This window comes from Nonomuraea sp. ATR24, from assembly GCF_041950485.1.
GTDB lineage: Bacteria > Actinomycetota > Actinomycetes > Streptosporangiales > Streptosporangiaceae > Nonomuraea > Nonomuraea ceibae.
Window position 1 is genome coordinate 681,829 of the sequence record NZ_JBGNUU010000003.1, and the last position, 57,531, is coordinate 739,359.

The 57,531-nt window shown below is 74.1% G+C and carries 47 protein-coding genes (2 of these 47 cut by a window edge); 31 read left to right on the plus strand and 16 right to left on the minus strand.

Annotation, left to right across the window (positions count from 1 at the left end):
* The 3 genes from ACBI99_RS10750 to ACBI99_RS10760 all read left to right on the plus strand — a co-directional run.
* A protein-coding gene (locus tag ACBI99_RS10750) for a sulfotransferase (RefSeq protein WP_357590838.1) crosses the window boundary here: on the plus strand, positions 1-34 show its end. Its footprint begins 860 nt before the window's first position; only the last 34 of its 894 coding nucleotides appear in the window; the start codon falls outside the window, past its left edge; its stop codon occupies positions 32-34.
* Between the two features lie 94 nt (positions 35-128).
* Positions 129-1,739 (plus strand): arylsulfatase, encoded by a 1,611-nt coding sequence (locus ACBI99_RS10755; RefSeq protein ID WP_219511325.1) that lies wholly within the window; start codon positions 129-131, stop codon positions 1,737-1,739.
* A gap of 25 nt (positions 1,740-1,764) precedes the next feature.
* Positions 1,765-2,250, plus strand: coding sequence for a MarR family winged helix-turn-helix transcriptional regulator (locus ACBI99_RS10760; RefSeq protein WP_219511322.1), 486 nt, complete (start codon positions 1,765-1,767; stop codon positions 2,248-2,250).
* Between the two features lie 3 nt (positions 2,251-2,253).
* On the opposite strand, the gene ACBI99_RS10765 is transcribed toward ACBI99_RS10760, so the two are convergent.
* Positions 2,254-2,619, minus strand: a complete 366-nt coding sequence (locus tag ACBI99_RS10765; protein WP_219511320.1) for an STAS domain-containing protein — start codon at positions 2,617-2,619, stop codon at positions 2,254-2,256.
* A gap of 147 nt (positions 2,620-2,766) precedes the next feature.
* Between ACBI99_RS10765 and ACBI99_RS10770 the strand changes: the two genes are divergently transcribed.
* Entirely contained in the window at positions 2,767-4,239 is a 1,473-nt protein-coding gene (locus ACBI99_RS10770; RefSeq protein WP_375072207.1) for a class I adenylate-forming enzyme family protein, read from the plus strand.
* Here ACBI99_RS10770 and ACBI99_RS10775 read toward each other — a convergent pair.
* Complete coding sequence (locus tag ACBI99_RS10775; RefSeq protein ID WP_357590834.1) at positions 4,226-5,443, minus strand: hypothetical protein; 1,218 nt, start codon at positions 5,441-5,443, stop codon at positions 4,226-4,228. The genes ACBI99_RS10770 and ACBI99_RS10775 overlap by 14 nt on opposite strands.
* Positions 5,444-5,555: 112 nt before the next feature.
* Between ACBI99_RS10775 and ACBI99_RS10780 the strand changes: the two genes are divergently transcribed.
* Together ACBI99_RS10780 and ACBI99_RS10785 are read left to right on the plus strand one after the other, a co-directional pair.
* On the plus strand, positions 5,556-6,587 hold the full coding sequence (locus ACBI99_RS10780) for an alpha-hydroxy acid oxidase (protein ID WP_375072208.1): 1,032 nt from the start codon (positions 5,556-5,558) through the stop codon (positions 6,585-6,587).
* The gene (locus tag ACBI99_RS10785) at positions 6,584-7,240 is read left to right on the plus strand and encodes a sulfotransferase family protein (protein WP_375072209.1); all 657 of its coding nucleotides are present in this window, start codon (positions 6,584-6,586) and stop codon (positions 7,238-7,240) included. The genes ACBI99_RS10780 and ACBI99_RS10785 overlap by 4 nt, the downstream gene beginning before the upstream one ends.
* Positions 7,241-7,257: 17 nt before the next feature.
* Here the strand turns inward: ACBI99_RS10785 and ACBI99_RS10790 are convergent, their stop codons facing one another.
* Both ACBI99_RS10790 and ACBI99_RS10795 read right to left on the minus strand, forming a co-directional pair.
* Positions 7,258-7,803, minus strand: coding sequence for an RNA polymerase sigma factor (locus ACBI99_RS10790; RefSeq protein WP_375072210.1), 546 nt, complete (start codon positions 7,801-7,803; stop codon positions 7,258-7,260).
* Positions 7,804-7,950: 147 nt separating this feature from the next.
* Positions 7,951-8,496, minus strand: a complete 546-nt coding sequence (locus tag ACBI99_RS10795; protein ID WP_357590828.1) for a cupin domain-containing protein — start codon at positions 8,494-8,496, stop codon at positions 7,951-7,953.
* Between the two features lie 116 nt (positions 8,497-8,612).
* Here ACBI99_RS10795 and ACBI99_RS10800 point away from each other — a divergent pair, with 116 nt between their 5' ends.
* The 7 genes from ACBI99_RS10800 to ACBI99_RS10830 all read left to right on the plus strand — a co-directional run bounded on the left by ACBI99_RS10800 (position 8,613) and on the right by ACBI99_RS10830 (position 18,993).
* Entirely contained in the window at positions 8,613-9,995 is a 1,383-nt protein-coding gene (locus tag ACBI99_RS10800) for an SWIM zinc finger family protein (protein ID WP_375072211.1), read from the plus strand.
* Positions 9,992-11,506 carry a DUF5691 domain-containing protein gene (locus tag ACBI99_RS10805; protein ID WP_375072212.1) on the plus strand — a complete coding sequence of 505 codons (1,515 nt, stop codon included), beginning with the start codon at positions 9,992-9,994 and terminating at the stop codon, positions 11,504-11,506. The genes ACBI99_RS10800 and ACBI99_RS10805 overlap by 4 nt, the downstream gene beginning before the upstream one ends.
* On the plus strand, positions 11,503-12,567 hold the full coding sequence (locus tag ACBI99_RS10810; RefSeq protein WP_219517345.1) for an AAA family ATPase: 1,065 nt from the start codon (positions 11,503-11,505) through the stop codon (positions 12,565-12,567). The genes ACBI99_RS10805 and ACBI99_RS10810 overlap by 4 nt, the downstream gene beginning before the upstream one ends.
* A gap of 397 nt (positions 12,568-12,964) precedes the next feature.
* The gene (locus tag ACBI99_RS10815; protein WP_375072213.1) at positions 12,965-15,322 is read left to right on the plus strand and encodes a DUF5682 family protein; all 2,358 of its coding nucleotides are present in this window, start codon (positions 12,965-12,967) and stop codon (positions 15,320-15,322) included.
* Complete coding sequence (locus ACBI99_RS10820) at positions 15,315-16,475, plus strand: VWA domain-containing protein (protein WP_375072214.1); 1,161 nt, start codon at positions 15,315-15,317, stop codon at positions 16,473-16,475. Before ACBI99_RS10815 ends, ACBI99_RS10820 begins: the two co-directional genes overlap by 8 nt.
* Positions 16,476-16,619: 144 nt before the next feature.
* Positions 16,620-17,978: an MFS transporter gene (locus ACBI99_RS10825; RefSeq protein WP_375072215.1), complete on the plus strand. Its 1,359-nt coding sequence runs from the start codon at positions 16,620-16,622 to the stop codon at positions 17,976-17,978.
* A gap of 10 nt (positions 17,979-17,988) precedes the next feature.
* Positions 17,989-18,993, plus strand: coding sequence for an enolase C-terminal domain-like protein (locus ACBI99_RS10830; RefSeq protein ID WP_219517349.1), 1,005 nt, complete (start codon positions 17,989-17,991; stop codon positions 18,991-18,993).
* An 11-nt stretch (positions 18,994-19,004) separates the two neighbouring features.
* On the opposite strand, the gene ACBI99_RS10835 is transcribed toward ACBI99_RS10830, so the two are convergent.
* Positions 19,005-20,144 (minus strand): ROK family transcriptional regulator, encoded by a 1,140-nt coding sequence (locus ACBI99_RS10835; protein ID WP_364168887.1) that lies wholly within the window; start codon positions 20,142-20,144, stop codon positions 19,005-19,007.
* A 116-nt stretch (positions 20,145-20,260) separates the two neighbouring features.
* On the opposite strand from ACBI99_RS10835, the gene ACBI99_RS10840 reads away from it, so the two are divergent.
* The 4 genes from ACBI99_RS10840 to ACBI99_RS10855 are packed head-to-tail and all read left to right on the plus strand — an operon-like array spanning position 20,261 to position 23,577.
* Positions 20,261-21,163: a glutamate ABC transporter substrate-binding protein gene (locus ACBI99_RS10840; protein ID WP_219517353.1), complete on the plus strand. Its 903-nt coding sequence runs from the start codon at positions 20,261-20,263 to the stop codon at positions 21,161-21,163.
* A complete protein-coding gene (locus ACBI99_RS10845; protein ID WP_219517356.1) occupies positions 21,163-21,807 on the plus strand; it encodes an amino acid ABC transporter permease in 645 nt (214 codons plus the stop codon). Before ACBI99_RS10840 ends, ACBI99_RS10845 begins: the two co-directional genes overlap by 1 nt.
* The gene (locus ACBI99_RS10850) at positions 21,804-22,628 is read left to right on the plus strand and encodes an amino acid ABC transporter permease (RefSeq protein ID WP_219517358.1); all 825 of its coding nucleotides are present in this window, start codon (positions 21,804-21,806) and stop codon (positions 22,626-22,628) included. The genes ACBI99_RS10845 and ACBI99_RS10850 overlap by 4 nt, the downstream gene beginning before the upstream one ends.
* Complete coding sequence (locus ACBI99_RS10855) at positions 22,621-23,577, plus strand: asparaginase (protein WP_375072216.1); 957 nt, start codon at positions 22,621-22,623, stop codon at positions 23,575-23,577. The genes ACBI99_RS10850 and ACBI99_RS10855 overlap by 8 nt, the downstream gene beginning before the upstream one ends.
* Here ACBI99_RS10855 and ACBI99_RS10860 read toward each other — a convergent pair.
* The gene (locus ACBI99_RS10860) at positions 23,552-24,976 is read right to left on the minus strand and encodes an LCP family protein (protein ID WP_308126170.1); all 1,425 of its coding nucleotides are present in this window, start codon (positions 24,974-24,976) and stop codon (positions 23,552-23,554) included. The genes ACBI99_RS10855 and ACBI99_RS10860 overlap by 26 nt on opposite strands.
* A gap of 141 nt (positions 24,977-25,117) precedes the next feature.
* On the opposite strand from ACBI99_RS10860, the gene ACBI99_RS10865 reads away from it, so the two are divergent.
* On the plus strand, positions 25,118-25,972 hold the full coding sequence (locus tag ACBI99_RS10865; RefSeq protein WP_357590814.1) for a crotonase/enoyl-CoA hydratase family protein: 855 nt from the start codon (positions 25,118-25,120) through the stop codon (positions 25,970-25,972).
* Between the two features lie 10 nt (positions 25,973-25,982).
* Positions 25,983-26,924 (plus strand): alpha/beta hydrolase, encoded by a 942-nt coding sequence (locus ACBI99_RS10870; RefSeq protein ID WP_357590812.1) that lies wholly within the window; start codon positions 25,983-25,985, stop codon positions 26,922-26,924.
* Here the strand turns inward: ACBI99_RS10870 and ACBI99_RS10875 are convergent.
* Positions 26,897-28,339 (minus strand): alpha/beta hydrolase family protein, encoded by a 1,443-nt coding sequence (locus ACBI99_RS10875; RefSeq protein WP_375072217.1) that lies wholly within the window; start codon positions 28,337-28,339, stop codon positions 26,897-26,899. The two genes, ACBI99_RS10870 and ACBI99_RS10875, sit on opposite strands and share 28 nt — an antisense overlap.
* A gap of 145 nt (positions 28,340-28,484) precedes the next feature.
* On the opposite strand from ACBI99_RS10875, the gene ACBI99_RS10880 reads away from it, so the two are divergent.
* The 3 genes from ACBI99_RS10880 (at position 28,485) to ACBI99_RS10890 (ending at position 34,739) form a co-directional block, all read left to right on the plus strand.
* Positions 28,485-29,606, plus strand: a complete 1,122-nt coding sequence (locus tag ACBI99_RS10880) for an exonuclease SbcCD subunit D (RefSeq protein ID WP_375072218.1) — start codon at positions 28,485-28,487, stop codon at positions 29,604-29,606.
* Positions 29,607-33,383 (plus strand): AAA family ATPase, encoded by a 3,777-nt coding sequence (locus ACBI99_RS10885; protein WP_375072219.1) that lies wholly within the window; start codon positions 29,607-29,609, stop codon positions 33,381-33,383.
* Between the two features lie 69 nt (positions 33,384-33,452).
* Positions 33,453-34,739 (plus strand): MFS transporter, encoded by a 1,287-nt coding sequence (locus ACBI99_RS10890; RefSeq protein WP_219519581.1) that lies wholly within the window; start codon positions 33,453-33,455, stop codon positions 34,737-34,739.
* A 50-nt stretch (positions 34,740-34,789) separates the two neighbouring features.
* Here ACBI99_RS10890 and ACBI99_RS10895 read toward each other — a convergent pair whose 3' ends face one another.
* From ACBI99_RS10895 to ACBI99_RS10905, 3 genes are all read right to left on the minus strand, one after another.
* Positions 34,790-37,789 carry a chromosome partitioning protein ParA gene (locus tag ACBI99_RS10895; RefSeq protein ID WP_219519579.1) on the minus strand — a complete coding sequence of 1,000 codons (3,000 nt, stop codon included), beginning with the start codon at positions 37,787-37,789 and terminating at the stop codon, positions 34,790-34,792.
* Positions 37,790-37,882: 93 nt separating this feature from the next.
* A complete protein-coding gene (locus ACBI99_RS10900) occupies positions 37,883-39,463 on the minus strand; it encodes a hypothetical protein (RefSeq protein ID WP_375072220.1) in 1,581 nt (526 codons plus the stop codon).
* 290 nt (positions 39,464-39,753) lie between these two features.
* Positions 39,754-40,953: a hypothetical protein gene (locus ACBI99_RS10905; RefSeq protein ID WP_308126077.1), complete on the minus strand. Its 1,200-nt coding sequence runs from the start codon at positions 40,951-40,953 to the stop codon at positions 39,754-39,756.
* Between the two features lie 130 nt (positions 40,954-41,083).
* Here ACBI99_RS10905 and ACBI99_RS10910 point away from each other — a divergent pair, with 130 nt between their 5' ends.
* Genes ACBI99_RS10910 through ACBI99_RS10930 form a run of 5 tightly spaced genes read left to right on the plus strand, consistent with a single transcriptional unit; the run spans position 41,084 to position 48,323 of the window.
* Positions 41,084-43,225: a hypothetical protein gene (locus ACBI99_RS10910; RefSeq protein WP_375072221.1), complete on the plus strand. Its 2,142-nt coding sequence runs from the start codon at positions 41,084-41,086 to the stop codon at positions 43,223-43,225.
* 13 nt (positions 43,226-43,238) lie between these two features.
* Positions 43,239-44,231: a MoxR family ATPase gene (locus ACBI99_RS10915; RefSeq protein ID WP_364168861.1), complete on the plus strand. Its 993-nt coding sequence runs from the start codon at positions 43,239-43,241 to the stop codon at positions 44,229-44,231.
* Positions 44,231-45,310 carry a DUF58 domain-containing protein gene (locus ACBI99_RS10920; protein WP_375072222.1) on the plus strand — a complete coding sequence of 360 codons (1,080 nt, stop codon included), beginning with the start codon at positions 44,231-44,233 and terminating at the stop codon, positions 45,308-45,310. Before ACBI99_RS10915 ends, ACBI99_RS10920 begins: the two co-directional genes overlap by 1 nt.
* Entirely contained in the window at positions 45,307-47,364 is a 2,058-nt protein-coding gene (locus ACBI99_RS10925; protein ID WP_375072223.1) for a DUF3488 and transglutaminase-like domain-containing protein, read from the plus strand. Before ACBI99_RS10920 ends, ACBI99_RS10925 begins: the two co-directional genes overlap by 4 nt.
* A 5-nt stretch (positions 47,365-47,369) precedes the next feature.
* A complete protein-coding gene (locus ACBI99_RS10930) occupies positions 47,370-48,323 on the plus strand; it encodes a winged helix DNA-binding domain-containing protein (RefSeq protein ID WP_375072224.1) in 954 nt (317 codons plus the stop codon).
* Here the strand turns inward: ACBI99_RS10930 and ACBI99_RS10935 are convergent.
* Complete coding sequence (locus ACBI99_RS10935) at positions 48,320-49,903, minus strand: serine/threonine-protein kinase (RefSeq protein ID WP_219511702.1); 1,584 nt, start codon at positions 49,901-49,903, stop codon at positions 48,320-48,322. The two genes, ACBI99_RS10930 and ACBI99_RS10935, sit on opposite strands and share 4 nt — an antisense overlap.
* A 46-nt stretch (positions 49,904-49,949) precedes the next feature.
* Positions 49,950-50,648, minus strand: coding sequence for a M50 family metallopeptidase (locus tag ACBI99_RS10940; RefSeq protein ID WP_219511704.1), 699 nt, complete (start codon positions 50,646-50,648; stop codon positions 49,950-49,952).
* Positions 50,649-50,682: 34 nt separating this feature from the next.
* On the opposite strand from ACBI99_RS10940, the gene ACBI99_RS10945 reads away from it, so the two are divergent.
* The 3 genes from ACBI99_RS10945 to ACBI99_RS10955 are packed head-to-tail and all read left to right on the plus strand — an operon-like array spanning position 50,683 to position 53,163.
* Positions 50,683-51,561 carry an amidohydrolase family protein gene (locus ACBI99_RS10945; RefSeq protein WP_375072225.1) on the plus strand — a complete coding sequence of 293 codons (879 nt, stop codon included), beginning with the start codon at positions 50,683-50,685 and terminating at the stop codon, positions 51,559-51,561.
* 7 nt (positions 51,562-51,568) lie between these two features.
* A complete protein-coding gene (locus tag ACBI99_RS10950) occupies positions 51,569-52,039 on the plus strand; it encodes a nuclear transport factor 2 family protein (RefSeq protein WP_308126079.1) in 471 nt (156 codons plus the stop codon).
* 8 nt (positions 52,040-52,047) lie between these two features.
* Positions 52,048-53,163, plus strand: a complete 1,116-nt coding sequence (locus ACBI99_RS10955; protein WP_219511708.1) for a magnesium and cobalt transport protein CorA — start codon at positions 52,048-52,050, stop codon at positions 53,161-53,163.
* A 24-nt stretch (positions 53,164-53,187) separates the two neighbouring features.
* Here the strand turns inward: ACBI99_RS10955 and ACBI99_RS10960 are convergent, their stop codons facing one another.
* Positions 53,188-53,940, minus strand: coding sequence for an IclR family transcriptional regulator (locus tag ACBI99_RS10960; protein ID WP_357590794.1), 753 nt, complete (start codon positions 53,938-53,940; stop codon positions 53,188-53,190).
* An 86-nt stretch (positions 53,941-54,026) separates the two neighbouring features.
* Here ACBI99_RS10960 and ACBI99_RS10965 point away from each other — a divergent pair, with 86 nt between their 5' ends.
* Positions 54,027-54,851 carry a fumarylacetoacetate hydrolase family protein gene (locus tag ACBI99_RS10965; protein ID WP_219511711.1) on the plus strand — a complete coding sequence of 275 codons (825 nt, stop codon included), beginning with the start codon at positions 54,027-54,029 and terminating at the stop codon, positions 54,849-54,851.
* A 43-nt stretch (positions 54,852-54,894) separates the two neighbouring features.
* Here the strand turns inward: ACBI99_RS10965 and ACBI99_RS10970 are convergent, their stop codons facing one another.
* From ACBI99_RS10970 to ACBI99_RS10980, 3 genes are all read right to left on the minus strand, one after another.
* Positions 54,895-55,068 carry a hypothetical protein gene (locus tag ACBI99_RS10970; protein ID WP_375072226.1) on the minus strand — a complete coding sequence of 58 codons (174 nt, stop codon included), beginning with the start codon at positions 55,066-55,068 and terminating at the stop codon, positions 54,895-54,897.
* On the minus strand, positions 55,065-55,550 hold the full coding sequence (locus tag ACBI99_RS10975; protein WP_375072227.1) for an MFS transporter: 486 nt from the start codon (positions 55,548-55,550) through the stop codon (positions 55,065-55,067). The genes ACBI99_RS10970 and ACBI99_RS10975 overlap by 4 nt, the downstream gene beginning before the upstream one ends.
* Positions 55,551-55,659: 109 nt before the next feature.
* On the minus strand, positions 55,660-57,531 hold the 3' portion of the coding sequence (locus tag ACBI99_RS10980) for a thiamine pyrophosphate-dependent enzyme (RefSeq protein ID WP_375072228.1). The gene runs 348 nt beyond the window's last position; only the last 1,872 of its 2,220 coding nucleotides appear in the window; its start codon lies off the right edge, out of view; its stop codon occupies positions 55,660-55,662.

Below are 57,531 nucleotides of genomic sequence, written 5' to 3' on the forward strand. Positions count from 1 at the left end.
CAGGGAGATCTGCGGGCTGTGGGACTACTGCTGAGCTCGGCGCTTGCGAACCAAGGCTCCGGCAGAGTTCGCCTGCCGTTCTCCGGTGGTTCTCCTGCCGATCTTTCGTTGCCTTGAAGGTGTCCTGCATGATCGCCGCGCCGTCGCGCCGCACCCTGCTCACGGGTGCCCTGGCCAGCTTGACCGTCTCCGCCTCGGCGTCCCCGGCGCGGGCCGCGTTCCCCCGGCGGCCCAACTTCGTCGTCATCCTGGCCGACGACCTGGGCTGGGGGGAGATCGGCAGCCAGGGGCAGCGGCTGATCGCGACACCGCACCTGGACCGGATGGCGCGTGAGGGGGTGCGGTTCGAGACCGCCTACTCGGGGGCGCCGCTGTGCGCCCCGTCGAGGTGCTCGCTGCTGACCGGCATGCACGCGGGGCACGGCACCGTACGGGAGAACCCGGAGGGCGGGCCGCAGCGGTCGCTGAGCGAGGCCGACCTGACCTTCGGCGAGTTACTCCAGCTTGCGGGCTATCGCACGGCGTGCATCGGCAAGTGGGGGTTCGGCCCCGAGCAGGCCGGTCAGCCGTCGCACCCGAACGAGCGCGGGTTCGGCGAGTTCTTCGGCTACATCGGCCACCGCCACGCCCACCAGTACTACCCGGAGTATCTGTGGCACAACGGCGGCCGGGTGGCGCTCGGCCGCAAGGCGTACGCGCCCGACCTGCTCCTGCGGCGGGCCGTCGACTTCGTCCGGCAGCCGTCGGACGACCCGTTCCTGCTGTACTTTGCCACGAACCTGCCGCACGCCCCCAGCGTCGTCCCGGGCGACGCCGGCCGCTACGAGGACAAGCCCTGGACCAGGGCGAACCGGCGGCACGCCGCGCAGGTCGGGCGGCTGGACGCGCACGTGGCCACGCTGCTGCGCGCGCTGCGTGAGGCGGGTGTGGCCGACGACACGGTGGTGCTGTTCACCAGCGACAACGGGCCGCACCGGGAGAAGGGCGTGACGCCCTGGCTGTTCGACTCCAACGGCCCCTACCGGGCCGACAAGCGCGACCTGTACGAGGGCGGCATCCGCGTGCCGCTGATCGCCTGGTCGCCGAAGATGCGCGGCCGGGTGGTGCGCGAGCCGGTCACGCTCTACGACGTGCTGCCGACGCTGGCCGACCTGGCCGAGGTGCCCGCGCCGGCCGCGCTCGACGGCAAGTCGTTCAGGAAGCTGCTCAACGGCGGCCGCCGCGAGGGCCACAGCCACCTGGTCTGGAACCGGCCGCGCAAGGCGCAGGCGATCCGCCGGGGCCGCTGGAAGGCCATCAGGTTCGAGCCCGGCATCGCGGGCGCGGGCCCCGAAGGGCGCGTCGAACTGTACGACCTGGCCACGGACCTCGGGGAGACCCGCGACCTGGCGTCACGCAGGCCGGAGCTGGCGGCCGAGCTGATGGAGCTGCTCGACCAGTCGATCGGTCCCGACCCGCGCACCCCGTACGGGCTGCGCGTGCGGAGCGCGGGCGAGCAGGTCACGGTGGCGCTGGTGAACGGCTCGAAGGTGCCGTGGCGGCGGGTCACGCTGGCGCTGACGACGGCCGGGGGCAGGCGGATGGCCGGGCGGCGGGAGGTGACGCTGCTGCCGGGCGAGGAGGTCTCCGAGGTGTTCACGGTCGGGGGCCGGGGTCCGGTCACCGCCTCGGCGGGCTTCGGCGCGGGCGGCAGGCGGCACACCTTCCGGCGCGCGCACCGGCTCCGTACACTGACGTGAGGCTTTCTCGGAAACCGGGTCGTGTATGTCAGAGTGCCACGACGATCTCTCGGCGGCCGTCTCGGCCGTGCTGACCGGGACGCGGCTGCTCGCCGGCATCGCGGCCCGCTCCCTGGGCTCGGTCAAGGACCGGGTGACGCTGCCGCAGTTCCGGATGCTCGTGGCGCTGGCCGGGCACGGCGAGACCAAGCTCGTCACGCTGGCCGTGATGCTCGGCGTCAACTCCTCCACCGCGCTGCGGATGGCCGACCGGCTGGCGGCGGCGGAGCTGATCGTGCGCGAGGTCAACCCGCACAACCGCAGGGAGAGCCTGATCCGCCTGACCGGCGAGGGACGCCGGATCGTCGAGGAGGTCTCCGCGCGCCGCCGCGCGGAGATCGGCGCGATCGTCGAGCGGCTGTCGCCGGCGCAGCGTCACGCGCTGGTCGAGGCGATGACCGCCTTCACCGAGGCGGGCGGCGAGCCGCCGCCGGAGCACGCCGCGCACCCGCTCGGCTGGCCCGGGGCCTGACCGTCAGGAGGCCACCGTGCGGGGCAGCGCCGCCACCGCCTCGGTCACCGTGTCGTAGGTCTGGAAGCGCCGGTGCAGCCCGGTGACGTTGAGCACCCGCTTGAGCCGCTGGTGCAGCTCGCAGAGCACGAGCACACCGCCCGCCGCCTCGGCCTCGCTCAGCCCGGACAGCAGGACGCTCAGCCCCGAGGAGTCGCAGAAGTTCACGCCCTTGAGGTCGACCACCACCCGGGGCGGCTCCGCGCTCGCGATCGCCTCCGCCATGCACTGCCGCAGCTCGGCCGCCACGGCGATGTCGAGCTCGCCGGACAGGCTGAGGACCGCTGCGCCGTTGTGCGGGGTGATGATCCAGGAGAAGCCCGCCTGCACGTTTCCGCCCTCCAGCGGTGAAAGTGTGCCATTTCACCTATGACCATCATTGCATAGTGCAATGAACTGGTGCAGTACCCAGCAATCAGCTGATACATGCGCCGAGTTCCGCGAATCTCTCCACCGCGCGGCACCCGTACTACTGTCGTGAACCTGTTCCCCCGGCCGGTGCTCGACGCCCTGGCCGCCGACCCCGGCCGGACCGCCATCCAGCACGGCACGCGGGCCGTCAGCGCGGACGAGCTGCTCGGCCTCACCGGCCGCGTCGAGCGGCGCCTGCGCGAGGCCGGGCTCGGCCCCGGCAGCGGCGTGGCCGTCGCCGCAGCCACCTCGCCCGAGACGTACGCCGCCCACCTCGCCGCGCACGCGCTCGGCTGCCGGGTGGCGGCGCTGCGGCCCGGCTGGAGCGCCGCCCAGCTCGCGCACGTGCTGCGCGAGCCCGTGGACGCGCTGATCGCCGACGCCGCGACGATGACGCCCGAGCTCGCCGGGGCGGGCGTCCGGCTGCTGTCGCTCGGGCCGCTGCCCGGCGCGGCCGACCTGCTGCGCCCCGGCCCCGCCGCGCCGCCCGAGGTGCTGGCCCGGCCGGACGACGTCGCCAGGCTCACCTTCACCAGCGGCAGCACCGGCCTGCCGAAGGCGTGCGCGCAGACCTACCGCGCCCACAGCCTCGCCTACCAGGACTGGCCGCCGGTCCTGGCCGAGCTGATGACCCGCTTCGAACGCTGCCTCGTGCACGGGACCCTGGCCAGCCCGGTGATGATGACGTACGCGGGCCGCTGCCTGGTGGCGGGCGGCACCGTCGTCGTGCCGGGGCCCGGCGAGGACCTGGCCGCCGCGCTCGGCCGCCACGCCGTCACCGCGGCCATGATGCCGCCGCCCCGGCTGGGCGCCCTGCTCTCCGCCCTGGCCGATGGCGGGCCGCCGGGGCTGCGGGCGCTCGTTCTCGGCGGCGCCCCGGCGGGCCCGAGCCTGCTCGCCGCCGCCGCGGAACGCCTCGGCCCGGTGATCTGGCAGGGGTACGGCCAGGCCGAGGCGGGCGTGATCACCATGCTCACGCCCGCCGACGTGGCCGCCGGGCGGCTGACGTCCGTCGGCAGGCCGCTGCCGGGCGTCCGGCTCAGCCTGCGCGACCGCGACGAGCGCCCCGTGGGCCCGGGCGAGGTCGGCGAGGTGTGGGTACGCAGCCCGCACCGGATGGCCGGCTACTGGCGCGACCCCGAAGGCACCCGCGAGGTGCTGCGCGACGACGGCTGGCTGCGCACCCGCGACCTGGGCCGGCTGGACGGCGACGGGATGCTGCACCTGACCGGCCGCACCCGGGACGTGATCATCGTCAACGCCGAGGTCTGCTACGCCGGGGCCGTGGAGGCCGTGCTCGCCGGGCATCCGGCCGTCGAGCAGGCGTTCGTCGTCGGCGCGCCCGACCCGGTGACCGGCGAGGCCGTGCACGCCTACGTCGTCCCCGCCGGGCGCGCCCGGGTCTCCCGCGACGACCTGGCCGCGCTCGTACGTGACGCGCTGGGCGAGGCGGCCGTCCCCAGGACGGTCACCACGCTGGCCGAGGCGCCGGTCAACGAGGCCGGCAAACCGGACAAGTCCCGGCTCAAGCCCGGTTGAAGTGGTTCTCGCACAGGCGCAGGCGGCGGGCCTGCCACACCATGTAGGTGCCGAGCACGAGCTGCACCAGGCTGCGCCACACGTCCTCCCACAGGTCGCGCACCCGCAGGAACGCCAGCACCGCCCCCGGCAGGCGCGGCTCGCGCCCGCGCGGCGTCATCAGGCAGGGGCCCCGGTTCGGCAGCGCCCGCTCGTGCCCGGCAGAGGTGCGGAACGTGTAGCCCGCGTCCAGCTCCCCGACCACGGCCCGGATGGTGACCGGGGCCAGCCGCCAGGCCGGGCACGGCCGGTTCGCGGCCACCCCGAACGGGATCCGCCCCCCGGACCGGTGGAATTCCGGATAGCTGAAGCAGAGCACCGATCCCGCCGGGATCGTCGCCCCGCTCCGCAGCTCGATCTCGCCGGAGGTGATCCGGTGCGCGATCCCGAACAGCGGATAGCGGCGCAACGTCTCCGCGATCACCTCGTCCAGCGGCCCCCGCGCGCCCTCGGCGAGCGCCATGAGCACGTGCGCCGTCGCCTCCGAGCTCTGCACGATCGCCGTGTTGAAGAACGCCCCCTGAAGATAGAGCGCCCGCTCCCGCGGCCCCAGCGACTCCGGCAGCGGATGCGCCACCCGGTCCTGCACGCTCTCCAGGTACGCGGTCAGCCGCAGCCGCCGGTCCAGGTGCCGCAGCCCGCAGCACTTCAGCGCCGTCACCACGTCGTCGGCGCTGGCCACGATCAGCTCCCGCACCCCCGGCGGGCACGGCGTCCCGAACACCAGCCGGTGGTAGAACTCCGCCCATACCGGCATCGCCAGATCGCGCAGCCGCACCAGCCCCCGCCCGGCCGGCAGCGCGTCGCGCAGGCTCTCCACCGCCAGCAGCTCCGCCTCCCGCGTGCTGGTCGTCAGGATGCGCCGGGTGCACCGGGCCACCTCCGTGTGGAGCGGCCCCGGCTCCAGATGCTCCTGGTGCAGCTCCGGGCCGGGGGACAGCCAGTACCAGAACAGGTCCGACAGCGCCGCGCCCCGGCTGCGCCCGTCGGCCGCCGGATGCCCGTACACCTCCAGGAACTCGGGGACGCCGACCAGCTCGCCCGGCACCGCGACGCCCTCCGCGCCGTTGATCCGCGCGAACAGCCACATCCGCAGCCCCGTCACCGCCCGGGGCAGCCAGAACGGCAGCGAGAGCACGAACAGCACCAGCAACAGGACAGTCATGACGGTTGTACGAAATTGAACACACCTCTGGATTCACCGGAATCCATGAGAGAGATTCGGTTCGTACGACCTCGTGATCGTTGCCCGCCCGCCGACAGCCCGGGGAGACGTCGTGAACCTCTTCAACGTGCGTGACTTCGAGGACGTGGCCAGGGAGAAGCTCGACCCGGTCTACTACGACTACTTCGCCGGCGGCGCCCAGGACGAGGTCACCGTCCGCGCCAACGAGGCGGCCTTCCGGCGGCTCTGCCTGGTGCCCCGGGTGCTGCGGGGCGTCGAACGGCCCACGCTCGAGGTGAACCTGCTCGGCCAGGCCGCCTCCATGCCCGTGCTGCTCGCCCCCACCGCCTTCCACCGGCTCGCGCACCCCGCCGGGGAGGCCGAGACCGGGCGGGCCGCCGCCCAGGCCGGCGTGATCATGATGGCGGCCATGCTGTCCACCGTGCCCGTCGAGGAGGTCGCCGCCACCGGGGCCACGCTCTGGTTCCAGCTCTACATCCAGCCCGACCTGGGGTTCACCGCCTCGCTCGTGCGCCGGGCCGAGGCGGCCGGGTGCAAGGCCATCGTCGTCACCGTCGACTCGCCCGCGCTGGGCAGGGGCGAGCGCGGCGACCGCAACAACTTCCACGACCTGCCGCCCGGCCTCCACTGCGCGAACCTGCGCGGCGACGGCAACGTCCGCCAGGTCGTGCTGTCCCCCGAGATCTCCTGGAAGCACGTCGACTGGTTACGGTCGATCACCTCGCTGCCGATCGTCCTCAAGGGCATCCTGCACCCCGCCGACGCCGTGCTCGCCGTCGAGCACGGCGCCGCCGCGATCATCGTGTCCAACCACGGCGGCCGCCAGCTCGACACCAGCCCGGCCAGCATCGACCGCCTCCCGCTGATCGCCGACGCCGTCGACGGCAGGGTGCCGCTGCTGCTCGACGGCGGTGTACGGCGCGGCACCGACGTGATCAAGGCCCTGGCGCTCGGCGCGCGGGCGGTGGCGATCGGCCGGCCCGTCATGTGGGGCCTGTCCGTGGCCGGGGCCGAAGGCGTCGCCAAGGTGCTGACGCTGCTGCGCACCGAGCTGCTCAACGCGCTCACCCTGTGCGGCGTCGCCGGGCCCGGCGAGCTGACCAGGGAACTGGTGGTCGCGTGAAGGTCATCGGAGCGGGCGTCGGCCGCACCGGCACGCTGTCGCTCAAGGCCGCGCTCGAACGGCTCGGCTTCGGGCCGTGCTTCCACGGCCGCCACGTGCTCGACCACCCCGACCGGCTGCCGCTGTGGCGCGACGCCGCCGCCGGGCGGCCCGTCCCCTGGGAGACCGTCTTCGACGGCTACGCCGCCAGCGTCGACTGGCCCGGCGCGGCCTTCTGGCGCGACCTGCTCACCGCCTTCCCGTCCGCCCGGGTGATCCTCACCGTCCGCGACCCCGATTCCTGGTACGAGAGCGTGCGCGCCACCGTCTACCGCATGTTCGGCGACGGGCCCGCCGAGCCCCGGGTGGCCGAGGCGCGGCGGATCGTGCCCGGGCTGGACGTGTTCACCGCCTTCCACCGGCAGATGATCTGGGACGGCTTCTTCGGCGGGCGCTTCCCCGACCGCGACCACGCCATCGCCGTCTACCGGGAGCACAACGACGCCGTCCGCCGCGAGGTCCCGGGCGACAGGCTCCTCGTCGTCGAGCCGGGCGCCGGGTGGGGGCCGCTCTGCGCCTTCCTGGGGGTGCCGGAGCCGGGGGAGCCGTACCCGCATCTGAACGACCCGGCCAGGTTCTGGGCGCGGGTGGCGGCCCGGGTGGCGGAGTCCTGATCGTGGGCTGACCTCGGCTATGGGACGGCGGCGGCCTGTCGCAGCCGGGCCAGGCCGCGCCGGATCCGCGTCTTGACCGTGCCCAGCGGCAGGCCCTCCCGGCTGGCGATCTCGGCGGCCGTCAGCCCGTAGCAGAACGACAGCAGGATCGGCCGGCTCAGCTCGGCGGGCAGCACCCGCAGCTCGTCGCGGACCCGCTCCACCTCGCCCAGCGCCTCCCGGCCGCCGTCACCGCCGTCGCCCCGGCCGTCGCGCGGGCTCGGCAGCCGGGCGGGGTCCACCGGCTGGTCACGGCGCAGCCGCAGCGCGTCCACGGCCAGGTTGCGGGTGATCGTCAGCAGCCAGCTCGCGACCCTGCCGCGCCCGGGATCGTAGCGGGCGGCGTGGCGCCAGGCCCGGACGAAGGCGTCCTGCGCCACCTCCTCGGCCAGCCCCGGGTCACCCACCACGCTGAGCGCCAGGCCGTACACCCTCGCCTGGTAGCGCCGTACGAACGCGACCGTCGCCTCGGCCTCGCCGGCGGCGATGGCGGCCATGAGCGACTCGTCCGAGAGAGACCACACCGTCCATCACACGCGCAACCCGGCCCCCACTTCAACAAACCGCGCATTTCGGTCATTTGCGACGGGCATCCGGGCCGGGCCGCTTCCCTCTACGGCGGGCCAGCCCTCGTTTTACGGTGGGCCCGCTCCCGGCGGGGGCGGTCCCGATCAGGCGGTGAAGTCGGCGAAGTCGAAACCCGGCGAGACGACGCAACTCACCAGCACCTCCCGATCCCCGGCAGGACGCGCCGACTGCCACACCCCGCCCGGCACGACCGCCTGGGGCACCTGCCCCTCCTCCACCAGCGGGCCCAGCACCACGGTCGCGTCGCCGATCGTCAGCTCCAGCGGGCCGCCCCGATGCCACAGCCACACCTCGTCCGAGCGCACCCGGTGCGGCACCGACTCCTCGCCCGGCTGCAGCAGGAAGTAGATGCCGGTCGCGCTGGCCCTCGTCCCGCCGTAGCCCTCCGGCCGGAACTCCACCCCCGACCGCCACGTCTCACGGAACCAGCCGCCCTCGGGATGCGGCAGCAGGTCGAGCGCCCGGGCGATCGGCGGGCGCGCCACGAACCCCACGGGCGCGCCGGTGACGTCACGCCGCAGGAACCGCTCACCGTCGAGCACCAGCTGCCCGTCCAGGTCGCTCGCCAGCGCCTCGGCCTCGTCGGCGACCTCGACGACCGGGCCATCGGGATAGATCTTCAATTCCACCCGCCCGATCTTACGTACCCCGCTCTGCCGGCCGCCCGGGACCACCCTCTCCACCGGAGTTGATCAGGTTCTCGACCGGGGCGGAAATGTCGGTGCGAGTGGCTAGTGTGCTTCAGGTGATCGAACGGTGGAGCCGTGATCAGGTGCTCGCCCTCGCCCCCGACGCGCCCTCCCGCAAGGCCGCCCAAGAGGTCGCCGCACCCGGCTCGTGGACGTCCCGCGGCGTGGCGGGCGACGTGCTGTTCGGAGCCTGCGAGGGCAGCGGCCCCACACCCTACGAGACGCGCGTCGACCTCGCCGAGCCCGCCTACCGCTGCACCTGCCCCAGCCGCAAGCTCCCCTGTAAGCACGTGCTCGGGCTCCTCCTCCTCTGGTCCGCCGGCCACGTCCCCACGACCCCCGCCCTCCCCTCCTGGGCAGCCGACCGGCTGGCCCACCACCCCACACCCCCCACCACCCCACCACAACCCCCGACGACCGCCCCCGAGGCCACGTCAGTGGCGGTGTCTGGAGCTGACTCCGCGCCCGCGCCCGCGCCCGGGGCCGGGACCGCGTCCAGAGCTGGGTCTGGGGCTGCGACTGCGTCCGGGGTCGTGCGGCAGGGGCGGGTGGCGGCCGGGATGGCGGAGCTGGAGCGGTGGCTCGCCGACCAGGTGCGGCAAGGCCTCGCGGGGGCCGGGGAGCACGACTGGGAGGGCGTGGCCAAGCGGCTCGTCGACGCCCAGGCCCCCGGAGCCGCCGGGGCCGTCTCCCGGCTGGCGCGCGTCAGGGCCATGGACGACTGGCCGGGGCGTCTCCTGGAGGAGTACGCCCTGCTCCACCTGCTGGCCGTCGCCTACCGCCGCCGCGCCGAGCTGCCGCCCGACCTGGCCGAGACGGTGATGATGCGCACCGGCTTCCCCGTCACCCGCGAGACGGTCCTGACCAGGCCGCCCGTCCGTGACCTGTGGGACGTGCTCGGCCTGCGCGACGAGACGCAGGACCGGCTCACCGCCCGCCGCGTCTGGCTGCGCGGCCGCGAGACGGGCCGGGCCGCCCTCGTGCTGTCGTTCGCGCCGCCGGGCCGCCCGCTGGACGCCTCCCTGGTCAACGGTTCCACGATCGACGCCGACCTGGCCTTCTACCCGGGCGCCGCCCCCTTGCGCGCCCTGGTCGCCACCTACCACCCGGACGTCGCGGCCCCGGCCGAGCGGGTGCCGCCCGGGCTGACGCCGGACGAGGCGATGGGCGAGGTGGCCGCCGCCCTGGCCGCCGACCCGTGGACCGACTCCTGGCCCCTGGTCCTGGCCGGCGTGGTGCCGGACGCGCCCTCGGCAGGCACGTCCGCTGCGGGCGCGGCCTCGGTGGGCGGCTTCCCGCTGCGGCGGGTCACCCGCGCCTGGTGGCGGCTGCTCGCCGTCTCCGGTGGCCGGCCGGTGACCGTGGCCGCCGAATGGACCCCGTACGGGCTCAACCTGCTCACCACCTGGGACGACGACGGAATGGCGGTGATCCTGTGACCTCGCCCGCAGATCGGGTGCACTGGGACGCCCTGACCTCCACCGCCCTCGTGGGCACCGACCGCAGGCCGTACCAGGGCGACCTGCTGGCCGACGCGGCCGTCGAGACAGCCCGCCGCCGCGCCGGCCGCCGCCCCACCCCCGAACCTCACACCCCGGAAACCTCCACCCCCGTACGGCCCGCCCCCGGAGCCCCCACCCCCGTACGGCCCGCCACCGAGGAGGGGCAGTCCCTCATCGGACGGGCAGCGGATGAGGGCGAGGCGGCCAGCGGGCAGCCGGTCCCTATACAGCAGGCCGCTATCGGACGGCCAGCCCCCGAGGAGGAGCAGGCCGTCGTCGGACGGGCGGCGGCAGGGCGGTTGGTGCGGATCATGGGAGGTGAGCAGCGCAGGCTGCTGGGCGAATGGCTGGAGGCGGCGGCCGCCACCGGCCGCAGGGTGCCGCCTGCGGTGCTGCCCGAGCTGCTGGAGCACGGCCTGTCCGACCGGTCGATCCGCGCGCACCTCGGCAGGCTCGCCGGCCGGCGCGGCAGGTGGCTGGCGGAGCGGGCCGAGCGGTGGGCGTACCTGCTGGAGGAGCCCACCGGCGAGACGTGGGAGCTCGGCAGCGCCGCCGACCGGCTCGCCTACCTGCGGCGGCTGCGGGCAGCCGAGCCCGGCGAGGCGCGGCGGCTGCTGGAGAGCACGTGGGAGCGCGAGACGCCGGACGACCGGGCGGCGTTCATGGCGGTGATGGCCGCCGGGCTGTCGATGGACGACGAGCCGTTCCTGGAGGCGGCGCTCGACGACCGCAGGCGCGAGGTGCGCCAGGAGGCGGCCAACCTGCTCACCCGGCTGCCCGGCTCGCGGCTGGCCGGGCGGATGGCCGAACGGGCCCGCCGCTGCCTGACCGTCGGCCCCGCCGTCATCCACGTCGAGGCGCCCGAGGCGTGCGACAAGGCGATGGAACGCGACGGCGTACGCGCCAAGCCGCCGCGCGGCATCGGCGAGCGGGCGTGGTGGCTGCAACAGGTGATCGCCCGGGCGCCGCTGTCGACGTGGGAGCTGCCGCCGCACCGGATGCTGCGCAAGCGCATGCCCGAATGGCACGACGAGGTGCGGGCCGCCTGGGTGCGCGCCGCGGTGCTGCAGCGGGACCCGGAGTGGGCGCGGGCGATGTTCGCCTGGGACCCGATCGCCGACCTGCTCGAGGCGCTGCCGCCGGACGAGCAGCAGGAGCTGGCGGCCGGGTTCGTCAACGACCACGACCCCGACGGCCAGCTGATCATGGTGCTGGGCGGTGTCGCGCCGTGCTGGCGGGAGCGGCTCGCCACCGCCGTCCTCCGCAAGATCGTCAGGGTGGCCGCCACCCAGCCGTGGAACCTCGGCGAGCTGGTCAGGCTCGCCGGCGAACGCATCGACCCCGCGCTCGCCGCCCTGGCCGAAGGGTTCTCGCCGGTGCCGCCCGTCCAGGAGGTCGCCGCCCTCCTACGTTTCCGAGCCGACATGCTGAGGGAGCTCTCCCCATGACCGTCCTGCGCCCGCACGCCGAGGACCAGTACGCCGACGAGCTGGCCCTGCTCGCCAAGGAGGACGACCGGCCCCGGCCGCCCGGCTGGAAGCTGTCGCCGTGGGCCGTCACCGCGTACATCCTCGGCGACGGCGACCGCGTCACGCCCAAGTACGTGGGCGCCCGGCGCATCGTCGAGGTCGCCGTCGCCACCCTCGCCACCGACCGGGCGCTGCTGCTGCTCGGCGTGCCCGGCACCGCCAAGACCTGGCTGTCGGAGCACCTGGCCGCCGCCATCAGCGGCGACTCCACCCTGCTCGTCCAGGGCACCGCCGGCACCGCCGAGGAGGCCATCCGCTACGGCTGGAACTACGCCCGGCTGCTGGCCGAAGGTCCGTCCCTCGACGCCCTCACCCCGTCGCCCGTGATGCGCGCGATGGCCGAGGGGCGGCTCGCCCGCGTCGAGGAGCTCACCCGCATGCCGTCCGACGTACAGGACGCGCTGATCACCGTGCTGTCGGAGAAGACGCTGCCGATCCCCGAGCTCAACCGCGAGGTCCAGGCCGAACGCGGCTTCAACGTGATCGCCACCGCCAACGACCGCGACCGCGGCGTCAACGAGCTGTCCAGCGCGCTGCGCCGCCGCTTCAACACCGTCGTGCTGCCGGTCCCCGCCACCGCCGAGGAGGAGGTCGACATCGTCACCCGCCGCGTCGCCCAGCTCGGGCGGTCGCTGGAGCTGCCCGAGACCGGCGCCGGGCCCGCCGAGATCCGCCGCGTTGTCACCGTCTTCCGCGAGCTGCGCGCCGGGGTCACCGAGGACGGGCGCACCAAGCTCAAGTCGCCCAGCGGCACGCTCTCCACCGCCGAGGCCATCTCCGTCCTGACCAGCGGCATCGCCCTGGCGGCCCACTTCGGCGACGGCGTCCTGCGTCCCGCCGACGTGGCCGCCGGCCTCGTCGGCGCCGTGGTGCAGGAGCCGGTGTCGGACCGGGTGGTGTGGCGCGAATACCTGGAGACGGTGGTCCGCGAACGCTCCGACTGGCGCGACTTCTACCGCGCCTGCCGCGAGGTGTCATGACGCCGATTCCACACGTTCCCCGAGACCCGTTCCCCGCCCTACGGGCGGCCCGAGGGCTGGCCGACCTGGGACCGGCACGGCTCCACGAGACGGCGTACTTTCCGAGGAGGACGCGACCCCGGGGGCCGGGGAGCCCGCCGAGGGGTCCGCAACCTCTGGGTGCGACACGCCTGCCCAGACCGGCGTGCCTTCCGAGGGATCCACGCCCTCCTGGGGCGGCGGGCCTTCCGGAGGTCGCGTGCCTTGCGGGGGTGGGGCGCTCGCTGACGGTGGCTGGCCTTGCGGGGGTGGCGTGTCCGCTGAGGGGGTTGTGGGCTTCGGGGGTGGGGCGGTGTGACGAGGAGGTGCCGGGGGGTTGGTTTCCGGGGGCGGTTCGGGGTGGGGAGGTGGGGGAGCGGTGGGGGTGACGGTTCTCGGGGTGCGGCATCACGGGCCGGGGTCGGCGCGGGCGGTGCGGGCCGAGCTGGAGCGGCTGCGGCCCGGCGTGGTGCTGATCGAGGGGCCGCCGGAGGCCGACGGGCTCGTCGGGCTGGCGCCCGAGCTGGAGCCGCCGGTCGCGCTGCTGGCGCACGTGCCGGGCAGGCCCGACGCGGCGGCGTTCTGGCCGTTCGCGGCGTTCTCGCCGGAGTGGCAGGCCATGCTGTACGCCACCGAGGCGGGCGTCCCCGTACGCTTCTGCGACCTTCCGGCGGCCTGCAGCCTGGCGGCGGACGAGGACGAGCGGCCCCGGGAGACCGATCCCATCGGCGCGCTCGCGGAGGCCGCCGGGTACGACGATCCGGAGCGGTGGTGGGAGGACGTCGTCGAGCACCGGGGCGACACGCCGTTCGAGGTGATCGCCGAGGCGATGGCGGCCGTCCGGGAGGGGTACGTGCCGGCCGGCCGGGAGGCCAGACGCGAGGCGTACATGCGCAGGACGCTGCGCGTGGCCGTCAAGGAGGGGCACGAGCGGATCGCCGTCGTGTGCGGCGCCTGGCACGTGCCCGCGCTGACCGGGCCGCTGCCGCCGGTCAAGGACGACGACGCGGTCCTGCGCGGGATGCCGCGGGTGAAGGCCGCGCTGACGTGGGTGCCGTGGACGTACGGGCGGCTGGCCTGGTGGAGCGGCTACGGGGCGGGGGTCAGCTCGCCCGGCTGGTACGACCATCTGTTCACGGTGCCGGACCGGCCGGTGGAGCGGTGGCTGGCGGGCGCGGCGGCGGTGCTGCGCGAGGAGGGGCTGGCGGTGTCGCCCGCGCACGTGATCGAGGCCGTACGGCTCGCGGAGGGGCTGGCGGCGTTGCGCGGCAGGCCGCTCGCCGGGCTCGGCGAGGTCACCGAGGCGGTCAGGGCGGTGCTGTGCGAGGGTGACGAGCTGGCGGTGGAGCTGGTGCAGCGGCGGATGGTCGTCGGCGACCGGCTGGGCCGGGTCACCGACGGGACGCCGATGGTGCCGCTCCAGCGTGACCTGCGCGACCAGCAGCGGGTGACGCGGCTGCGGCCGGAGGCGGCGGACCGGCGGCTCGACCTCGACCTGCGCAAGGCGCTCGACCTGGCGCGCAGCCGCCTGCTGCATCGGCTGCGGCTGCTCGGCGTGGGCTGGGGGGAGCCGGTGGAGGCGCGGGGGAAGGGGACGTTCCGGGAGTCGTGGGCGTTGCGGTGGCGGCCGGAGTTCGACCTGGCGCTCATCGAACGGGCGGCCCTGGGCACGACCGTGGCGGCCGCCGCCTCCCGCCACGCCCGCGACCAGGCCACCACCCCCGCCTCCGCCCCAGCCCCCGTGCGCGGACGAACCGGGCCCGCTCCGGCTCCCGGGGCTTCCCCCGCTCCTGCTCCTGGGCTTGGGGGAAGAGGAGGGGCCGCCCCCGGGCCCGGGGGGAGGGGCGGTGGGCCCGCCCCCGCTCCAGGGCTCGCAGCCCGGCGAAGGGCTGGGGGCGTTGGGGGTGGGTTGTCGTTGGCGGGGTTGACCGGGTTGGTCGAGCAATGCCTGCTGGCCGATCTGCCGGAGGCGTTGCCCGAGGTGCTGGGGGCGTTGTCGGCCAGGGCCGCGGTCGACACCGACGTGACGCACCTGATGGCGGCGCTGCCCGCGATGGCGCGTGCCCACCGTTACGGGGACGTGCGGGGGACGCCGGCGGAGGGGCTGGCGGTGATCGTGCGTTCGATGCTGGACCGGATCTGCGTCGGCCTGCCCGTATCGGTGGCCGCGCTGGACGACGGGGCCGCGGCTGCCCTGCTGGAGCATGTCGATGCCGTCCATGCCGCCGTGGCCCTGCTGGAGGAGGACGGCGACGGACGGGGGGAGGGGCCGCGGGGGCGGTGGCTGGCGACGTTGCGCGGCATCTGTGACCGGCCGGAGCTGCACGGCCTGGTGGAGGGCCGGTTGACCAGGATTCTGCTGGACGCGGGGGAGCTCGGCGACGCCGGTGACCGGATGTCGCGGGCCATGTCGCGGGGCGGGCCGCCGGCGCGGGCGGCGGCGTGGATCGAGGGGTTCCTGGCGGGCGGCGGGCTGCTGCTGGTGCACGATCCGCGCCTGCTGGGGCTGGTCGACGCGTGGCTGTCGGGGCTCGGCGACCAGCAGTTCGTGGAGGTGCTGCCGCTGCTCAGGCGGACGTTCGGCGGCTTCGCCGTACCGGAGAGGCGGGCGATCGGGGAGCGGGTGCGGTCGGCGGGGGCGCCGGGCGGGCCGGAGGGGGAGCGGGAGCTGGACGCGGAGCGGGCGGCGGCGGCCGCCACGACGGTGCTGGCGATTCTCGGGAGGCGGCATGGATGACGAGCGGCTGCGCAGGTGGCGGCTGGTGATGGGCGGCGGGGAGGCCGACGGGACCGGTCACCGGCTCGGGGGCGCCGACCTGGGCATGGACGGCGCGCTGGCGGCCGTCTACGAAGGGCGGGAGGGGCGCGGCGGCGGGCTGGGGGCGTCGGCGCCGAGGGTGGCACGGTGGCTGGGCGACATCAGGACGTACTTCCCGGCGCCGGTCGTCCAGGTGATGCAGCGTGACGCGATCGAGCGGCTCGACCTGACGCGGCTGCTGCTGGAGCCGGAGATGCTCGAGGCGGTCGAGCCGGACGTGCATCTGGTGGGCACGCTGATCGCGCTCAACCGGGTGATGCCCGACCGGGCGCGGGAGTCGGCGCGGGCGGTGGTGCGGTCGGTGGTGGCGGAGCTCGAACGCCGGCTCGCGCAGAGGACCAGGGCGGCCGTGACGGGCGCGCTCGACCGGGCGGCCCGGACGCGCAGGCCGAAGCGGGTGGCCGACATCAACTGGAACCGGACGATCCACTCCAATCTCGGCAACTACCTGCCGGAGACGGGCACGGTGGTGCCGGAGCGGCTCGTCGGGCACGCGCGCAGGCAGCGGGCGGTCGGGCGGGAGGTGGTGCTCTGCGTCGACCAGAGCGGGTCGATGGCGTCGTCGGTGGTGTACGCGAGCGTGTTCGGGGCGGTGCTGGCCTCGATGCGTTCGCTGAAGACGTCGCTGGTGGTGTTCGACACGGCGGTGGCGGATCTGACCGACCGGCTGCACGATCCGGTGGAGCTGCTGTTCGGGACCCAGCTGGGCGGCGGCACCGACGTCAACCGGGCGGTCGCCTACTGCCAGGGGCTGCTGACCCGGCCGGCGGAGTCGCTGTTCATCCTCATCAGCGATCTGTACGAGGGCGGGGTCAGGGAGGAGATGCTGCGCCGCGTCAACGCGATGACGCGGGCGGGCGTCCAGGTGGTGGTGCTGCTGGCGCTGTCGGACGAGGGCGCGCCCTCCTACGACCGGGAGAACGCGGCGGCGCTCGCGGCGATGGGGGTGCCCGCGTTCGCCTGCACCCCGGACGCCTTCCCCGGCCTGATGGCGGCCGCGATCGAGCGGCGTGATCTCGGGCGGTGGGCCGAGGTCAACCTGAGCGCCCCCGGGGGTGGGGCCGGGCCCTGAGGGGCAGCCTGGGGCGTCGGCGCGCCGGTCGACGATGACGGCAGGGCCGCCCTAGGGCGAACGGCCTACGCCCTGCGCCCGATGTGCTGAGCAGGGGGTTCGCTATAGCTTCCGATCATGACTATTACCGTTGAATCGCCTCCCGTGAGCGTGGTCTCAGCCCGCTACCGGGCCGTCAGCGTCGGGCTGGTCGCGCTGGTGATGCTGGTGGCGTTCGAGGCGATGGCGGTGGCCACGGCCATGCCCGTGGTCGCCCGCGAGCTGGGCGGCATGCACCTGTACAACCTGGCCTTCAGCGCCACCCTGGCCGCCAGCGTGATCGCCACCGTGCTCGGCGGCCGGTGGAGCGACGTGCGGGGGCCGATGCAGCCCATCGCGACCGGCGTCGTCGGCTTCGTGGCCGGGCTGCTCGTCGCCGGTTTCGCGCCGACCATGGAGGTGCTGGTCGCCGGCCGGTTCGTGCAGGGGCTGGGCGCCGGGCTGATCCAGGTCGCGTTGTACGTGCTGGTGGCCCGGGTCTATCCCGGGGAGATGCATCCCAAGGTGTTCGCCCTGTTCTCGGCCGCGTGGGTGGTGCCGTCGATGGTCGGCCCCGCGATCGCCGGGCTCGTGGTGGAGAACACCGACTGGCGGTGGATCTTCTGGGGCGTCACGCTCATCGTGATCCCCGCGGCGCTGCTGCTGTGGCGCGGCGCGGGCGGCCAGGCGGGCGGTCAGGCGGGCGGTGACGGCGCCGCCGAGCCCGCCCCCGGCCTGGGCGGCAAGCTCGTCTGGGCGACGGTGACGGCCGCGGCCGCCGCCCTCATCCAGTACGGCAGCGCGCTCCAGCTCAGCGGCGTCCCGCTGCTCGCCGCCGGTGTGGTCCTGCTGGCCGTCGCCCTGCCCCGGCTGCTCCCGGCCGGGGCGCTGCGGGCCGCCCGCGGGCTGCCGACCGCGCCCGTGCTGCGCGGCCTGGCCTACGGCGCGCTCATGGCGGCCGAGGTGCTGATCCCGCTCATGCTCATCAACGAGCGCGGCCTGACGCCCACCGGCGCCGGAATCGTCCTCACGATCGGCGCGCTCGGCTGGTCCACCGGCTCGTGGATCAAGGGCCGCGGCACCATCAGCAACCTGACCGCGCTGCGCGGCGGCGCGCTCATGGTGGCCGCCGGCATCACGCTCGTGTCGTTCGTGCTCGTGGACGCGGTCCCCATCGCCCTGGCGTACGTGGCCATGGCCGTCGCCGGGCTCGGCATCGGCGCCCTGCACCCGACGGTGTCGGTGATGGTGCTGGAGATGTCCAGGACCGGCGAGGAAGGCCAGAACAGCGCGGCGCTCGGCGTCGGCGAGTCGGTGTTCACCGTCGTCGCCGTCGCGGTCACCGGCGCCCTGTTCACCGCGGCCGGAGAGGCGTACCTTGTCGGACTGGGCTTCACCGTCGCGCTCGCCCTCCTGGCCGCGATCCTGGCCCCGCGTTTTGCCCAGCCTGCCGGGGCGGGCACACTGGAGGGGACCGCGTCATAAGGGGGGGTACATGCCGCGAGTGCGCGAGCTTGAGGTGTTCCGTGTGGTCCTGCCGTTCGGCAGGCGCACGGAGAGCCTCCTGGTGAAGCTCACGGATCACGGCGGCATGATCGGCTGGGGTGAGGCCGTGAGTCCCGCCCCGAAAGCCTGGTCCCGCCTGGAGGAGACGCTCGGCGCCGAGCTCGTGGGCGTCGACTGGGAGCATCCCGACAGCGTCCCCGGCGACGATCCGGCCGTGGACCTGGCCTGCTGGGACCTGTGGACCCGGATGCGGGGCGTGCCGCTGGCGGACGCCATCGGCGGCACCCGCACCTCGCTGATGGCCACGGTCCGGCTCACGCCCGACGCCTCCCTGGAGAGCCTGGTCACCCGGGTCAACCAGCAGGTGTGCGCGGGCTACGGGCACGTCACGCTCGACGTGCGGCCCGGCTGGGACGTCGAGCCCGTCCGCGCTGTGCGCGCCGCCTATCCGGCGCTCACGCTGGCCGTCGACTGCGCCGGCTCCTACACCGACGACGCCCAGCTCGTGGCGCTCGACTCGTACGGGATCGAGGTCATCGAGCGGCCGTTCGCGGCCACCGACGTCTTCGCCCACGCCGCGCTCCAGGACCAGGTGACCGCTTCGGTGGCGGTCGAGCTGCGCACCACCGCCGACCTGGACGACTACCTGACGGTCCGGGCCGCCAAGGTGCTGCTGCTGCGGCCCTCGGCGTTCCCGTCGCTGAGCGAGGCGCGCCGCGCCCACGACCGCGCGTCGGCGGCGGGCTGGGACATCCAGTGCACCGGAGGCGAGGGCGCCGGTCCGTCGCGCGCCGCCACGGTCGCCGTCGCCGCTCTGCCCGGCTGCACGCTGCCGTGCGACGTGACGCAGCCGCCGCGCAACAACCAGATCGTCGAGCCGATCGTCGGCGCCAACGCCGGCGTGATCGCGGTCCCGTTCACCCAGCCGGGCCTCGGCCACGCGGTCGACGAGACCCGGGTGCGACGCCTGGCCAAGGACTACTTCCACGCCTGACCGCTGCCGGTTCAGCCTGACAGGGCGGCGTCCAGCAGGAGGGCGCCCGCGCCGAGCAGGGCGGCGTCGCGGCCGGCGCGGGCGGGGGCGATCTCCAGGTCGCGGGTGGCCAGCGGCAGGCACCGCTCGTAGACCGTGGCGCGGATCGAGGTGACCAGCGGTTCGGCGGCCGAGAGGCTGCCGCCGACGGCGACCACGTCGGGGTTGAAGAAGTTCACCAGCGCGGTCAGCACCTCGCCGATGCGCCGCCCGGCGCCGCGCACCAGGCTGGTGGCCTCCGGGACGGCGTCGTTGACCAGCGCCACGATGTCGGCGGTGCGCGCCACCTCGATCCCGGCGGCGGCCAGCGCCCCGGCCAGGGCGGCGCCGCTGGCGTGCACCTCCAGGCAGTCGGCGTGCCCGCAGGCGCACACGACGGTGGCGGCCGAGCGGACGGGGACGTGGCTGATGTCGCCGGCCGCGCCCCGGCCCCGGTGCAGGCGGCCGTTGACGATCATGCCGCAGCCGATGCCGGTCCCGGCCTTGAGCACCATCAGGTTCTCGCTGCCCGGCCAGGAGCGGGCCTCGCCGACGGCCATGAGGTTGGCGTCGTTCTCCACCAGGATCGGCAGGTCGTAGCGGGCGGCCAGGCTCTCGGCGACGGGGTAGTCGTTCCAGCCGGGCATGCGGGAGGGGTTGACGACGCGGCTGGTGGCGGGGTCGACGGGGCCGGGGATGCCGGTGCCGACGCCGCGCAGCGGCACGGTGGCGGGCACGTGCGCGGCGAGCAGGTCGTCGAAGGCGTCGGCCAGCCAGCCGAGCGTGTGCTCGGGGCCTTTGGCGATCTCGCAGGGCCGTTCCTCGACGACGAACGGCACGCCGCTCAGGTCCAGCAGGCCGAGCCGGGCGTGGTGGGCGCCGAGGTCGGCGACGGCGAGCACGCCCGCGCCGGGGGACAGGCGCAGCCGCCGGGGCCGCCGCCCGCCGCGTGAGGGGCCGGAGCCCTCCTCGGCGAGCAGTCCCGCCTCGATCAGCTCCTCCACCCGCAGCGACACGCTGGAGGCGGCCAGCCCTGATAACCGGGCCAGGTCGGCGCGCGACTCGGCCTCGCCGAAGGCGACGAGCCTCAGCAGGTCGCCCTGCGCCCCGTGTACGGGCAGCCGCTGATCCATGAGCAGATGAATATCACGTGTCCCATAAGTTCGACAATCGCTTGACTTGCTCCGAAAAAGACCACTAGCGTCCGCGTTGTCTTCGATATCGAACGAAGATAGGAAGTGAGTTGGACATGAAGAGGATGGTCGCCGCGCTCGCCGTGGCCGTGTTAGGACTCGCCGCCTGCGGAGAGGCGAGCAGCCCCGCGGTGCCGGGGGCGTCGAAGAAGGCCGACGTGCTGGCCGGCGCGCCCGTGGCCGCCGCGGCCGACATCCTGCCCGGCTCCACGATGGAGAAGATCAAGAAGCGCGGCGAGCTCATCGTCGGCGGATCGCTGGACGCGCCGCTGCTCTCGCAGCAGAACCCGGTCACCGGCGAGATCGAGGGCTTCGACGCGGACCTGGGCAAGGCGCTGGCCACGTACATCATCGGCGAGCCCAAGGTGAAGATCGTCAACTCGGCGTCGGAGACCCGGGAGGCGCTGCTCGCCAACGGCACCGTGGACGTCGTGTTCCAGACGTACACGATCACGCCGGAGCGGGCCGAGCAGGTCTCCTTCGCCGGGCCGTACTACACCTCGGGCCTGACCATCGCGGTGAAGAAGGGCACCACCGGCATCACCAAGCCGGAGGACCTGAACGGCAAGAAGGTGCTGGCGGGCGCCAACACCCCGGCCATCCCCGCGATCAAGAAGCTGGCCCCGCAGGCCGAGATCATCACGTTCGGCAGCGACCCCGAGTGCATGCAGGCGCTCAAGCAGGACCGCGGCGTCGCCTACGTGCAGGACGAGACCCTGCTGGTGGCCAACGCGCAGAAGGACCCGTCGATCGAGATCGTCACCAAGCCGTTCACCGCGGACCCGTACGGGATCGGGCTCAAGCACGGGGACGAGGACTTCAAGAAGTTCCTCAACACGTGGCTGAAGAAGAGCCAGGACGCCGGGGTCTGGCAGCGGATCTGGAAGAACTCCATCGGCACCGTCGTCACCGGCGACGCGCCCGCGCCGCCCCAGATCGGCTCCGTGCCGGGGTCCTGATGTCCGTCCTGTTCGATCACCTGCCCGAGCTGTGGCGGGGCCTGATCGTGACGTTGCAGCTCACCGCCGCGTCCTTCGCGGGCGCGGCGGTGCTCGCCGTGCTCGTCACCGCGCTGCGGGTGAGCCCGGTACGCGTGCTGCGCGCGATCGGCACCGCGTACGTGGAGGCGTTCCAGAACCTGCCGCTGCTGGTGCTGCTCGTGCTGGCGGTGTTCGGCCTGCCCGAGATCGGCATCCAGGCCGGCCTGCTGACCACGGCCATCGTCGTCATCGCCGTGTACGAGGCCGCCTACCTCGCCGAGGCGCTGCGCTCCGGCGTGAACGCCGTGTCCAAGGGGCAGGGCGAGGCGGCGCGGGCGATCGGGCTGACGTTCTCCCAGTCGCTGCGGCACGTCATCCTGCCGCAGGCGCTCCGCACGGTCGTGCAGCCGATCGGCAACATCTTCATCGCCACCGCGATGAACACCTCGCTGGCCGCCGCCGTGGGCGTGGTCGACCTGACCGCCGCGGCCAACCGGGTCAACCTGACCGAGGCCCAGCCCATCCCGATCTTCGTCGGCGCGGGGCTCGCCTACGCGCTGATCGCCGCCTGCGCCGGATTCGTCACCGGGCGGCTCGAACGCAGGCTGGTGATCCTCCGATGAGCAGCACCGCGCTCTTCGACGAGCCCGGTCCCCGGGCCCGCCGCCGCATCCGCGTCGCCACCGTCCTCGGCGCCCTCGCCGCGATCGCGCTCGCCGCCCTGGCCGTGCGCCAGTTCGCCGCCAACGGGCAGCTCGAGGCCGCCCGCTGGCAGCCGTACGCGACCTGGCCCATGTGGCGCTACCTGCTCGACGGGCTGTGGTCCACGGCGCTGGCCGCCGTCGTCACCGCCGCGCTCGCCATGGCGGCCGGGATCATGCTCGCGCTCGGCCGGCTGTCGCACCGGCGCTGGGTGCGGCTGCCCGCCGCCGCCTACGTCGAGGTGGTCAGGACGATCCCGGCGCTGCTGCTGGTGTACGTGGTGCTGTTCGCGCTGCCCCGGTACGGGCTGGACCTGCCGCTGTTCTGGAAGCTGGTGGTGCCGCTGGCGGTGTCGAACGCGGCGGCCTTCGCCGAGATCTTCCGCGCCGGCATCCTGTCGGTCGAACGCGGCCAGACCGAGGCGGGCCTGGCCGTCGGCCTCACCCGCTTCCAGACGATGCGCCTGGTCGTGCTGCCGCAGGCCGCCCGGCGCGTGCTGCCGTCCATCGTGAGCCAGTCGGTCGGCCTGCTCAAGGACACCTCCCTGGGCTTCGTCGTCAGCTACGCCGAGCTGCTCTACAGCGGCAAGGTGCTGGCCGCGTACAACGGGCTGCTGATCCAGACGTACCTGGTCGTCGCCCTCATCTACCTGCTGGTCAACCTGTCGCTGTCCAAGCTGGCCCGCACGCTGGAGGCCCGCCAGCGGCTCGCCGTACCGAAGAGGAGACTCGCCCGTGCCTGAACTCGCCGTCCTCGCCGAGGTCGTACGCTCCGGCTTCACCGAGAGCGTCCACTACGGCGGCGCCGTCGGGCTGGACCCGTCGGGCCGCGCCGAGGTGGCGCTCGGCCCGGTGGAGGCGCCGGTGCTGCCGCGCTCGTCCGCCAAGCCGTTCCAGGCGCTGGCCTGCCTGACCGCCGGGGCGGCGCTGGCCGGGCCGAGCCTGGCGATCGCGGCCGGCAGCCACACCGGCGAGGACTTCCACGTCCGGCTCGTCGGCGAGCTGCTCGCCGCGTACGGGCTCGGCTTCGGCGCGCTGGCCTGCCCGGCGTCCTGGCCCGAGGACGAGGCCACGCTGCACGCGCTCGTCCGGGCGGGCGCCACTCCGTCACGCGAGCGGATGAACTGCTCCGGCAAGCACGCCGCCATGCTGGCCGCCTGCGTCGCCAACGGCTGGGACACCGCCTCCTATCTGGCGCCCGGCCACCCGCTCCAGCAGGCGGTCCGCGCGGTCACCGAGGAGCTGGCCGGGGAGAAGGCCGCGCACGTCGCCGTGGACGGCTGCGGCGCGCCGCTGTTCGGGCTGTCGCTGACCGGGCTCGCCCGCGCCGTGCAGGCGCTGGTGCGCGCCGCGCCCGGCAGCGCCCCGCGCCAGGTCGCCGACGCGATGCGCGAGCACCCCGAGTACGTCGGCGGCACCGGCCACCAGAACACCGAGCTCATGCGCGCCCTGCCCGGCGCGCTGGTCAAGGGCGGGGCGGAGGGCGTGCTGGTCGTGGCGCTCGGCTCCGGTCACGCGGCGGCGGTCAAGGTCATCGACGGCAGCCCGCGCGCCACCACCGTCATCGCCCTGGACGTGCTGCGCCGGATGGGCTGCGACGTGACGGGCGCCGCCGCGTTCGAGAGCGTGGACGTGCTCGGCGGCGGCGTGCCCGTGGGGCGGATCGTCACACCTTCCCGCACCCGTCCGTGAGTGCCCTGGCCGGGTCCTCGTCCTGCTGAGCCCGGGCCGGGTCGCGCTTCTTCGTCCTGGTGGGGGAGGGCGTCGCCGAGGCCACGACCGGGGCGGCGCCGCTGGACTCGCGGATCTCCTTGCGCGTCAGGGCGCGGATCTTGTCCCAGTCGGGGTTGCCGGTGTGGATCAGCGGCGGCACGAACTGGATGCTCGTCACCTCGGCCTGCTGCACCTTCATCGCCAGCGGCACCAGGTGCGTGAGCATGTCACGCGGGATGTCGGTCTGGATCAGCTCCTTGGTCGCCGCCGCGACCTGGTTGAACCGGCTCAGCACGGTCGCCGGGTCGGCCTGGTCGAGCAGCGCCCCCAGCACGCAGCGCTGGCGGCGCATCCGCGTGTAGTCGTCGCTGTTGGTGCGCGAGCGGGCGTACCACATCGCGTCGGCGCCCTTCAGCCTGCGCGTGCCCGCCTTGACCAGGCCCTCGTTGTAGCGGCCGAACACCACGTCCTGCTCGACGGTGAGCGTGACGCCGCCGATCGCGTCGATCAGCCGGGCGAACCCCCACATGTTGACCAGCGCGTACCAGTCGACCTCCAGCCCGAGCGTGTAGCCGATGGTCTCCATCAGCACCCGGGCGCCCTGGTGCTTCCTGCCGCCGAAGATCTCCGGGTGCGCGTCGGAGTACTCCCACACGCTGTTGAGCAGGTCGCTGCGGCCGCCGCCGGGATCGGCGGGCAGCCGGAAGCCGTCGGGGAAGCGCTCGGCCATCGGCGTGCCCGGCTTGAACCGCACGTCCTCCAGGTTGCGCGGCAGGCTGATCAGCACCGTGTTGCCGGTGGCCACGTCGACGCTGGCCAGGTTCATGCTGTCGGTGCGCACGCCCGGCCGGTGGTCGTCGGCGTCGCCGCCCAGCAGCAGGATGTTGACCCGCTCCCGGCCCGCCCACGGGTCCTCGGGGCGCACCGGCTCGCCCTGCGCCCGGGGGTCGGAGGTGGGGTTCTTGAAGATGCTGTTGATCAGGTCGCGGGAGGTCCAGGCGTACTGCGCGGTCGCGCCGAACGGCACGATCACCGCCACGGCCAGCAGGCCGGCGACGGTGCCGGTGACGATCTGCTCGCTCTGGCGCAGCGTGCCCGGCCGCAGCACCACGAACGAGTGCACCATCATCGCGAACCACGCGACGCCCAGCACCGCCGAGCCGGCCGCGGCCACGGTGATCGAGGCGTCGTCGACGAGCGTGCCCGCCAGCCCGGCCAGGCCGCCGGAGGTCAGCACCACCCACAGCAGGGCCAGCAGCAGCGCCGCGTAGCAGCTGAGCAGCACCAGGCCCGTCCTGCGCCACCCCGCGCGCAGGTGCGCGGCGCCCGGGGCCAGCGCGGCCAGCGCCAGCCACCCGAGAACCTTGACGGCACCCACCCGAATCCTTCCCTGGACCACACCATCCCCGCTTCCCCGACGGCCTCGCCGTAGGCCGAATCGAGGCGGCAGCCTACGGACAAAATACGAAATCTACGTTTATGAATGAGTGAACTTCTACGACCGAATAAGATTCGGTCCATGGCGTTCTCTGAGATCGAGTACGAGGTGGCGGACCGGATCGCGACAGTCACATTGAATCGCCCCGAACGGCTCAACGCGTTCACCTTGACCATGCGCGGTGAGTTGATCGAGGCGTTCGACCGCGCCGACGCCGACGACGAGGTGCGCGCCGTCGTCGTCACCGGCGCCGGCCGCGCCTTCTGCGCCGGGGCCGACCTCGGCTCGGGCGGCGGCACGTTCGGCCACGTCAAGGACGCGCCGGAGCTCGTCGACGGCCACCCGCGCGACGGCGGCGGCACCGTCGCGCTGCGGATCGCGAGCTCGCTCAAGCCCGTCATCGCCGCGATCAACGGCCCCGCCGTCGGCGTCGGCGTCACGATGACCCTCCCCATGGACGTGCGCCTCGCCTCCACGTCCGCGCGGTTCGGCTTCGTCTTCGCCCGCCGCGGCATCGTGCCCGAGGCCGCCTCCAGCTGGTTCCTGCCCAGGATCGCCGGCATCGCCCAGGCCATGGAGTGGGCCGCCACCGGCCGCGTCTTCGACGCCGACGAGGCGCTGCGCGGCCGGCTCGTCTCCCGCGTCCTCGCCCCCGGCGACCTGCTGCCCGCCGCCCACGCCCTCGCCCGCGAGATCGCCGACCACACCTCCGCCGTCTCCGTCGCCGCCGTCCGCCGCCTGATGTGGTCCGGCCTCTCGGCCGCCTCCCCGTGGGAGGCGCACGCCGCCGACTCCCGCCTGATGGCCGAGCTCGGCCCGTCGGCCGACGCCGTCGAGGGCGTCACCGCGTTCCTGGAGAAACGGCCCGCCGACTTCCCCATGAAGGTCAGCCGCGACCTGCCCCCGGGCCTGCCCTCCTGGCCCGGCGATCTCTAGGCTGTCTGCCATGTACGAGACCACCGTCCTGCAGCTGCCGCCCGACTACGAGGGCGAGGTCGTCGCGACGCTGCTGTGCCGGCGCGCCGAGTCCTCCCGCAGGGCGGTCCTCTACGTGCACGGCTTCACCGACTACTTCTTCCAGGACCACCTGGCCGACCACTACGTCACCCGCGGCGTCGACTTCTACGCCCTCGACCTGCGCAAGTACGGCAGGTCGCTGCTGCCGCACCAGACCAGGGGGCTCATCAGGAGCGTCACCGAATACTTCCCCGAGCTCGACGAGGCCGTCCGGATCATCCGGCAGGACCACGACGAGCTCACGATCAACGCCCACTCCACCGGCGGCCTCATCGTCCCCCTGTGGGCCGACCGCGTCCGAGGCCGCGGCCTCGTGCAGGGCCTCGTGCTCAACAGCCCGTTCTTCGACCTCAACGTCCCGGCCCCCGTCCGGCTGGCCGCCGACCTGCTCAAGACCCCGCTGTCCTACGTCACCCGGCCGCTGCCGCTCGGCTCCAGCAGCGTCTACGGCCACTCCCTGCACCGCGACCACCACGGCGAATGGGACTACGACCTGGACCTCAAACCGCTCGGCGGCTTCCACGTGCACGCCACCTGGCTCGCCGCCATCCGGCGCGCCCAGCGGCGGCTGCACGCCGGCCTGGGCATCGACGTGCCCGTCCTCGTCCTGGCCGCCGCCTCAGGACTGCGCGTACGGGACTTCGTGCCGGAGGCGCAGTCGGCCGACGTGGTCCTCGACCCCCGGCAGATCGCCCGCTGGTCCACCGCGCTCGGCCCGCACGTCACCTGCGTCCGCTTCGACGGCGGCATCCACGACCTGGTGCTGTCGGCCGAGCCCGTACGCAAGCAGGTCTTCGCCGAGATCGACCGCTGGATGACCGCCTACGTCCACCAGGGCGACGCTCACCAGGGGAACGAGAACAGGCCGTAGTAGGCGGCGGCGACCAGCAGCAGGCCGGTGCCGCCCAGCACGCCCGCGATCGCCACGTGCTGCCAGCGGCTCGGCCGCATGCCCTCGCGCAGCCCCGACACCACCGCCGCCACGGCCGTGACCTCCTGGACGAGCATGAGCACGGCCAGCACCCGCACCACCAGCCAGCCGGCCAGCACCGCCGGCCACGCCCCGGCCTGGTTGATCGAGAACAGCACCAGCAGCATGATGAACGCCGCCACCGACACCAGCAGCCCGACGCCGGTCCACACCATCTTGGCCAGCCTGCGCCGGATCGGCGGCCACAGCCGGGCGTTCACCTCCGGCGTGTGGTGACGGCCGCGCAGCCGCACCACCATCGCCGCGACCGGCCCGGCCACGTACCCGACGGCCGCCAGGCAGATCGTCAGCCCCAGCATGGTGCCGCCCGCGTACCACGGCGCCGCCGGCACGTCGCTCGCCTCGAACCGCTGCACCGGCGTCGCGCCCGCCACGTGCACCGCCGGGACCGCCGTGCCCGGCAGGCCGAGGATCCAGTTGGCCATCGTCTCCAGGTAGCCGGCGGTGAACTCGCCGCCGTTGATCCGCATGGCGTGGTCGCCCCGGTCCATGAAGCGGATCGTGTACTTCTCGTTGCCCGCCGCCTTCATGGCCCGCATGAGCGCGTTGGTGGACTCCACGAACGGGATCGACGGGTCCGTGGTGCCGTAGAAGGCCAGCACCGGCTGGGTGATGCCGTTGAGCGCGGGCTGGGCGTCGTAGCGCAGGAAGTCGAAGCCGACCACGCCCATCGCCCGGGTCAGCAGGTCGCGTACGCCGATCGGGGCGCGCAGCCGCAGCAGCTGCTCGTTGAGCGCCCAGGCGACCTGCCGGAGGGGGGAGACGTTCGGCGACGACACCAGGATCACGAACCCGACGCTGTCGCTCTTGGCGGCGGCGATCGGCACCACCCAGCCGCCCTCGCTGACGCCCCAGATGCCGATCCGCGCCGGATCGACGTCGGGGCGGGTCTTCAGATACTCCACCATGCGCAGCACGTCGTCGGCCAGCAGCCCGAAGTCGCGGTCACGGAAGTTGTAGCCGACCGAGCGCTTGTCGAACGCCAGCGTCACCACGCCCGCCATCGACAGGAACTCCGCCTGCGGCTCGAACTCCGTCCGCGACCCGTTGCCCGACCCCGACACGAACACCAGCGCCGGATAACGCCCCGGCGTCAGCGGCGCCCGTACGGTGCCCTCCAGCGTCTGCCCCTCCGCCGGGACCGCGATCTGCTCCTCGCCGTAGAGCGAGGACGCGTTCACGTGGCGCAGCTCCCCCTGGGGCTGCGGCGGCAGGGCCTGTAAAGCGGCATCGACCTTGAGCGGCGGCGGGTCGAACGCGGGAGGCAACACGTAACCCACCGACGCGAGAGCCACCAGTAACAGACCGGCGGCAACGCTCAAAGTGCCACGGCCAGTCCGCATCGGCCTCCCCATGTGCGTTGGTTTGCCCGCTGATCTTCCAGCCTACTCCCAGCCGGTGTGGCCACATGTGTCGGTGGGGCCTGTTAGCTTCCTGGGAATGCGGATCCTGCACACCTCCGACTGGCACCTGGGGCGCTCGTTCCACCGCGAGAGCCTGCTGTCCGGGCAGGCGGCGTTCGTCGACCACCTGGTCGAGACGGTGCGCGCCGAGGAGGTCGACGTGGTCGCCGTCGCGGGCGACGTCTACGACCGGGCGCTGCCGCCCGTCGACGCCGTGTCGCTGTGCAACGAGGCGCTCGGCCGGCTGCGCGACGCCGGGGCCAGGACGATCCTCATCAGCGGCAACCACGACTCGGCGCGGCGGCTCGGATTCGGCGCCTCGCTGTTCGACGCCTCGGGCGTCCACCTGCGCACCGACCCCGACCGGGCCTGGGAGCCGGTCCTCGTCGGCGACGTGGCCTTCTACGGCATCCCCTACCTGGAGCCCGAGCTGGTGCGCGGGCCGTGGGAGCTGGCCTCGCGCGGCCACACCGCCGCGATCACCCACGCCATGGACCGGGTGCGCGCCGACGCCGCCCGCCGCCGCCACTCCGTCGTCCTCGCCCACGCCTTCGTCACCGGCGGGCAGGCCAGCGACAGCGAGCGCGACATCAGCGTGGGCGGCGTCGCGCAGGTGCCGCTGACCGCGTTCGACGGCGTCGGCTATGTCGCGCTCGGCCACCTGCACGGCCGCCAGCGCATGTCGGAGACGGTCCGCTACTCCGGCTCCCCTATCGCCTACTCCTTCTCCGAGGCCGGCCAGGTCAAGGGCATGTGGCTGGTCACGTTCGAGGACGGCGGCTTCACCGGCGCCGACTTCGTGCCCGCCCCCGTGCCCCGGCCCGTCTCCGTGCTGCGCGGGCGCCTCGACGACCTGCTCACCTCCCCGCGTCACGCCGACCGCGAGGACCACTGGCTGCAGGTCGTCCTCACCGACCCCGTACGTCCCCGCTCCGCCATGGACCGGCTGCGCGCCCGCTTCCCCCACACGCTCGCCCTGTCCTTCGACCCCGAAGGGGACCGCGCCGCCCCCGCCCCCGTGCGCCTCAGCGGCCGGCCCGAGGCGGAGGTCGCGCTCGACTTCGTCAGGGAAGTACGCGGCGAGCCTGCCGCACCCGACGAGGAACAGCTGCTAAGACAGGCGATCGAGGCATCCCGGGCAAAGGAGACGATGGCGTAGATGCGGCCGCACCGGCTCTCGCTGACGGCGTTCGGCTCCTTCCCCGGGTCCGAGACCGTCGACTTCGACTCCCTCGCGGAGTCCGGCCTCTTCCTCATCCACGGGCCCACGGGCGCGGGCAAGACCACCGTCCTCGACGCGCTCTGCTTCGCCCTCTACGGGCAGGTCCCCGGCCAGCGCAACAGCGCCCGCAGCCTCCGCTGCGACCACGCCCCCGCCGGCACCGGGCCCTCGGTCACCCTGGAGGTCACGCTCCGCGGCCGGCTCCTGCGCATCCGGCGCTCGCCCTCCTGGCAGCGCCCCAAGCTGCGCGGCACCGGCCACACCGAGGAGAAGGCCAAGGTCATCGTCGAGGAACGCACCGGCGCCGCCTGGCACGGCCTCACCACCCGCGCCGACGAGGCCGGCGACCTCGTCGGCGGGCTGCTCGGCATGAACGCCGACCAGTTCTGCCAGGTGGCCATGCTGCCGCAGGGCGACTTCGCCCGCTTCCTGCGCGCCTCCGGCGACGACCGCCACAAGCTCCTCGGCCGCCTCTTCACCGTCAAGACCTTCACCCAGGCCGAGACCTGGCTGGCCGACCACCGCAAACGCGCCTGGCGCGACCAGCAGGACCTGCGCCGGCAGGTCGACTACGCCGTCCAACGCCTCGCCGAGGCCGCCACCGACCTGGCCCTGCCCTCGCCGTCCACCGAGGACCATGCGACCCAGCTCGCCTCCTCCACCGGCGGCCACTCCGGGGCGTCCCCGGAGGACGAGGGCCGGGAGACGGCGCTGCCCGGACCCGAGGACGATCCGGTCGAGTGGGCCGGGGCGCTGCTGGCCGCCGCCCAGGCCGCCGTGCTGACCACCGCCGAACGGCATGCCGAGGCCGAACGGGCATGGCGTTCCGCGGGCGCCCGCTTCGAGGAGGCGTCCGCCCTCGCCGCCCGGCAACGCCGCCACGCCGAAGCCCTCACCCTGCGCCGCACCCTGGACGAACGCGCCGAGGAACGCGCCGAGCTCCAGGCGATCCTCGACGACGCCGCCCGCGCCGACCGCGTCGTCCCCCTGATCACCGCCGCCCGGCACCGCGCGGAGGCCGCCACCAAGGCCGCCACCCTGGCCGCCGACGCCCTGACCCGCGCCCACCCGCTCCTCCCACCCCCGAGCGCAACCCCCGCTGCGGGCAGCCATGCTGTCGCCGGGCCGCAGGTCGAGTGGCTTGCCGGGCTGGAGAGGCAGCGGCGGGCCGAGAGCGCCCGCCTGTCGGAGCTGCTCACCGAAGAGGCCCGCCTGCTGGTCGTACGCCGTGACCTGGGCAGGGTCGAAACCGAGCTGGCCACCCTCGAACGCGACGACGAGGCCACCACCGCCCGCCTGGCCGAGCTGCCGCACCTCCTTCAGCAGGCCGAGACGCAGCTCGCCCGCGCCCGCGCCGACGCCGCCCGGATCCCCGCCGTGGAGGCCGTACGGGATGCCGCCGCCGACCTGATCGAGGTCGACGGCAAGCTGGCCCGCGCGGCGGCGGAGCTCGACGACCTGGCCGAGCGGGAGGCCGAGGTGGCCGCCGCCGAGGCGGAGCTGCCCGCCCGGGTCGCGGAGGCCGCCGCGAGGCTCGACGGCGTACGGGCCGAGGCGGCGGCGATCCCGGCGGCCTCGGCGGCGCTCGACGCGGCGAGGGCGGCGCTGGCGGCGGCCCGGCGGCGTGACGCACTCGCGGCGGAGCTGGAGTCGGCGTCGGCGCACCACCAGACGCTGGTCGACCGGGCCCAGGGGCTGCGCGAACGATGGCTCGACATCCGGCAGGCGCGCATCGAGGGCATGGCGGCCGAGCTGGCCCGTGACCTGTCCGACGGGCTGCCGTGCGCCGTGTGCGGCTCCGACCACCACCCGCATCCGGCGTCCCCCACGGAGGCCGCCCCCTCGCCGGACGACGAGCTGGCCGCCGAACGCGAGCACGAGGCGGCGCTCGCCGACCGGGAGGCGGCCGAGCGGACGCTGGCGTCGCTGGAGTCCCGCCTGGCCGACGCCGAGGACGCCACCGGCGGGCTCGACGCCGCCGAGGCGGAGGCCGCGGCGGCACGGGCCGAGGACGAGCTGGCCCGCCTGCACGCGATCGCCGACCGCGAGCCCGCGCTGGCCGCCGAGCTGGAACGCATCGAGGCCGAACGCGACACGGTCAGGGACCGGGCCCGGGAGATCGGCGAGGCCCTGGCGGCGCACCGCTCCCACACCACCCACCTGCACGCCGAACGCACCCGCCTCCGCACCCGCCTGGCCACCATCCACCCACCCCTCGAACCCCCCGCGCCCATCCCCACCGAAACGACGGCGACCGACACCCACGACGGGCTCACCGTGCCTTCTTCGGAAGCGGAGGCGCACGAAGGGGCCGCGCCCTCTACGGAAGCCGAGGCGTACGAAGCGGTCGATTCGCCGACGCTCTCCTCGGAAGCGGAAGCGGAAGCGGAAGCGGAAGCGGAAGCAGAAGCAGAAGCAGAAGCAGAAGCGGAAGCGTTCGAAGGGGTCGAGCTCGATGCCGTGCGGGTGTTGGAGTGGGCCCAGGCGGAGTTGGGGCGGCTGCGGGCGGCCGCTGCGCGGGAGGGGGAGCTGGCCGGGGCGGTGGCCGGGCTGGCGCGGGAGCGGGAGGCGTTGCAGGAGGACGCCCGGCGGGTGGCCGCGAGGCTGGCGGCCGGCCGGACACGGCAGGAGGAGCTGAGCGCCGACGCGGCCAGGCTGGCGGCGCGGCTGGACGAGGCGCGCGGCGGCGACGAGACGATCACCGCCCGCCTGTCGAGGCTGAACGACGAGGCGGAGCTGCTGCGGGAGGCGTGGGAGGCGACGCGGGCGGCGGCCGTGGCGGAGGGGGAGCGGTCCCGGGCGGCCGAGGCGGCGGAGGAGGCGGCGCGCGAGGCGGGGTTCGCGGACGCGGCGGACGCGGAGGCGGCGGCGCGCGGCGCCGCCGAGCGCGAGGAGAAGGCCGAGACGCTGCGCCGGCTCGACGCGGAGCACGCCGCGGTGACGAGCACGCTGGAGGACCCGGAGCTGGTGGCCGCGGCGGCGCGGCCGGCGCCGGACCTGGCGGGGCTGGCGGCGGCGCGGGACGAGGCGGAGCGCGTCCACACGGAGCTGGCCTCGGCCCGCGACCGCGCCGGGGCCAGGCACGCGCGGCTGCGGGAGCTGAAGGCGGAGCTGGAGGGCTGCGTGGCGCGGTGGCGGCCGGCGGCCGACCGGCACCGGCTGGCCGAGCGGATGGCGTCGCTGGCCAGCGGCACGTCCAGCGACAACCAGTGGAGCATGAGCCTGTCGTCCTACGTGCTGGGCGAGCGGCTGCGCCAGGTGGCCGACGCGGCGAACGAGCGGCTCGACCACATGTCCGGCGGCCGCTACCTGCTGCGCCACGACCTGGCGAAGACCGCAGGGTCACGGGCGCGCTCGGGCGGCGGGCTGGGGCTGCGGGTGTACGACGGGTGGACCGGGGTGGAGCGTGACCCGGCGACGCTGTCGGGCGGCGAGAGCTTCATCACCTCGCTGGCGCTGGCACTGGGGCTCGCGGACGTGGTGACCGCAGAGGCGGGCGGCGCGGAGATCGGCACGCTCTTCGTCGACGAGGGGTTCGGCACCCTGGACGAGGACACGCTCGACGGCGTGCTCGACATCCTCGACGGGCTGCGGGACGGCGGCCGGGCGGTCGGCATCATCAGCCATGTGGCCGAGCTGCGCACCCGCATCCCCGCTCAGCTCAGGGTCGCCAAGACCCGCACCGGTTCGACGCTGTCCGTCGTGGGGGGATAGTCACGAATCAGCAGGTGGTAGCGTTCACGTACCACTTCACAAGATGTAAGACCACATAGTGAGACGTACATGACGCAATCCCCCCGAAGTGAGGCCCCCAGCCGGACCCGGATCGCGGCCGCCAGCCTGGCCGGCACCGCCATCGAGTTCTACGACTTCTACATCTACGGCACGGCGGCGGCGCTGGTGCTGAACACCGCGTTCTTCCCCGAGATGGATCCGCTGGCCGGGAGCCTGGCCGCGTTCTCGACGTTCGCGGTGGCGTTCATCTCCCGGCCGCTCGGGTCGGCGCTGTTCGGGCACTGGGGCGACCGGATCGGGCGCAAGTCCATGCTGGTCGTGTCGCTGCTGGTCATGGGGCTGTCCACGATCGTCATCGGGCTGCTGCCCGGCTACACGGCCATCGGCGTCGCCGCGCCGGTGCTGCTGGTGCTGCTGCGGTTCACGCAGGGCATCGGGCTCGGCGGCGAGTGGGGCGGCGCGGCGCTGCTGGCCACCGAGCACGCGCCGCCCGGCAAGCGCGGCCTGTACGCGATGTTCCCGCAGCTCGGGCCGTCGGTCGGGTTCATCGCGGCCAACGGCCTGTTCCTGATCCTCGGCGCGACGCTCACCGACGAGCAGTTCGGCTCGTGGGGGTGGCGGGTGCCGTTCGTGGCGAGCCTGCTGCTCGTGGTCGTCGGGCTGTACGTGCGGCTGAAGATCTCCGAGACGCCGGTCTTCCAGGCGGCGATGGACGAGCGGCGGATCGCCAAGGTGCCGTTCGCCGGCCTCATGCGCCACCAGTGGCGGCGCGTCCTGCTCGGCGCCGGCGCGATGGTGATCGCGTACACGCTGTTCTACACGGCCACCACCTACTGCCTGGCGTACGGCACCGGCACGCTGGAGATCCCGCGCACGACCATGCTGGCGCTGACGATGATCGGCGTGGTGTTCATGGCGGCGGGCACCGTGGTGTCGTCGATCGTGTCGGACCGGCTCGGCCGCCGCCGCACGCTCATCACCGGCACGTCCGTGGCGATCGCGTGGGGGCTGGTGATGTTCCCGCTGATGGAGACCCGGTCGGTGCCGCTCGTCGGCGTGGCGCTGGCGGGCGCGCTGGCGCTCATGGGCCTGGTGTTCGGGCCGATGGGCGCCTACCTGCCGGAGCTGTTCCGCACCGAGTTCCGCTACAGCGGCGCCTCGGTCGCCTACAGCCTGGGCGGCGTGCTCGGCGGCGCGGTGCCGCCGCTGGTGGCGACCAGCATGCAGGCGAGCGGCGTCGGCGTGTTCGGCGTCGGCGTGTACGTCTCGGCGATGGCCGTGCTCAGCCTGCTCTGCCTGATCGCCCTGCCCGAGACCGGCGACGAGACCCTGTAGACCCCGGGAGACCCGGTCGCGTAGACCCCGGGAGACCCGGTCGCGGGCCGCTACACCGGCCCGCCGACCGGCTGGGCCGGCCGCTCCACGTAGGCGGCCAGCGCCCGCACCCGCTCGGCGTGCTCGTCGTGGCCGACGATCACCGGCGGCTCGTTGTACGGCATCGCGTCGGACGAGCGCCGCAGCTTGATGTACTGGCCGCAGGCGTCGATCGCGTACGGCTCCATGTCGTCCTGCAGCGCGCCGATCACCGTGATCCCGTACGTCTCGCCGATCCGCCGGAACAGCGCCACCGCCTCCCGGCGATGCTCCTTGCCCAGGTTGCGGCCCAGCTCATCGAGCACCAGGCACAGGTGGCCGCCGCCGGAGGAGGCGATCGCCGCCGCGCACACCAGCTTGACCGCCTTCTCGTCCATGAGCGCGGTGTTGGCCCGCCGGTTGTACGGGACGAAGCCCTGCCCCTCGCCGCGCCGCCACTTCGGCGTCACCCGCCACTGCCAGCGCTGCTCCGGATCGGCCGGCGCGGGCGGCACCGGGAACTCCAGCGTCGCGCCGTAGCCGCCGTAGGAGGTGTCGAGCTTCTCGAACTCCTCCGCCACCCGCTGCAACCGCGCCTTGATCGCCGCCGTCAGCGCCGCCCGGTGCACCGCCGTCGACTGCGCCGCCTCCTCCGCGCCCTTGTCGGCTGCCGCCAGGTCACGCTGGCGGGACACGATCTGTGCCTCGATCTGCCGCCGCTGGTGCTTCTCGTACTCCTCCTGACCCCGCAGATAGGACGCCAAAGCACCGCACACCGCCGCGAACGTCGCCTGCTCGCGCGCCGTGCTGCCGCCCCGCTCGTCCAGCAGGAACCGCAGCTCCTCCGGGATCTCCGCGTCCTCCTCCGGGAACGTGTCACGCAACGCCTGGTCGAACTGCCGCTCCGCGGCCCGCCACCACTCGTCGGCGGTGCGGCCCCGCTCCTCCTCGGGCAGCGCCCGCACCCACTCGCCGGCCGTCTCGACGGTGCCGCCCCACTCGGCGGCCAGCGCGTCGAGCCGCAGCGCCTCCCGCTCGCCGCCGACCCGCGCCTCCTGCTCGCGGGCCTGCGCCCGCTCCGCCTCGTGCCGCTGCCGCCTGCCCTCCAGCCGCTCGATCTCCATGTCGCGGGTCCGGGCCCGGAAGTCGAGCGAGGACGCCTGCCGCTCGGCCTCGGCGACCTGCGGCGTCAGCTCCTCCAGCGCCGCCGTCAGCTCGCCCAGCCTGGCCCGCCGCTCCGCCAGCCGCCCTTCGAGCTCGCCGAGCCGCACGCCGGCCCTCGCCCCGTCGAGCCGCCGCTGCGCCTGCGCGACCGTCTCCTCCGCGTCGTGCACGGCCTGCGCGGCCGTCTCCTGTACGTCCATCGCCCGGTTCAGCCGCTGGCCGGCGGCCTTGATGCGCGCCTCCCGGCCCGTCGCCACCCCGTCGAACGCCCCCACCACGCTCACCCCGGCGGCGCTGACCAGCACCGAACCGGGCAGACCGGACAGCGCCTCGGCGGCCTCGCCCAGCTTGGCGGCGTCGACGACCACCGCGTGCTCGCCCGGCCAGCCGCGCAGCTCGTCCACCCGCAGCGAGCCGCGGGCCTGCTCGGCCACGTCCAGCGCGTCCAGCAGGCCCGTCGCGCCCACGCCCGCCGCCGCCAGCGCGTCGAGCTGCGCGGCGGCCGGGCCGCCCTCGGCGTCGTCCAGCGCCGCCCGGGCCGAGGCCACCTCCTGGTCGGCCACGCCCAGCGCCTTGAGCGCCTCGTTCAGCCGCAGCCGCGCCGCCGCCAGCTCCCGCTCCGCCGCCGGCACGTCACGCCCGTCGGCGAAGCGCCGCGCCTCCTCCAGCGCCGGGATCATCCCGCGCAGCTCGTCGGCCGAGTTCTCCGCCACGGCCCGGTCGGCGTCGAGCTTGGCCGCCCGCGCCTGCAACGCCGCCAGCTCCCTGCGCGCCTCCGTCACGCCCCGGTCCAGCGAATCGTCCTTCAGCGTCGCGATCTCCGCCTTCACCAGCGCGATCGCCTCCGCCGCCGCCTCACCGGCCGCCCGATGCCGCGCCAGCTCACCGGCCAGCGCCTCGTCCTTCGCGGCGGCGTCGGCCAGCTTGCGCGCCTGCCGCCCCCGCCAGCACCGCAACGCCTCGGCCAGCCGTACGCGCGCCTGGTCGCGCCGGTCGAACGTGGCCAGCAACGCCTTCGACTCCGCCTCGAACTCCGCCAGCCGCTCACCCGCCAGCACCGCCCGCACCCGCTTGGCGTGCTCGTCGCGCCGCGCCTCCCGCTCCTGCTCCAGCTCGGCGTCCAGCCCCGTCAGCGCCGCGATCGCCTCGAACACCCGCTCCGGCGAGATCTCGTTCAGCGGCTGCGACAGCAGGTTCGTCGCCACCTTGCTGCGCACGCTCGTCGACAGGAACGACACGCACCGCACCCGGTCGCCGTACAGCACCTTCGTCAGGTCACGCGCCACCACGTCCCGCCGCCCCGCCGACCGCGGCAGCGAACCCCACAGCTCGTCGGCCCGCGCCACCCGCTCCGCCTCCGACGCCGCCGCGGCCAGATGCACCCCGGCCCGCCACCGGATCTCCAGATGCGGAGCCTCCTGGTTGACCCGCAACCAGACCGTCACCGGCCCGCTGGAGTCGTCCGGCACCTCGAACAGCTCCCCGTCGTCCCCCGCCGCCGCCACCGGCTCGGCCGGAGCCGCGAACTCCCGCATCCCCGGCGGCCCGAACACGCCCACGATGTAGCCGTGATCGGCGCTCGCCCACTGCCGCGCCCCGGCCCCGCTGGCCAGCTCCGCGTTGAACAGCAGCTCCGACACCGCCTTCGCCCCCGACGCGAACCGCCACTGCTCGTCACCCAGCAGCGCCGTGATCGAGGCGATGAACGAGGACTTGCCCGCCCCGTTGGAGTCCTTCGGGCCCGCCCCCGCCACCACGATCAGCGTTCCCGGCACCGTCGGCACCGGATGGGTGGACAGGCGGGAGATGTTGACCGCTTGCACAGCGACCAGCACGCGATCCCCGACGACGTTCTCCACCTGCGCCACTTCAGCTCCCCGTAACCTTCCATGCGTCCTGATCCGCGTTCTGATCTGCGTCCTGACCCACGGCCCCGCTCGTCCGGCGGGCCGTCCCGCTCGTCACCTGGCCGTCCTCCGAGCCCGTACGGCCGCCGCCAGCGGGGTGTCGGGGCCCGCGGCCAGGATCAGCTCCTCCTGCAGCCGCCGCCGCGCCGCCGGGGTGAGCCGGTGGAACTGCGGGCCAGGAACGTAACCGCCCGCCTCCTCACCGGCCTTCACCTGCGTCAGCAGCCCGGCGTGCCGCAACGTCCGCAACGCCGACTCCAGCTCGCCGATCGGCAACTGGGTGTGGCGGCGCAGCTCGTCCACCGGCGTCGGGTGCGGCGACAGCCACGAGTCCTCCGGCAGCAGGCCCTCGGCGCGCGGGATCGCCACCGAGTGCACCAGCACCAGCGTCAGCACCGCCCGCTCACTCTCCCCGAGCCCCTGCCCCGGCCCTTGGGCCCCGCTCCTGCCACCTCCGGCGTGCGCGGGCCGATCCGACCGCCGTCCGTCCACGCCCGGCTCCGACGGCTCGGCGTCGGCGGGCTGCTCCGCGGCGGGGGCGCGGTGCAGCGCGGCGATCTCGTCGTCATAGCCCGAGATCCAGCGCTCACGATGCTGGACCAGCACGCGACCCCGCCGGGCCAGCATCGCCGCCAGGGTGTGGCGCAACGCCGGGTCGCGCAGAGCGGCGAACCTCGCCTCCTGCACAGGCTCGGCGGCATGCTCCACCACCATGAACGCGGCCACCAGCTCGGCCCGCCGCCGCTCGTCATAGGCGTCCAGCAGATCGCCGAACTCGGCCACCCCCGCCTCCACCCGCCCCCCGGCCCCGGCAACCCCCTCCACCAGAGAGCCCTCCGCCCTAAGCCGCACGTCCTGCGCAGGCTGGGCGTCGGGTACGGGCTGGGCGTCCGGCACGGGTTGCTCGTCCTGCGGGGCCTGCGCGTCCCGGTCGGCCTGGACCGGGTGCTCGTCGTGCGGCTGTGTGTCCCGTACGGGCTGGTGGCCCTGTGGGGGGTGCCCGTCCTGCACCGCGTCCGGCTGCCCGGGCGGGGGCGGGTTGTGGGGCTCGGTCGTTTCGGGGGCGTCGTGGCCCAGGGCGGGGGTGGACGGTGTCCGCGCTGGTGGGGCCGTCGATAGCGGTACCGCTATCGACGGCGGCGCCGGGCGGGCGGCGGCGACCAGGTCGGCGTCGGCTACGACCGTGAGGGCCCGGCGTTCCGGCTCGGGGATGCGGCGGACCAGCTCCTGGAGGACGGCGTGGGACTCGACCGGCCACAGGGCGCAGCGCGGCCCCAGGGAGACGATGCCGTCGGACATCGACACCCAGGCCGAGTCGTGCAGGCGGCGCAGCGCGCCGATCGCCCAGTTGCGCATCAGGTCGTCGGTGCGGCCGATCAGCGCGCGGTAGGTGTCGAGCACGCGCTCCAGCGGCGCCGGGTCGCCCGGCCACGGGTCGGTCGCGTGGTCGCTCCAGCAGCACTTGAGCACGGCGGCGAGGACGCGGCGGGTCTCACCGGAGCGCTCCACGGGCATGGGCGGGACCTGGTGCTCCTCCAGCAGCGACGGCGTGACCCCGTCGGGCCATACGGGGAGTGCCTGGCCGGTGGAGTCGGGCCTGGTCAGCCGGGTCATCCCGGCGGGGGCCGCCTCCATAGCGCCCAACGTCAGCGGTCCCTCGACCCTGGCCCGCGCATGCGCCACCGCACCGGCCGTCACCTGCGACGCTGCCTTCAAGGCCGTGCCTCCCGCCCGGCGCCCCTCCCGAGGGGGCGATCCGGCCGGCGCGCGGCGGCCGTCCTCGGAGGAGGGCCCGGACAGCGTACGCCCCCCGTCCGGGGAGGACCATCCGGGCGTCGTACGGCGCGCGTCCGACGGGGACGGGCCGGTGGCCGGAGGGAGCGGGTCCGACGGTGGGTGGTCGGCAGGGGGCTGGGGCGGGGTGGTCATGGGGTGCGCTCCAGGTGGCCGTGGGAGAGCCAGGCAGGCTCGCGGGACGGGTCGATGGTGAGGCCGTCGGACCAGGCCAGCCGGTAGGGCAGTTCGGGACGCAGGTCGATGCTCGTCAGGTCGGCCAGCAGGCGCCGGGCCGAGGGCCAGTCGGAGTCGATGACGTCGGCCAGCGCGACCCGGGAGGCGCCGCCGAGCAGGGACTCGGCCAGGGCGGTCAGGCGTTCGGCGGCGGCCGTGGGTGAGGAGTCGAGCGAGCCTTCGGGGCCGGGGTCGGGCAGGGTGGAGCGCGGGGGAGTGGGCTGGGCGGGGGCGGGGCGCGGGGCCTCGTCGACGGCGCGGGCGATGGCGGCGGGGTCGTGCCAGGGCGCGGGGGCGTCGAAGAGGAAGCCGTCGAGCACGGCGGCGAGCCGCTCCCTGGACGCCGTCTGGGCGAAGGTGCGCCACGTCTCGGTGGGCAGGAGCGTGAGGTTGCGGGTGGTGCCCGCGGAGTCGGCGAGCCGGCCGGCGGCGCGGCGGGAGGCGTCGCTGTAGGAGTAGATGGCGGCGCGCAGGTCGGTGCAGACGCGGTCGAGCTCGGGCCAGCGGGTGAGGATGGTGCCGTGGAGGCTCTGGGCGCGGTGCGCGATCTCCTCGGTGCCCCACAGCTTGGGGGCCTGCTCGCGCAGCTCCTCGATGGTGCCGGTGGTGAGCGTGATCAGCTCCAGCGCCCACAGGCGGAAGGCGCGGGCGAGGTTGACGGCGCTCTGCCGGGCTTCTTCCATGGTGGTGCGCGGGTCGGCGACGTTGAGGTCTTCGAGGGCGAGCAGCCGGTGCATCTCCGACTGGCCGCCGTCGTCCATCATCCGCCTGATGAACATGAGCCCGACGACGCTGGTGAACGACGCGCGGTAGCGCAGCTGGTTGGGTTTGGGGAAGACCTCGCGGATGGCGCCGAGCCCCTTGAGGACGCGCAGCCGGTTGTCGAACTGGTCGGCCGGGTGGGCGCGGCAGGCGAAGCGCATCTGGTCGTGCGTGAGCCATTCCTCGCCGGCTTCGGCGAACGCGGCGAACAGCGTCTCGGCGATGTCGACGAGCGCGGGGTCGTCGACCACGGCCCCGCTGTCGCGGGCCAGGGCCGCGAACATGCGGCGGTAGGTCGACAGCACTGCCTCGTCGGTGAGCGCGGAGTCGAGGGTCAGGGGCTGCTCTGGCACGCGCACTAAGGTACGGCCTCGCGCCGACATTCCTTGCCCGCATGCGCGTGCTACCGGGGCACGCTAGGGTGACCCCTGATACATACGGGGGCAAACGCACAGTAATCAGTACGACGGAGTGAGTAATCGCATGCGCGTACTCCGAGGCGATCGGGCGACGGCTCTGATCGCGGGGGCGGCGGCGGTCATCCTGGCTGGGGCGGCGGCGTTCTTCGGTGTGGGCGTGTCGAGCGCCAACCCGAAGCTGGCCGACGTCGGAGCCTGGCTCTGGACCGCCGCGCGAGGCAAGATCGTGCACGTCAACGGCCTCTCGGGGGAGGTTGACGGCTATCTCGACGACAAGGCGGGCAAGCAGCTCAAGGTTGTCCAGGACGGCTCGCACGTGCTGCTGGTCGACGAGCGCACCGGCTACGTGAGCCGGATCGAGCCCAGCCAGCTCACCGTCACGCAGTCACGCGACTTCGGCGCGGCCGGCGTGCAGCTCGCGCTGTCGGGCGACACCGGTTACGCGGTGAACCCGAAGGGCGAGGTCCAGCGGATCGACCCGCTCACTCTCAACACCGTGGGCGCGCCGCTCGCGCTGCCCGGCCCGCTGGGCGCGGCCCGCATCGACGGCGCCGGCACGCTGTGGGTGCCCGTCACCGCCAAGGGCGAGGTGGTGCCGGTGTCCGGCGGCGTGGCCCGTACGCCGGTGAAGGTCGGCGAGCCCGGCGAGGAGCTGGCCGTCACCATCGCGGGCTCGGTCCCGCTGATCGTCAATACGCGCGCCGCCACGGCCACGCTCGTCGGCGCCGACGGCGGCGTGGGCGAAATCCTGTTGCCGAAGGAGGTCGCGCAGGCGGCCGAGGGCGGCGTGCTCACCCCGGCCGGCACCGAGGGCCCGCTGGTGCCGGTGCTGACGGCGGGCGACTCGGGGCTGCTCGTGGTGATCGACACCGCGTCCAACTCGGTGCTCACCACCCGGTTCGAGGCGTCCGACCCGGCCGCGCTCGGCGTGCCGCAGGTGCTCGGCTCCAAGGTGTACGTGCCGGACCGCAGCAGCGGCGCCCTGATCGTCTGGGACAGCGCCGACGGCGGCCGGCCCACCACCCTCCAGGTGGCGCAGGGCCCCGGCGAGGTGGAGGTGTTCGTCAAGGACGGGCTGCTCTGGGCCAACGACGAGAACGGCGACAAGGCCATCGTCATCGACCCGGAAGGCCGCAAGCACGACATCGACAAGGACGACTCCGACGTCCCGGGCCCGACGAACACGCCCAGGCCCAAGACGCCGAAGCCGGAGCCCACGCAGACCCAGGAGCAGGAGCAGCCCGCCACGTCCGAGCCGGACCCGCGTCCCACCCGGACGGAGGAGGTGGAGGCCGAGCCGGACCCGGAGCCGACCCGTACGAGGACCAGGAAGCCGGTCGCGACGCCCACGCCGACCCCCACGCCCACGCCCACGCCGTCCGCGACGCCGCCCGGCAAGCCGGGGGCCGTGACCGCCAGGACCGGGCCGGGCCGGGTGGACATCAGTTTCAGCCCGTCCGCGGGCGGCGAGGTGGAGCGCTACACGCTGAAGGTGGACGGCGGCGACGGCAGCGTCACGCCGCAGCAGGTGGACGCGGGCGGGCCGTTCCGGTTCGAGTTCACCGGGGGCGACTGCGCGGGCGAGTACACGTTCACCGTCGTCGCGCACTGGTCCGGCGGCGAGGTCGCGTCCGACCCGAGCGCCGGGGTCAAGCCGTGCGTGGCGCCTGGCCCGCCGTCGGGCTTCGCCGCCAAGGCCAAGAACCGGGGCGCCGACCTAAGCTGGAGCGCCCCGGAGAACGCCGGCCAGGACGTCACGTACGTGCTGTCGGGCGCGGCGGACAAGGACGGCATCAGCGGCACCTCGTACGGGGTCGAGGGCCTGAAGAACAACCAGAAGCACACGTTCACGCTGAAGGCGAAGAACGCGGCGGGGGAGAGCCAGGAGGCCGTCACCGCCGAGGTGGACCTGGCCTACCCGAGGCACGCCTACCAGAACGCCTACAACGACGAGACCAACACCAAGATCAATTCGTGTGCCACGGGGAACTGCCAGATCGGCCAGATCGACCAGGGGAAGTACCTCAGCCTGACAGTGATCTGCCAGGTCAAGGGCATGTCGGTCAGCGAGAAGCAGTCCGGGGAGACCAGCGACATCTGGAACAGGATCGAGTGGAACGGCGGCGTCGGCTACATCAGCGACACCCTGATGAAGACGCCGCGCGGCGGCTTCCCGGCGGCCCCGCTCTACGAGTGCACCGACTGAGAAGGGGACTCGGTTGACGCATTACAGCCACCAGCAGCACGGTCACGAGCAGCCCGCGCAGCTCGCCGGCCAGTTCGCGCAGCGCTTCCAGCTGCTCGCGACCAACATCGAGCACGTCATCCGCGGCAAGCGCGAGGCCGTCGAGCTGGCGCTGATCTGCCTGTTCGCCGAGGGGCACCTGCTCATCGAGGACGTGCCGGGCACCGGCAAGACGACGCTGGCCCGGTCGATCGCGGCCAGCGTGGACGCCGAGTGGCGGCGCGTGCAGTTCACGCCCGACCTGCTGCCCAGCGACATCACCGGCGTGTCGATCTTCAACCAGGCGCACCAGAAGTTCGAGTTCCACCAGGGGCCGGTGTTCGCCAACATCGTGCTCGCCGACGAGATCAACCGCGCCTCGCCGAAGACGCAGGCGGCGCTGCTGGAGGTCATGGAGGAGCGCCGCGTCACCGTGGACGCCGAGCCGCACCCGGTGCCCCGGCCGTTCCTGGTGGTCGCCACGCAGAACCCGGTCGACATGGACGGCACCTACCCGCTGCCCGAGGCCCAGCTCGACCGCTTCCTCATGCAGATCTCCGTCGGCTACCCCGACCACGCGTCGGAGGTGCAGGTGCTCAAGGGCATGCCCACCGGCCCGCAGGTCGAACGGCTGCCGGTCGTCGCCCGCGCCTCCGACGTCGCCGGGATGATCGACTTCGCGACCCGCATCCACGTCGCCGACCCGGTCTACGACTACATCGTGGCGCTCTGCGCGGCCACCCGCACCAGCCCGCACCTGCGGCTCGGCGCGAGCCCGCGCGGCAGCCTGGCCCTGCTGCGGGCCGCCCGGGTCAAGGCCGCCGCCGCCGGACGCCACTACGTGGTGCCCGAGGACGTCAAGGCGCTGGCCGTGCCCGTGCTGGCCCACCGGCTGATCCGCACGCCCGAGGCCGAGCTGCGCGAGGTCACCGCCGCCGGGGTGCTCGGCGAGCTGCTCGCCGGGATGCCCGTGCCCCAGGCGGCCTAGTGCTGACGCCGCTCGGCTGGGGGACGCTCGCCGGCTCGGCCGCGCTGTACGCGGCCGGGTTCGCGCTCGGCTACCCGGAGCCCGTCGTGCTCGCCACCGGCGGCCTGCTCGCGCTGGCCGCCGCGCTCGCCTGGACCGCGCCCAGGCCCAGACTGGAGGTGCGGCGCGAGGTGACGCCGCTGAAGGTGCCGCGCGGCGAGGCCGCCGTCGCCGTCCTGCACGTGCGCAACCTCGGCGGGCGGGGCCTGAGCGGGCTGCGCGCCCACGACCGGATCGGCGCGTCCGAGCACGCCGTGGACCTGCCCCGGCTGCCCAGGGGCGGCACCAGGACCGTCTCGTACCCGCTGCCCACGCAGGTGCGCGGCGACATCCCGATCGGCCCGCTGACGCTCGTGCGGGCCGACCCGCTGGGGCTCACGCGCCGCGTCAGGGAGTACGGCGAGGCCGCGAGGCTCCTGGTCCGCCCGCGCACGGCCGCCCTCACGGTGCCGCCGTCCGGCAGGGCGCACCACCTGGAGGGCCCGGCCAGCGACAACGCGCCCAGCGGCACCGTCACCTTCCACACGCTGCGCGAGTACGTCGTCGGCGACGACCTGCGACACGTCCACTGGCGCTCCAGCGCCCGCACCGGCACGCTCATGGTCCGCCAGCTCATCGACGCCAGCCTGCCCACGACCACGGTCGTCCTCGACACCCGCGACCTCACCGAGCTCGCCGTGGACGCCGCGGCCTCGGCGGCCGTCGCGGCGGCCGGGGCGGGGTTCCCCGTCCGGGTCGTCACCGGCGACGGGCCGGTGGCCGAGACCAAGTCCGACGGCGAGCTGCTGCTCGACCGGCTCGCCCTGGTCGGCCCCGGCACGACGGGCGTCACGGAGGCGATGCGGCTGGCGCGCGGCGGCGGTTCGCTCGTCCTCGTCACCGCCGACCCCGCCGAGGCGGGCCGCGTCGCCGGTGTCCGCCGCCGCTTCGACCGCGTCATCTGCGTGTACGTGGGCGCGGGAGCCGTCAGCGCGCCCGGCGTCACCGTGATCCCGCTGGCCGAGCTCGACGCGCTGCCGCTGCTGTGGGGGGCCAGATGACCCCGGCGACCCCGACGACCTGGCACCGGCTCGCCGGTCTCGCGCTCGTCGCCGCCCTCGCCGGGACCGCCGGGTGGGGGTTCCACCGGGTGTTCGCCGGCACCGGGCTGATCCTCGCGCTCGTGCCCGCTGCCGTCGCTCCCGCGCTGGTCGCGGCCCTCACCCGGGCCCGGCCGCTCTGGCTGGCGCTGCTGCTCGACGTGGTGCTGTGGTTCGCCGGGACGATCCCGCTCTACGGCGGCCCGGCCCCCGGGGTGTTCGCGGACGTGGCCAACGCCTGGCAGGGGCTGCTCACCACGCTGCTGCCCGCCCCGCCGGAGCCGCGCCTGCTCGTGCTGGCGCACACGCTCGTCTGGGCCGCCGCCGTCATCGGCGCCGAGGTGCTCAACCGCACCCGCACCCGCCTGGCCGCCGCCCTTCCGGCCCTGGTCGTGTACGGGGTCGCGCTGCTGCTGGGCGTGGACGGCGAAGGCTCCAACCTGCCGGTGGCCGGCGCCCTCCTTGTCCTCGTCGTCGCCCTCGCGCTGGTCAGGGAGGGACGCCCGGCGCTCTGGCTGCTCGCGGGCGTGCCCGCCGGGGCCGCGCTGGCCGCGCTCGCCCTGGTCGCCGGGCCCCTGCTGCCCATTGCCGCCGAGCCGTACAACCCGCGCGAGAACGCCGAGCTGCCGCCGCCCCGCCGCGTCGACAGCGTCAGCCCGCTCGACCGCGTGTCGGCGTGGCTGCAGATGCCCGCCCGCGACCTGTTCACCGTCAAGGCCGACAAACCGCTCAACTGGCGGCTGGCCGTGCTCGACCGCTACGACGGGGTGCGGTGGACGTCCGCCGCCCGCTTCCAGCCGACGGGCGGCCGGGTGCCCGAGGGCGAGTGGGACGGCCCGGCGGAGACCGTACGGCAGAGCGTCACGTTCAGCGGGCTGCCGGGCACCTGGCTGCCCGCGGCCGAGCGGCCGGTCGAGGTCACGGGGGTGCGCGGGCTGGCCGTCGACCCCGGCAGCGGCGCGCTGATCGCCGAGGTGAAGCCGGGCAAGGGCTTCGCCTACCAGGTGACCTCGCGGGTGGCCAAGCCGTCCAAGCAGGACCTGCTCGACGCCGCGCCCGTCGCCGACGCGTCGCTGACCGCCTTTCCCGCGGGGCCGCAGCGCAAGCTGTTCACGGAGCTGGCGCAGGAGGCGACCAAGGGCGCGGACGCGCCGATCAAGCAGGCGTACCGGCTGCAGAGCTACCTGCGGGCCAACGCCGGGTACGACGTCACCGCGCCGCCGGGGCACTCGCTCAAGGGGCTGGAGTTCTTCCTGGAGACCACGCACCGGGGGACGTCGGAGCAGTTCGCGTCGGCGTTCGCGCTCATGGCCAGGACGCTCGGGCTGCCGTCGCGGGTGGTGGTGGGCTTCCGTCCCGGCGAGGCCGGTCCTGACGGCGTTTATCACGTTAAATCGGGACATGTGATGGCGTGGGCGGAGATCAAGTTCGACAAGCTCGGCTGGCGGCCCTTCTACCCCACACCCGGCCGGAGCGGCTCCAAGGACGACCACGACGTGGTGTCGTCCGCCATCCAGGAGAGCGAGAAGCTCGCGGGCGAGTTCACCCAGGGCGGCACCAGCAAGCCCAAGCAGTCGCGCCCGACCCGTACGGGGACCGGCGACGCGTCCGAAGGCGGCCTCCCGCTCTGGCTGATCGCCCCGGCGGTCCTCGCCGTGCTGCTGGTGGCGTACCTGGGGGTGGCGGCGGCGCGGCCGTGGTGGCGCAGGCGCGCCCGCCGCAACGCCCCCGCACCGGGGCAGCGGGTGCTCGGCGCGTGGCGGCAGACCTGCGACGACCTGGGGCTGCGCGACGCGCGTACGCTGACCGCCGAGGAGGTCGTGGCCCGCTCCGGCGCCGTCAGCCCCGACCTCCGGCCGCTGGCCGACATCACCAACTTCGCCCGCTACGCCCCCGAGGACGTCGGGTCCGCCGCCGCCGACGAGGCCTGGCGGCGCAGCGACGCCGTACGCCTGGCCGTACGTGCCCGCACCCCCCTCACCGCCCGCCTCCGCGACCGGATCCTTCTACGATGACCGGCATGCGCAGCGTGGAAGCCCAGCTCCTGCACCGCCCGCCGGGACTCGGCGCCGGCGACGTCGTCCGGCGCCTGCTCGCCGTGCAGGCCCAGGACATCGTCTCCGCCCTGCTGGCCTTCCGCGCCCGCTCGGCGACCCTCACCCGCGCGGACGTCGAGGCCGCCTGGCACTCCAGGGAGATCGTCAGGACGTGGGGGCCGCGCGGCACCCTCCACTTCGTCCACCGCGACGACCTGCCCTGGGTCCACGCGCTCACCCGCAACGACACCGCCGCGCGGCGCCGCCTGGCCCAGGAAGGCGTCACCGGCGACGACCTCCTCCCGCTGATCGGCCGCGCGCTCGCCGGCCAGGGCCCGCTCACCAAGGCCGACCTCGCCGAACGCCTGGCGGGCCGGGCGAGCGGCCAGGGCATCGTCCACCTGGTCGCGCTCGCCGCCCACCACGGCCTCGCCGTCCTCGGCCCGCCGCGCGGCGGCAAGCCCACGTACGTGCACGCCGCCGACTGGCTCGGCGCGCCCGTCACCCCCGAGCCGGACCGCGACCGCGCCCTCGCCGAGCTGGGCCTGCGCTACCGCCGCGCCCACCACCCGGCCGGGCCCGAGGACCTGGCCGCCTGGTCGGGCCTGTCCCTCGGCGCCGCCCGCGCCGCCTGGCGCGCCCCCGCGCCAGCCGCCCCCGCCCCGCAGGAGCCGGTGGTACGCCTCGCGCCCGCCTTCGACGAGTATCTGCTGGGCTGGAAGAGCCGCGACCCGATCCTCGCGCCCGAGCACGCCCGCGCCGTCTTCCCCGGCGGCGGCGTCCTGCGCCCCGTCGTCATCGCCGGCGGCCGGATCGCGGGCACCTGGACGCGCAAGGCCGCCGCCGTCACGGTCACCCCGTTCGCCGACCTCGTCGACCCGGGCTCCCTCGATGCGGAGATCGCCGACGTCCGCCGCTTCCTGGGCGCGGCGGGCTAGCTCGCCGGGCGGGCGCCCCTGATGCAGGCGGGCTTGGACCAGGCGACCGTGCTGCTCTCCGCGATGTCCAGCGGGACGCCGACCACGAAACAGTAGCCCTGGTCCGGGTCGAGGCCGCCGATGCGGGCCGAGGTGGCGCCCGCCTCCACCGGGGTGAGCGGCTGGCCGCCCTTCTCCACCGGAGAACGCTGCACCACCACCGGGTAGCGGCGGGCCTTGGCGGTCAGTGCCCACGACAGCTCGACCAGCGCGCCCCGGTCCGAGGTGACCTTCACCTGGCGGGGGGCCAGCGCGGCGACACTGCGCCGGTCGATCGTGGGAGCCTCCGACTGTGACTGGGGCTCCGACGTGCCGGACCGGGCCGTGGGCAGCGTGGCCGGAGGGTCGGCGCGTTGCAGGGAGAGCCACACGGCCAGGACCGTGCCCGCCACGGCCACGGCCGTGACGCTCGCGGTCACCGCCACCTTGACGCCCAGCCGCGAGGTCCGCTGCGGGGGAGGGGGCTCGTACCCGGCGGGACGGGTGACGCGCGGGGCCGCCGACTGCTGCCACGCCGTCGCGCCCCCGGCCCCGCTCCCGGTCCCGGTTCCGCCCGGCGCCCCCGGACCCGCACCGGGCGGCGGACCGTACGACGCGGGCTGCGGGACGGTGGGCTGCGGGACGACGGCATGGGGGGCGGCGGCCTGAGGGACCGCGACCTGAGAGGCGGCAGGCTGAGGGGCGGCGGGCTCGCCGAGGAGGTCCGTCACCGGCAGCCCGAGCTCCGCCTGCACCTGCCGCAGCCGCTGCCCGAACTCGCGCGCCGACCCGTAACGCAGCTCCGGCTGCTTGGCCATCGCGCGCAGCACCGTCCGCGTCACCACGGGCGGCACGTCGGGCCGGTCGATCGGCGGCGGCTCCGCGCTCAGCACCCGGTACATCAGCGGCGCGATCGACGGGTCGGTCGGGCTGTGGAAGGCGGGCTGCCCGGCCAGCAGGTGGTAGAGGGTCGAGCCGAGCGAGTAGACGTCGGTGGACACCGAGTGCGGCTGCCCGGTCAGCACCTCGGGCGCGGCGTGCAGCGGCGTGAACGCCTGGGAGGTCGCGGAGATCTCCGCCGAGTCGACGACCCGGGCCACGCCGAAGTCGGCCACGGCCGGCTCCCCGTAGCGGGAGATGAGGATGTTCTGCGGCTTGATGTCGCCGTGCAGGACGCCCGCCTCGTGCACGGCGGCGAGCGCGCCGGCGAGCTTGACGCCGGTGCGCAGCACCTCGGCCACCGGGAACGGGCCCTCGTTGCGGAGCTTGTCGCGCAGCGAGCCGTTCTCGAAGAAGTCCATGGCGATGTACGGCTTGCCGGAGCGGGTCACGCCGGTGTCGAAGACCGTCACCACGTTGGGGTGGCCGGTGAGGCGGCCGGTGAGCTGGAGCTCGCGCTGGAAGCGGCGCATCGTGCGCTGGTCGACGCGGTCGACCGACAGCACCTTCAGCGCCACGACCCGGTCGAGGCGCTCCTGGTAGGCGCGGTAGACGACGGCGAACCCGCCCTGGCCGGCCTGATCGAGTACCCGGTAACCGGGCGCGTCCTCGACTGGCAGCACAACTTCCCCCCTGTCACGGGAGAGTTTAGTGTGAAATTTCGGGACGTCAGAGTGGATTCATCAAGTAGCCGCCGGCCACCACCGACGCCCCCGCCACCAGGAGGAAGAAGAACACGTAGAACCCGCCGGGCAGGAACGTCAGCCGCGCGAGCTGGTCGGCGTCGGAGTCGCGCGCCTGCCGCCTGCGCCGCTTGCGCTGCAGCTCCACGATCGGCCGCACCCCGCCGAACAGCAGGAACCACGACACCCCCAGCGCCACGCCCTGCTGCACCCCGGCCGGCGCGTACATGACCAGCGCGAACACCGCCCCGCCCGTCACCAGCAGGATGAGCGCCCCGTACAGGTTGCGGACGAGCAGCAGCATGCACACCAGGAACGCGAGCATCCCCCAGACGAGCAGCGTGATGCGGCCCTGCTCGGTCAGCCAGGCGGCGGCCAGCCCGAGCAGCGACGGCGCGAGGTAGCCGGCCAGCGCGGTGAGCACCATGCCGGGCCCGGTGGGCCGCCCCCTGGTCAGCGTCACGCCGGAGGTGTCGGAGTGGAGCCGGATGCCCTCCAGCTTGCGCCGGGTGAGCAGCGCCATCACGGCGTGCCCGCCCTCGTGGGCGATGGTGATCAGCCCCCGGGACAGGCGCCAGGGCGCGGTGAAGGTGACGATCGCGAGTGCCGCCAGCCCGGAGACGGCCACGATCCACGGATCGGGGGCGTCCTGGACCTGGATCAGCTGAGCCCAGAGCTTGTCCATCGAGGAAAAACCCTATCCATGTATGGTCACGACTGTGCTCACAGAACATGATTCTGCGGTTCCGGGGTGGTGGCGGGCGCTCGGCCTGCCCGGCCTGGTGGACCTGCACGTGCACTTCCTGCCCGAGCGGATGGAGCGCCGGGTGTGGCACCACTTCACCCACGGCGGCCCGCTGATGGGGGACGGCTGGCGGATCACGTACGCCTGGCCGGTGGCCGAGCGGGTGGCCCGGCTGCGCGAGCTGGGCCTGCTCGCCTTCCCCGCGCTGGCGTACGCGCACCGCCCCGGCATGGCGGCCGACCTCAACGGCTGGACGCTCGGCTTCGCCCGCCGCACGCCCGGCTGCGTCCCGTCAGCGACCTTCTATCCCGAGCCGGGCGCCGAGGCGTACGTGTGGCGCGCGCTGGAGGAGGGGGCGCGGATCTTCAAGGTGCACCTCCAGGTCGGCGGCTTCGACCCGCGCGCCCCCGAGCTGGAGGCGATCTGGGGGCTGCTGGCCGAGGCCGGGGTCCCGGTGGTCGTGCACGCCAGCGCCGTCCCGGTGCCCGGCGGCCACCTCGGCGCCGGGCCGATCGGCGACGTGCTGCGCCGCCATCCCCGGCTGCGGGTGGTGATCGCGCACCTCGGCATGCCGGACTACGCGGCGTTCTTCGAGCTGGCCGGGCGCTACGAGCGGGTGGCGCTGGACACCACGATGGCGCTGACGGACTTCGCGGAGTTGGGCATGCCGTTTCCTCGAAGACTTCTCCCGGCCCTGCGTGATTTCGGAATCGCTGGGAAGATTGTCCTCGGCAGTGATTTCCCGACCATCCCCCATCCGTACGCCCACCAGCTCCAGGCCCTCGACCGGCTCGACCTAGGCGACGACTGGCTGAGAGCCGTGTGCTGGAGCAACGGCCTGGCCATGATCTGATATCAGGGTGAACGATCCGCACGTGGCGCTGATCAGCGCTTTCTACGAGGCTCTGGGCCGCGCCGACTACGCGGCCATGCGACGGTGCTACCACCCGGACGTGAGCTTCGGTGACCCGATCTTCCAGGAGGTGGAGGGCCGCGAGCGCGTGATGGCGATGTGGCGCCTGCAGCTCGGCGTGCGCGACGGCCTGGCGTCCACCTACCGTGACGTGCGGGCCGACGAGTTCTCCGGCAGCGCCCACTGGACCGCCCGCTACACCTTCCACCGCACCGGGCGGCTGGTGGTCAACGAGATCGACGCGCTGTTCCGGTTCGAGGACGACCTGATCGTCCGGCATCATGACGAGTTCGACTTCAAGCGCTGGTCCAGGATGGCGCTGGGGCGGCCGCACGGCCTGCTGTTCGGCTGGACCCCCATGTGGCGCAAGACCATCAGGGACCGGGCCCAGCAGGAGCTCGACAACCTGCAGACCTAGGAGGTGGCATGGCGAAGGTGAAGGGGTTCAGACGCGGCGGGGGCCGCGAGGAGGCGCCCGAGCACTCCATGGACCCGCGAGCCGGGGAGGAGCCGCCCTACCAGCCCACGGTCATCAACAACACGATCTACCGCGACGGGCGGATCGTCGCCTGCCCGGCCTCGCTCGCCGACGCGTTCGCCCACCTCAAGGAGAACCCCGGCGACATGGCCTGGATCGGCCTGTACCGCCCGAAAGAGTGGGAGCTGGTCAAGCTCGCCGAGGAGTTCGAGCTGCACGAGCTGGCGCTGGAGGACGCCATCGTCGGCTCCCAGCGGCCCAAGGCCGACCGCTACGGCGACACCCTGTTCGTGGTGCTGCGCGCCGCCCGCTACCTCGACGACGTCGAGGAGGTCGCGTTCGGCGAGCTGCACGTCTTCGTCGGCCCCGACGTGGTGATCACCGTACGGCACGCCGAGGCGCCCGACCTCCAGGCCGTGCGCAAGCGCATGGAGTCCGACCCCGACCTGCTCCGGCAGGGCCCCCAGGCCGTGCTGTACGCCATCCTCGACGCGGTCGTCGACGGCTACGCCCCCGTGGTGGCCGGGCTGCAGACCGACATCGAGGAGATCGAGGCGCAGGTCTTCGGCGGCGACCCGGCCGTCTCACGCCGCGTCTACGAGCTGTCCGGCGAGGTCATCGAGTTCCAGCGGGCCACCGCGCCGCTGTCGCGGATCATCGACGGCCTCATCGCCGGGGCCGACAAGTACGGCCTCGACGACGAGCTGCGCAGCTACCTGGGCGACGTGAGCGACCACGCCATCACCGTCAACGAGCGCCTCGGCTCGTTCAAGCAGCAGCTCCAGAACATCCTGCTGGTCAACTCGACCCTGGTGAGCCAGGCGCAGAACGAGGAGATGGCCAGGATGACCCAGGTCAGCATCCAACAGGGCGAGGAGGTCAAGAAGATCTCCGCCTGGGCGGCCATCCTGTTCGCCCCGACGGTGGTGGGCGGCGTCTACGGGATGAACTTCGACGTCATGCCGGAGACGCACTGGGCGTTCGGCTACCCGTTCGCGATGGCGCTCATGGTCGCGAGCTGCGTGACCCTCTACGTGATCTTCAAGAAGCGCGACTGGCTGTGAGCGCCACGGCGGCGTCGCGGCTGATCAGTCGGGGAAGGCCGTGAGCGCGCGCTGGGCCTCGGCCACCGTGCCCGCCAGCTCGGCCGCGAACACCGGCACCCGGTCGGCGGCGAACCGCGTGGTCGGCACCGAGATCGACAGCGCCGCCACCGCCGTCCCGTTGCCGTTGCGCAGGACCGCGCCGATCGCCGACACGCCCTGCTCGGTGCCCTCGACGTTGAGCGCGTAGCCGCGCGCCCTGATCTCGTCGAGCTCCCGCAGCAGGGCGGCGCGCTCGGGTGCCGGCAGGTCCGGGTAGAGGCCGAGGACGTCGTCGCGGGGCAGCGTGGCCAGCAGGGCCTTGCCGCCGGACGCGCCCCGGGCGGGCAGGATCGTGCCCCTCCTGTCGCCCACGTGCAGGATCTGCGACGACTCCACGCTGTCGAGGAAACGCGCCTCCGTGCCGATCCTGACCATGAGGTTCACCGTCTCCTGCGTCCGCGCGCACAGCGCCTCCATCGCGGGCCGCACCAGGGCGCGCAGCTCGCGCAGCGCCGAGTCGCCGGGGTGCGCCTGCCGGGAGGTGAGGAAGGGCCCGGGCAGATAGGTGTGATGCTCGTCCTGGACGGCGAAGTCGCGATAGACCAGCATGGCCAGCAGGCGGTGCGCGGTGGAGCGGGCGATGCCCAGCTCCCTGGCCACGTCGCTGACCTTGAGCCGCCCCTGGTCGCGCAGCATGTGCAGGATCAGCAGCACGTTGTCGACAGAGCCCAGCGGGTAGGCGGGCCTGTTCTTCATACCAGAATGCTAGTGCGGGACCCGGAATCCGGGGCCTAGCGTTGGGCCCGTTCGAGGGACTGCCCCACGATCGGGAGGGAACCTGCGTGAAGCTCGCCACCCTGCGCCTGCCGCGTCGTACCGCCGCCGTGCGGATCGACGGCGATCTCGCCGTCGAGGTCGGCTCGCCCGACGTCGGCGCGCTGCTCGCGCACCACGACTGGCGCGAGCGGGCGTCGGCCGCCGACGGCGCCCGTCACCCGCTGACCACCGCCGACCTGGCGCCCGTCGTGCCGCAGCCCGGCAAGATCATCTGTGTCGGGCTGAACTACCGCGCGCACATCCTGGAGATGGGCCGCGAGCTGCCCGCGTATCCTACGCTGTTCGCCAAGTTCGCCGACGCGCTGATCGGCCCGTACGACGACATCGAGCTGCCGGCCGTCTCCGACGCGGTCGACTGGGAGGCCGAGCTCGCCGTCGTCATCGGCGCGGACGTCCGTCACGCCACGCCCGAGCAGGCCGGGGCCGCGATCGCCGGCTACGCGGTGTTCAACGACGTGAGCGTGCGCGACTACCAGAACCGCACGGCGCAGTGGCTGCAGGGCAAGACGTTCGAGGCCACCACGCCCTTCGGCCCCTACCTGGTCACGCCCGACGAGCTGGAGGAGGGCGGGCTGGCCATGCAGTGCGAGGTCGACGGGGAGGTGGTGCAGCAGGCCGACACCGCCGACCTGGTGTTCCCGCCTGCCGAGCTGATCGCGTACATCTCGGGGATCGTCACGCTGCGGCCGGGCGACGTGATCGCGACCGGCACGCCCGGCGGCGTGGGCCACGCCCGCAGGCCGCCGCGCTACCTGGGCGACGGCAGCAAGCTCGTGACCCGCATCGCCGGCCTCGGCGAGCAGGTCAACACCGCGCGCCGCCTCGGCTGACCCGGCGAGCCGGCGGCTACGCGGCCGCCGGTGGGGTGACGCGCTAGGGAATCGGGTCGCGGTCGCGGACGAAGCAGAGCAGGACCGCGACCGCCAGCCGGATGCCCATCCGGTCGGTGGCCAGTCCGACGAGCGGCTTGCACACCACGGCCACGACCGCGAACATCACGACCACGGTGCCCGGCGTGACCGGGTCGACCCCGCTGCCCTTGATCATGAGCGTGTTGGACCAGGTGACGAACCCGTACGTGCCCCACAGCGCGCCGAACCCGGCCAGCCCGAGCAGCAGCAGGTCACGGTCGGCCAGCAGCGGCCGGGGGTCCGGCCGCCCGGCCCGCCCGTCCCGCGCTCCCGGCCGGGGAACCAGGTCGCGACGAGCTTCAGCCCCGCCGAGTAGTCGGCCCCGGCGAACAGCCCGATCAGCCCCTGGAGCGCGATCCCCGCGCCCGCCGACCGGCTCGACCCGAACGCCAGCATGCCGCCGCCGGCCACGAGCAGCGACCCCAACAGCACGGCCCGCGCCCCGACCCGGTCGGTCAGCGCCCCGCCCGCCACGTTGGAGATCACGTAACCGGCGTAGTAGGCGGTCGCGAACACGCCCAGCCCGGCCAGCGACATCCCCAGCCCCTCGCCCACCGCCACCGCCGCCGGCCCCAGGCGGACCGGTCGAGCGACGTCATGGTGAACGACGCCCAGCACAGCAGGAGCACCACCCACCGATACCCGGGGGCGCGCGACAGCGAGCGGGCGATCACGCTGAGTCATTCTGCTATACCCGCAGGTCACAGGAGAGCGGCCGGCCCGGCGATCAGCTGAGGAGCTTGCGGGCCGCCTGTTCGATCTCCTCCTCCGACAGCAGGACGTGCCGGGCCGCGTCGCCGAGCGGGATGAAGCTGTCGGACGAGGTCACGCGGGCGATCTTGCCCTCGAAGCCGGCGTCGAGCAGCTCGGCCACGATGCCCTCCGACACGCCGCCGGTGTGCCGGGTCTCGTCGGCGATGAGCACCTTGCCCGTCAGCTCCGCCGCCCGCAGCAGGTCCTCCACCGGCAGCGGGGCCAGCCAGCGCAGGTCGAGCACCCGGCAGCTGAACCCCTCCTGGGTGAGCCGCACCGCCGCCCGCAGGCTCATCCGCAGCCCGTTGCCGAACGTGACGATCGTCAGGTCGCGCCCCTCGCCGTAGGAGCGGGCCCGGCCGATCGGCACGTGCGTCTCCGCCCAGCGCGACGGCGGCGCGTACGGGGCGAGCCAGCCGCCGTCGCCCTCGTCGAACAGGTCCTTGGTGTGGTAGAGCGCGATCGGCTCCAGGAAGACGCAGACCGATCCCTGGGTACGGGCCGCCGCCAGGCAGGTGCGCAGCATCGAGGCGGCGTCGTCGGGGCGCGACGGGGAGGCGATGACGAGCCCCGGGATGTCGCGCAGCGCGCCCACGGCGTTGTCGTTGTGGAAGTGGCCGCCGAACCCCTTCTGGTAGGCGTAGCCGGCCACCCGCACCACGAGCGGGTTCGGGAAGGCGCCCTGGGAGAAGAACGACAGCGTGGCCGCCTCGCCCCGGATCTGGTCGATGGCGTTGTGCAGGTAGGCCAGGTACTGGATCTCCGGCACCGGCAGCAGCTTCGACACCCCGGCGCCGAGCGCCAGCCCGAGCACGGCCTGCTCGTCCAGGTGCGTGTCGAACACCCGGGTGTGGCCGAAGCGCTTCTGCAGCCCCCGGGTGACGCCGTAGACGCCGCCCTTCTTGGCCACGTCCTCGCCGAAGACCATCATCTCCGGGTAGACGGCCAGCGCGTCGGCGAGCGTGCGGTTGATCGCCTGGCAGAGCGTCACGCCGCCCTCGGACTCCGGCAGCGTCCCGGCGAACGCCTTCTCCCGGGTCGACGCCTCCGCGGCCACCGGGCTGATCTTCGCGATCAGGTCGGCCTGGCGGGGTGCGATCGGCGCCATGATGTCGCGGGCGGAGCCGAGCCGCGGGGTGCGGGTGGTCTCCAGCGCGATCCGCAGCACGTGCTCGCGCGACAGCTCGTAGCGCGACAGCAGCTCCTCGGGGGTGGCCTGGCCGGCCTCGACGAGCAGCCTGGCCGTGGCCACCAGCGGGTCGCGTTCCAGGTCGGCGCGGATGTCCCGCTGGGTGCGGTAGGCCAGCTCGACGTCGGAGCCCGCGTGTCCCATCAGCCGCACGGTGGACAGGTGCAGGAACGCGGGGGAGCGGTGGGTGCGCACGTGCTCGGCCGCCTGCCGCGCCACGTCGTACGCCTGCGCCAGGTCGCAGCCGTCGGCGCCGAAGTACGTGATGCCGGGGCGCCGGGCGGCGGCCTCCACCCAGCCCTTGGGGGTGCGGACGCTGATGCCGATGCCGTTGTCCTCGCACACGAACAGGATCGGCAGCGGCTGCCCCTGGAAGGTGGCGTAGGCGGCGGTGTTGAACGCCGTCAGCGCCGAGGCGTGGTTGGCCGAGGCGTCGCCGAAGCTGCACACGGTGATCGCGTCGTCCGGCCACGCCGAGGGGGCGCCGAGCGCGCGGGCCCGCTCGATGGCGAACGCCACGCCGACGGCCCGGGGCAGGTGGCTGGCGATGGTGGACGTCTGGGGGATGACCGCCAGGTCGGGGTGGCCGAACACCTTGTGCCGCCCGCCCGCGATCGGCTCGTCGGCCGAGGCGGTCAGGCCCAGCAGCACGTCGCG

What these genes read in the sequence shown, in the direction of transcription:
- ACBI99_RS10835 (WP_364168887.1), bottom strand. Translation starts at nt 20,144, where the DNA reads ATGGATCAGCGGCTGCCCGTACACGGGGCGCAGGGCGACCTGCTGAGG.
- ACBI99_RS10880 (WP_375072218.1), top strand. Translation starts at nt 28,485, where the DNA reads ATGCGGATCCTGCACACCTCCGACTGGCACCTGGGGCGCTCGTTCCAC.
- ACBI99_RS10970 (WP_375072226.1), bottom strand. Translation starts at nt 55,068, where the DNA reads ATGATCAAGGGCAGCGGGGTCGACCCGGTCACGCCGGGCACCGTGGTC.
- ACBI99_RS10910 (WP_375072221.1), top strand. Translation starts at nt 41,084, where the DNA reads ATGCGCGTACTCCGAGGCGATCGGGCGACGGCTCTGATCGCGGGGGCG.
- ACBI99_RS10755 (WP_219511325.1), top strand. Translation starts at nt 129, where the DNA reads ATGATCGCCGCGCCGTCGCGCCGCACCCTGCTCACGGGTGCCCTGGCC.
- ACBI99_RS10845 (WP_219517356.1), top strand. Translation starts at nt 21,163, where the DNA reads ATGTCCGTCCTGTTCGATCACCTGCCCGAGCTGTGGCGGGGCCTGATC.
- ACBI99_RS10865 (WP_357590814.1), top strand. Translation starts at nt 25,118, where the DNA reads ATGGCGTTCTCTGAGATCGAGTACGAGGTGGCGGACCGGATCGCGACA.
- ACBI99_RS10900 (WP_375072220.1), bottom strand. Translation starts at nt 39,463, where the DNA reads ATGGAGGCGGCCCCCGCCGGGATGACCCGGCTGACCAGGCCCGACTCC.
- ACBI99_RS10940 (WP_219511704.1), bottom strand. Translation starts at nt 50,648, where the DNA reads ATGGACAAGCTCTGGGCTCAGCTGATCCAGGTCCAGGACGCCCCCGAT.
- ACBI99_RS10890 (WP_219519581.1), top strand. Translation starts at nt 33,453, where the DNA reads ATGACGCAATCCCCCCGAAGTGAGGCCCCCAGCCGGACCCGGATCGCG.
- ACBI99_RS10810 (WP_219517345.1), top strand. Translation starts at nt 11,503, where the DNA reads ATGACCGTCCTGCGCCCGCACGCCGAGGACCAGTACGCCGACGAGCTG.
- ACBI99_RS10760 (WP_219511322.1), top strand. Translation starts at nt 1,765, where the DNA reads ATGTCAGAGTGCCACGACGATCTCTCGGCGGCCGTCTCGGCCGTGCTG.
- ACBI99_RS10870 (WP_357590812.1), top strand. Translation starts at nt 25,983, where the DNA reads ATGTACGAGACCACCGTCCTGCAGCTGCCGCCCGACTACGAGGGCGAG.
- ACBI99_RS10775 (WP_357590834.1), bottom strand. Translation starts at nt 5,443, where the DNA reads ATGACTGTCCTGTTGCTGGTGCTGTTCGTGCTCTCGCTGCCGTTCTGG.
- ACBI99_RS10820 (WP_375072214.1), top strand. Translation starts at nt 15,315, where the DNA reads ATGGATGACGAGCGGCTGCGCAGGTGGCGGCTGGTGATGGGCGGCGGG.
- ACBI99_RS10930 (WP_375072224.1), top strand. Translation starts at nt 47,370, where the DNA reads ATGCGCAGCGTGGAAGCCCAGCTCCTGCACCGCCCGCCGGGACTCGGC.
- ACBI99_RS10840 (WP_219517353.1), top strand. Translation starts at nt 20,261, where the DNA reads ATGAAGAGGATGGTCGCCGCGCTCGCCGTGGCCGTGTTAGGACTCGCC.
- ACBI99_RS10955 (WP_219511708.1), top strand. Translation starts at nt 52,048, where the DNA reads ATGGCGAAGGTGAAGGGGTTCAGACGCGGCGGGGGCCGCGAGGAGGCG.
- ACBI99_RS10850 (WP_219517358.1), top strand. Translation starts at nt 21,804, where the DNA reads ATGAGCAGCACCGCGCTCTTCGACGAGCCCGGTCCCCGGGCCCGCCGC.
- ACBI99_RS10885 (WP_375072219.1), top strand. Translation starts at nt 29,607, where the DNA reads ATGCGGCCGCACCGGCTCTCGCTGACGGCGTTCGGCTCCTTCCCCGGG.
- ACBI99_RS10960 (WP_357590794.1), bottom strand. Translation starts at nt 53,940, where the DNA reads ATGAAGAACAGGCCCGCCTACCCGCTGGGCTCTGTCGACAACGTGCTG.
- ACBI99_RS10830 (WP_219517349.1), top strand. Translation starts at nt 17,989, where the DNA reads ATGCCGCGAGTGCGCGAGCTTGAGGTGTTCCGTGTGGTCCTGCCGTTC.
- ACBI99_RS10925 (WP_375072223.1), top strand. Translation starts at nt 45,307, where the DNA reads ATGACCCCGGCGACCCCGACGACCTGGCACCGGCTCGCCGGTCTCGCG.